Below are 56,113 nucleotides of genomic sequence, written 5' to 3' on the forward strand. Positions count from 1 at the left end.
TAGCGCTGAAGTTTCGTGAGGCCGGGCTGATCGACGATGCCGAGGTCCTGCGCCGGGTCACGCCCGACCACGTGCGGGCGCTGCTGTCTCCGTCCATTCAGCCCGAAAACCGGCTCACGGCAACGCTTTTGACCACCGGTCTGCCCGCCAGTCCCGGAGTCGCCTCGGGCACGGCGTACCACGACGTCGACGCCGCCCTCGCCGCAGCCGACCGCGACGAGGACGTGATCCTCGTCCGAACCTCCACCAGCCCCGATGACATCGCCGGGATGATCTCAGCCCGCGCGGTCGTGACCGAGATCGGTGGCGCCACCTCCCACGCTGCAGTGGTCAGCCGCGAGCTCAGCCTGCCCGCCGTTGTGGGCTGCGGCGCCGGAGTCGTTGCGGCACTTGAAGGCCGAAAGATCACCGTAGACGGCGCCGCGGGGAAGGTCTACGACGGTGAGATCGAGTTGACGGCGTGGTCGGAGCAAGACAGCCCCGACCTGATCGAGCTGGCAGCGATCGCCCATCGGCTCAGCCCGATACGGGTCCACGCCACTGGAGCACACCCAGTGCTCGCCGACGTGTCGGAGGCTACAGTGCGCGACGCGGTGTCAGCCGGTCTGACCGACGTCGTCTGCGACACGCCCCTGATCGCCACACTCACCGCAGTGCGACTCTCCGAGAGGTCCGAGGATGGATGAACTGACCTTATTGCAGGCGATACGGCTGAAGGGCCGGGTGCGTCCTACCGACCTGGCCGCGACGCTGAACGAGGACGAGGCGTCCGTCAATGCGGCCATCACGGAGCTCGCCGACGCGGGACTGATCTCAGACGGCAGGTCGGTCCGACTGTCGCCGGACGGCCGGACGCGCCTTGGCGAGCTGCTGGCCGAGGAACGCCGCGGGATCGACGGGGAGTCGTTCGGCCAGGCTTACGACCAGTTCCGTCCGATAAACCGTCAATTCAAGGCGCTGGTCTCCGAATGGCAACTCCGCGACGGCGAACCCAACGACCACTCCGATGCCGACTACGACGCCGCGGTGCTGGGCCGGCTCGACTCCGTCCACGCAGCCGTCGTGCCCATCCTCGCCGCAGCCTCACTCCAGCTACCGCGGCTCCACGCCTACTCCGACAAGCTCTCCGCGGCGCTGCAGAAGGTCCAGTCCGGAGACACCACCTGGTTCACCCGGCCGATCGTCGACTCGTATCACACGGTGTGGTTCGAACTGCACGAAGAGCTCATCTGCGCGGCGGGACTGACCCGCGAGGACGAAGCCACGTCGGGCCACGCCGAGTAGGTCTCGCCAGCGTCACGATCCAGGCGCAGCTTCCACGCCATCTTGCGCGCCGTAACCAATGCCCACGCGCCGAGGAGTCCGATCAACGCAGCGTCCTGCCAATGATGCATTCCGGCCATCACCGCGCTGCCGGCCGCGCAAAGCATGAAGATGCCTTGCGCGGCCCGGCGCATTATGACGGTGCTGCTCATCCCCTGCCGCCCCAGGTTTCCGTTACACAGATGCCAGCGACGGCTTTTCCGCACCCACCCGTGGGAAGTTCAGCATCCGACGAGCGTTCTCCTCAACGATGAGCGAGCACTCGTCGTCGGGCACCTCGGCGAGCACCTCAGCAGCCCGCTTGCGCGAGTTCGGCCAGTTCGAATCGCTATGGGGGAAATCGATTTCCAGTGTGATTCGATCGATGCCGATGGCGTGGCGATTCTTCAGGCCGTGCTCGTCGTCGATGAAGCAGCCCCAGAAGTGCTTGCGGAACAGGTCCGACGGGCGGGTATCGAAATCGATGTTCTGGTAGTAGCGGTGTCGCTCCCAGACGTAGTCCGACCGCTCGAGGATGTAGGGCACCCAGCCGATGCCGCCTTCCGCCAGCGAGATCTGCAGTTCGGGGAACTGCTGGAGCTTGCCGGAGAACAGCAAGTCCACGGTGCTCCACATCAAGTTGGATGAGAACAGGGTGATCGCCACGGCGAACGGCGCGTCCGGCAATGCCTTCGCCACATTGGGGTCGGGCTTCAACGACGAGAACGAGAAACCCGGGACGTAAGACCCCGACCCGAAGTGCAACGAGACCGGCATCTTCGTATCAGAGCAGACCTGCCACAGCCCGTCCCAGTGATCCGAGTGGAACGACGGAAGACCTAGGGGCACTGGGCTGTCCGGGAACGAGACGGTGCGCGCACCCTTCGCGGCCACCCGCTCGGCCTCGGCCACGCAGGCATCGATGTCCCACGTCGGCAGGATGGCCAGCGGTATGTAACGGTCGGGCGCGGTGGCGCACCACTCGTCTATGTAGAAGTCGTTCCACGCCTTGACGCACAACAGCGCGAGTTCCTTGTCCTTGGCACGCTGGAACGTCCCGCCGCCGAAGCCGGGGAACGACGGGAAACACAGGGCCGCCTGTACGCCGTCGAGATCCATGTCGGCAACCCTCGCGACGGGGTCGTAGCAGCCGGGAATCATGTCCTCGTACCGGACGGGATCCATGCCCCACTCCTCCGGCGGCTTGCCCGCAACCGCATTGAGCCCGATCGTCGGGAAGATCTGCCCGTCATAGCTCCACAGGTGCTTGCCGTCCATCTCCACGATGCGGGGGCCGGCTTCGCGCCACTTCTCGGGTAACCGGTCGTGCCATACCCGGGGATGTTCGACCAGGTGGTCGTCGACGGAAACGATCTGATGGTGATCCTGAAGCGGCATGATGCACTCCTTCGCGTCTGACGTTTCGTCTCGTTTTCTGACAGTTCATCTCACAGGCTATATGATGGAGACCACATCAGTCCAGAGGTTGAGAGGTACGACATGAACTCCTCAAACCGACCCGTCGACGACGGAGCCCGGGAAAAGGTCGACGAAGACGACCACGACCTGCTGACCTTCGGCGAGGCTGGCGAACGGCTCCGGCTCGAAGTCGCTGCGGCAGTGCACGAGGTCGGCCGCCTGCGACAAGACGGGCCGAGCGAACAACTCGAGAGGGCCGAAGCCCGCCTCGACGCATTGCGGTCAGCGGCTGTCCGCAACAGCGCACAACCCATCAACGACGCCAACTTCGAGAAGTTCTTCGGCTACCCCGGCAAGGCCAAGCGCAACCTGCCGGGGCCGTCAGCCACGTGACTGCGAGATCGGCGCAGGCCCACAGGGATACTTCTCCTGTGGGATCAACTCCGGACAAGACGCGTCGTCCCGGCTACGCCCCGGTCACGAATGTCGGGGTCGGGCGCCGCGGCATGCACACCCGAGACCGGATTCTCGCGTGCGCGGCGGACGTGTTCCTGACCCACGGGTTCCACAGCACGTCGCTCGACACCATCGCCAAGGCGGCGAATGCCTCCCGCGCCACCGTCTATCAGTACTTCGCAGGCAAGGAGGACATCTTCCGCGAGTTGAGCACATCGGCTGGGCGCGACATGCTCATCCACGGTGAACACCTCGGCGAACTCGGCCCGACAGTCGCCGGCGTCGAAGAGCTCCACCGGTGGTTGGCCGACTGGGCGGATATCTACGACACTCACGCGGCCGTGTTCGCGGAGTTTCCCGGCATCGGCACTGCGACTGGTCTCTCGGTCATCGACACGGGCGAGGTCGCCGAGCAGTACCGGCTCATGGTGACCGAGCGACTACGGCACGCGCCACTGGATGGCTTGGACCTCCACGATGCCGCCGCTGTGTTGGGGCGCATCCCACACATGGTCAACCTCTATCGGCACCGCGCGATGTTTCCGCTACCCGACCGTTCGGTCGTGTCGTGGTCGCTGACCGTCGCCCTACAGCTGATGTTGTTCCCCGACACCCCTGCGGACATATTGCGCGCGGCCGCACCGCAGGTCGTGGCGTCCGCCGCCACGCCGTCCGCGGTCGTCGAGCCAACGGCCGCGATCACGCGGGTCGCGGCAGTCCCGCTATCCCCGATCGCACAGGACGTGCTCTCGGTGAGCTCAGCGTTGTTCGCCGAACACGGTTACTACGCAGTCAGCATGGAGGAGATCGCTACGGCAACCGAGCTCAGCCGCGCCACGCTGTACCGCTATTTCAGCACGAAGGACCGGATCCTGGCCGAGCTGACTCGGCGCGCGGTGGCCGAGATCGAGGAGCATGCCGCCGCACTGCCTCAGATGGCCCAGAGTTCCCTACGTGATTGGATGCTGCGCTACGTCCGGTTCCACCGCAACTACCGCGGTGTCATTCGGGCGTGGCTCGACGGGACCGTGGCCGAACAGATGTCCGACGCCGACATCGATCACGGCATCGGCGCCATCCAGCGCGCGGTCGCTGCATTGCTCGACACCGTCGCACTACCGGTAGGGATCGAACCTCAAGTCGCGGTCGCGGTGTTCCTGGCGGTGCTGGGCCGGATGAACGAGCCGACGGCGGCCGCAGAAGCGGACAGCGACGAACGCGCCGCCGAACTCATGGTGAACGTACTGCGCCGCTCATTGCTGCGGGCGGCATGAGCGTCGCGCTCATGCCGGTGCGGGCTGATACCCCGCGGCCGAGTTGCGCAACGCCCAGATCTGAGCCGGGCACAACTCCTGCGCGGACTGGGCGATCAGGTATGACGCCTGATACTCGTCCGAAGTGTGGAAGTCCCCCTTGAGCTCACTGATCAGCTGCGCGTACGGCATTCCGGCGACGATCCGGTCGCAGACGCTGTAGCCGTAGCTCAGCGCGTGGTCGGCATTCGCGAAGTTGTACCCGGGCCGGACCGTCACGTTGACAAGGTAGGCCACCTGATCGGCGTGGACCGTCGGCATGTTGAGCGCCGCCGCGGCCGCCGTGGCGAGCGCACCCATCGGCGGCCGGGCAGCTGATCTGCGTCGTTTCATGAGTACGAAAAAACGTAATTCATTTAGCTGTTTCCGGGGTTAGTCTTTTCGACCATGACGTCCCAGTGCGCAGTCCGGCGGTGCGCAGTGAGCGCCGCGCTGTTGTCGTTGATGATCCCCGCGACAGCTGTGCCGAACGCCCAGGCCGACAACAAGCGCCTGAATGAGAGTGTCTTCGTCAACATTTACACCGCACAGAAACAGAACGGGTGCCCGACTGAACCAAAGCTGGACGGCCGACTGGTCGAGGCGGCCCGCCTGCACACGCTCGACGTGCTCAACAACCCGAACCTCAACGGGGACATCGGTTCCGACGGTTCCACGCCGCAAGACCGGGCCAGCAGACAGGGATTCGTCGGCAAGGTCTCCGAGACCGTGGCCATCAACCCGGCGCTGGCGATCAGCGGCATCGAGATCCTCGGCCAGTGGTGGTGGGACCCGCCGCGGCGCGCCATCATGCAGGACTGTGCAAACACCGCCATCGGAGTGTGGTCGGAGAACAGCCTGGCGCGCTCCGTGGTCGTGGCGGTGTACGGCCAGCCCGGGTTGTAGTCAGTCCCTCAGTTCGGCACGCAGCCGCTTCTTGTCCACCTTGCCGCTTGCCAAGACCGGCAGCTCGGCGACCAGCACCAGTCGACGCGGGACCTTGTAGCGGGCCAAGCTCTGCCGGACGCCGCCCTGAATCGTCTCCAACGTCAGCGAGGCGCCCACCGACGGCACCACCACCGCGCAGACCGCCTCCCCCCACTTCTCGTCGGGCACGCCCACCACTGCGCAGGCCGCCACCCCGTCGAGCGCGGAGATCGCACCCTCCACCTCAGGCGAATAGACGTTCTCCCCGCCGCTGATGATCACGTCCTTCTTGCGGTCCACCAGGTACAGCAGCCCACGCTCGTCCATGCGGCCCACATCGCCGGTGCGACACCACCCGTCGAACAGGGTCACTGCGGTGGCCGCGGGATCGTCGAGGTAGCCGCGGAATGCAGAGTCAGACTGCACCACGATCTCGCCGGTCTGCCCCGACGGCAGATCGCGACCTTCGTCGCCGACGATGCGCACCCGGGTGCCCGGAAACGGAAAGCCCACTGACTGAAGCCGCTCCTCGGCCTGCGGGTCGTCAAGTGCGTGGAGTTCGCGCGGCAGCCCCGACACGATGACCTCGGTCTGGCCGTACAGGTTGAGGAAGCCGACGCCGGGCAGCGTGGACAGAGCCCGCTGCAGGGTGGTCGCCGAGATCGGCGCAGCCGAATAGATGACCGTGTGCAGGCTGTCCGTGACGTCGGCATCGGTGAGCGCATCGAGCAATGCCTTGAGCATCACCGGCGCAAGGTGCAGCAGCGTGATCCGCTCGGAGGCGATCAGTCGGACGGCGTCCGCGGCGTCGAACTGGTGCTGCAGGACCACCGTTCCACCGCGCGCGTGCAGACCGCCGATGATCGCGAGTGCCCCGACGTGGAACATCGGCATGTTGATCAGACCGCGATCGGCACTGCCGCAACGCATTTCGCTGTTCATCGTGTACGCGACCCTGCGTAGCTCGCGCTGTCCGATCACGCAGCACTTGGACGCGCCGGTGGTACCGCTGGTGAACAGCAGGCACGCGACGTCATCGGCCGTGGCGATGAACTCGGGTTCGCCACCCCGGCCGCTCTCGATGAACCGTTCGTAGCCGATCGTCGCCGGGGACGCCGCACCACCGATCGCCACCAGGACCGGTGGCGACGGCCACTGCGCGACGACGTCGGCGATCACCGTGACGAACTCCTCGGCGACGAATACGATCGCCGGCTTCACACGTCGCACAACGTCAGCCATCTCCGGCGACGAGAGCCGAAAGTTGATGGTGGCCAAGACGATTCCACCGAGCTGCGTTGCGGCGATCACTTCACCGAACTCGATGCTGTTGCGACTCAGCACCGCGATCCGATCCTGGTGCCCCACTCCCGCCGCCGCCATCGCCGACACCAGCCGCACCGCGCGGTCCCGCAACTGCGCATGGGTGAGGGTGCGGTCGCCGTGCCGGTAGGCGACGATGTCAGGGAAGCGGACCGCGTTGTCGGTCACGATGTCTCCGAGCGTCAGATCGCCGGCGGCGATGCTCTCCATCGGCGTGAAATTACCTGCTGCTCAGCAGCATCGACCCGGCCACCGGACCGCCGCCGACCCCCACAGCGACCACCTCCGGAGTCTTGGGGGCCTGCCGTTCACCGCCTTCGCCCCACAGTTGCACACACGCTTCATGCAGGAATCCCATGCCGTGCAAACGCCCGCCGGAGAGTTGGCCGCCGCTGGTGTTGATCGGCAGCGGGCCGTCGAGCGCGATGCGCGAACCGTCGCCCAAGAACTCGCCGACCTTGCCGTGGTCGCAGAAGCCCAATGCTTCCAACCACATGACGGTCAGGAATGAGAAGCCGTCGTACAACTGGGCCATGTCGACGTCGGCCGGTTTCAGCGTCGTGTGCTCCCATAGCGTCGCCGCCGAATCGTGCGCAGCCATCGTGGTGATGTCCGCGCGCTGGTCCCAGGTGGCGCGCTCGAACATGCCCGGCCCGACGGACTCGACGGTCAGGGGGTGCCGGGGCAGTCCCTTCGCGGCGTCGCGCCGCGAGACGATGACCGCGGTGGCGCCGTCGCAGGGCACGTCGCAGTCGTAGAGGCACAGCGGCTCCGAAATCATGCGCGCACTGAGGTAATCGTCCATCGTCATCGGCTCGCGATAGACCGCGTCCGGGTTCAATCCCGCGTTGGTGCGGGCGTTGATCGCAATGCGGCCGAGGTGCTGGCGCGTCAGGCCGAAGTCGTGCATATAGCGCTGCGCGGGCATGGCCAGCCAGTTCGCCGCTGACAGGGCCCCGAACGGGGCCACCCACTCAAGGTGCGGGGGTAGTTCGCCGCCACCGAACAGCACCGAGGCGCGGCCGCCGCCGGCCTGCTGCGCGGCGGTGGATTCCCACACCGACCGGTACACCACGACGTGGTTGGCCAACCCGAGGCTGACGGCCATGCACGCCTCGATCGCCGGGCCGATCTGCCCTGCCGTCTCCATCGCCGAGACATACCACCGCGAGCGCAACCCCAACGCGTTACGGACCTCCTGCACCGTCGCCCCGGAGAAGCCGGCGTCGGGCACGCCCGGTCCCGGGTAGCTGGCGATTCCGTCGACGTCGTCGACGCTGAGCCCGGCATCCTCGATGGCACGGAGCACCGCCTCGACCGTCAGGTCCAGCCCGGTGCGACCCAGTCGGCGGCCGACCTGAGACTTGCCCGCCCCGGTCAGCACCGCTTTGCCCTCGAACGGACCACCCTTCACAAGCGATCCCGCTTCTCTTGTCGCTGGTCGGTCATCCGTTCGCCTCCAGTGCGTTCAGTAATAGGTTTGGCGCTTTGACCATACGTCTGACGTCGAACACGTCAGAAGATCGCCCGAACGATGAGGTCTATTACCGCGGCGGGCTTCTCAGAGCCCTCGAGTTCGACCGTGTGCCGCATCGTCAAGTTCGCGGTCGTCTCGTTGGCCTTCGCGACGTCGACGAGTACGGATCGCGCCCGGATCCGGCTGTTCGCCGTGACCGCCGACAGGAAGCGGACCTTGTTCAGCCCGTAGTTCAGCCTCATCTTCGAGTTGACAATCCGGTAGTTGTCCGCCGAGAGCGTCGGGATCAGGGATAGCGTGAGGAATCCGTGCGCGATCGTGGCACCGTATTGACTTTCGGCCTTCGCCCGCTCCACATCGACATGGATCCATTGGTGGTCATCGGTGACATCGGCGAAGGCGTCGATCATCTGCTGATCCACCAGCCGCCACTCACCGACACCAAGCTCTTCTCCGACCGCTTGTTCCGCTTCCTCGATGGATCCGATGACCTTCATAAACGTCCGCCTTTCGATATCAAGAGGTGCGTTCCGAGCTCACCGGTCGAGGAGTTGCTCGACGTCTCGTCACCGCGCTGACCCACGTCACGACGCGACCAAGTATACCGCTATCTATTTAACGGTATAGACTGACGACGCTCACCGGGCATCGCGCCCGACTCGCCCGACGACCCTGGGAGATACATGGCCACCACCACATCCCGCGCAGCGATCGTGGCCGCTGCCCGCACCGCGATCGGGACGGCACGCAGAGGCACCCTCGCTAACGTTCCCGCGATCGAGTTGGCCAAGCCCGTCGTCGCGGCGGTCGTCGAACGGTCCGGCCTCGATCCGGCCGCCTTCGACGACCTGGTACTGGCCGAAAGCATGCAGGGCGGCGGCGACAGCGCCCGCTACATCGCCGTGGCGCTGGGCCTGGTCGACATTCCCGGGATCGCCGTCAATCGACAGTGCGCATCGAGCCTGTCCGCCATCGCGGTGGGCGCTGGGCAGATCGCCTCCGGCATGAGCCGTGCCATCCTCGCCGGCGGCATGGAGTCGCTGTCCACCGGACCGATCATGCAGAAGCGCAAGCCCTTCACGTCGGGCAAGTCACCCGAGGACTACGAGCAGTGGTTCCCCGAATCGCATCCGCCGACCGCGGAAGCGCCCGCGATGGACATGTCCATCACCGTCGCGCACAACTGCAACGTCCAGTACGGGATCACCCGCCAAGACCAGGACGAGTGGGCGCTGCGTAGCCATCAACGCGCCATCAAGGCCATCGACGCCGGATCGTTCACCGACGAGATCATCCCGATCCAGGTTCCCCAGGCAGACGGGACCACGATTACTTTCGCCGAGGACGAGCATCCGCGGCGCGGTAGTTCGATGGAGTCCCTCGCCGGATTGAAGGTATTGCACCCGGAGATCGAGGGCTTCTCGGTCACCGCAGGCAACTCGTCGGGCATCAACGACGCCGCAGCGGTCGTCGCGCTGGCGGCTCCCGACACTGCGCAGGACGTGCTTGCCAACGTGCTGTCGTGGACGCAGGTCGGTCTGGACCCGACCCGCACCGGCAGCGGACCGATCAAGGCGATCCCGAAGGCGCTGGAACTGTCAGGCCGCAAGCTCGAGGACGTCGCGCTCTTCGAGATCAACGAGGCGTTCGCCGCGCAGGCCGTGGCGTGTGCCCGCGAACTCGGCCTCAACGAGGAGATCGTCAACGTGTACGGCTCGGGCATCAGTCTCGGCCACCCGATCGCCGCGACCGGAGCCCGGATGGTCACCTCGGCGATCTACGAACTGCGCCGCCGCGGCGGCGGCATCGGCGTGCTGTCCATGTGCGCGGGCGGCGGCATGGGCGCCGCGATGGTCATCGAGGTGGCCTGACATGAGCGCACTGATCACCGAGGGATTGTTCCGGCTGGACGGCGAGCGCGCGGTGCTGTTCGCGTCCCGCAGGCGGTCGTCGGGCGTGGTGAAGTTCCCCGCCGAACGGCCCGAACTCTTCGACGGCGACCCCGAGATCCAGGACGACATCGAAAAGATCGAATTGTCCACCGAGGGAACGCTGTACACCTACACCACGCAGGAGTTCCTGCCGCCGCTGCCATACAAGGGAAAGCGCGATCCAAAGGCGTTCAGGCCTTACGTGGTCGGCTTCGTCGAGTTGGCTGAGGGCGTGCTGGTGGAGTCGCTGATCGTCGGCGCGACCGCCGAGCAGCTGCAGATCGGCCAGCGCCTGGTGTCGACCACCACGACGCTCGAGACCGACGACGGCAAGTCACTGGTGACGTTCGCGTTCCGTCCCACCACGTAGGGTCCACGATGTGACCGACCTGGGCAGCCCGCCGTTCGGGCTTCATCCCCTGCACGGCGTGCACCAACCGACGACCGGCAATCCGCCGCGTCGCCCCGGATCCGCTCGACGGACCACGTCGATCGACATGACCCGGGACGACGGCACTTTGGACCCCGTGCACCTCAACGGTCATGCCAGGGACCTTCGGACGGCGCCCGACGGCACCGCTACCGTGCTCGGTGAAGCCGGTTTGTCGGCCACCATCGAACTGGTCGCCCGCGTCGTCCGCCATGTCGAGGTCGCACCGCCGGTCGATGCGGTGGCGCACCTGTCCGGTGCACCGGCGATGAGCGGGTTCCGTGCCGCTGCCGACAAGGCGGCCCCGGAACTGCGGGCCAGCCGCGACCTGCGCTACACGCTGCTCGACGACGTCCCCGTGGCGACACTGATCTCCGGCCACGCGCTGTCCGCGTCAGGGCTGCTGGGGCATTACGCGCAGTCCGGGTACCTACCGGTGGCCGACCAGTGCGCTGGATTTGCCACCGGCGGCCTCCTGATGAACTCCTTCGAAACCGGCGATCCGGCCGTGGTCACCGGGCCCGCAGCGCCGGATCTCGACGGCGGCGATGACCCGTGGGCGTGGCACCGGATGGCGCCGTTGCCGGTGAACGGCATGCGACGGCGGCGTCGCATCGATGTCTTCAAGGACGGTGACCGGCGGATCGGCGTCGACGCCATGTTTCGCGACACCTATGTGCGGACCGACGGCGTGGAGACGATCATCCACGAGTACACCCTGGCCGCGGCTGTCGACGCCGACACCGGAGTGATCCTCGAGTCACACGCCACTCCGCGAGTGCTGCCCTGGCAGGAATGCCCGGGCGCAGTGGCCAGCGCCGAGCGGATCGCCGGAATGACACTGCGCGAACTGCACTTCCGGGTTCGGCAGGAGTTGTTCGGCACCAGCACGTGCACCCATCTCAACGATCTGCTGCGCAGCGTCGCCGACGCCGAGGCGCTGATCGACCAGATGCGCGCGGCCTAATCCCGCGCCTTCCCCGCACGCTTGACCGCCGATGTCCGCGGTGTGAGCGATGCTGCGAGCAGATTGCGGAGAATCCCCTCCTCACCGCCGTCCTCTGGATTCGCAGGTTCAGACATGAGGCTGAAGTTGATTCGAGTCACCCAACGGGCCAACGTGTCCGGGGAGAGATCATCGCGCACTTCCCCGGCCGCCGCAGCGCCGGCGATACGATGACCGAGCGCTTCGGCGAGCTTGTCACGCCACAGGTCCGAGTGCTCGGCCGCATGGTAGGTGTGCGCCGCTTCGTCGTTGTGAATGAGTAGTCGGATGATCGGCGATGTGCGGGCTGCGGCATTTCCGGCAAGACACGCCGCGACCAGACGATCGAGGAAAGGCTCGTCTGTACGCCAGCAATGGTCGGCGGCGGCGAGCACGCCGTCAAGGGCACGAACGAACGAGGAAACGAGAATCGCGTCTTTGTTCGGGAAGTAGTAGTAGACCGTGGATCGGTTGACGCCCGCCTTGTTGGCGATGTCACTCATGCGGGTGCGGGTCGGTCCACGGTCGGCATAGCAGGCTTCCGCGGCTGCCAGCAGTCGTTCTCGCGCTTCGTCCTCGTTCAGCGGTAAGTCCGCGCCCCAGGCGCCGGCACGATTCACCTCCGGGTGCGCGGTCACGAGTCAGGAGCTTACCTCCGGCTATTGCCCCTGTCCGACAAAATCACCTAGTGTGTCGTAGACCCAACAACTGCGCGATATGTGTCTGATGTGACTAACTCTTGTGGTCCACGACGAGTGCAGCGAAGGAGAGCAGACATGCTGAACGTCGTCGATCAACTGGCTACGCGGGCGGATCTCATCCCCAAGGATCCGGCACCGGAACTGATCAAATCGATGACGTGGCAGGTCTCCATGCTGGCCGTCACAGTGATCCTGGCAGCGCTGGTCTTCGGCTACGCCCTCAGGACGTGGCGCACCACCGGACGCTCCGAAATGTTCTGGATCACGCTCGGAGCGCTGGCCGCGGTGTTCTACGAGCCTCTCGGTGACTACATGGTCGACATCACCTATCACCGGTCCGGCGCACTGACCTCGCTGACCGGTTTCAGCGGCACCATCCCACTGTGGGTGTTGTTCATGTACCCCGTCTTCTGGGGCCCGGCGATCCTGTACTTGGTCACCCGCCTCGAGACCGGCCTTGCCATGAAACGGTGGATGGGCCTGTTCGCCTTGTCCATCCCCTTCACGTTGTTCTTCGAGGTGCCGATGCTCCAACTCGGCCTCTACCAGTACTACGGATCGCAGCAGCCCATCGCGGTCTGGGGATACCCCCTCTGGATGGCCTTCTCCAACACCGCCGCCATCTTCGTGGTGTCCCTGCTGGTCCATGCCGCCAGGAAGGCCGCGCTGGTGCGTGGGCGCCCCGCCTACCTCGTGCTCCTCGTGCCGAGCTTCATCATCGGCGTTGGCGTGACCACGATCGTCCCGATCGGCTTGGCCATGAGCTCCACCACCTCGCTGCTCATCATCAACCTGTGCGCCACGGTGTCAACGGTTCTGTCGGTCGCGTACGCCTGGGTCGGGTTCAAGATGGTCATGCCGTCAACCCCGACGCAGTCCCTGGCTGCCGAGAAGGACGCCGTCGCAGCCTGATCGACGCCGGGGAGGGACGGAGTACAGCGAATATCAGATCACCCGGCCGACCGGCGGAGGCCAATCGAACTAGTTCGCTGCACCCGTGACCTCGAGCGGAGTCATCACACGCGTGCAGGAAACGGCTGACACGTGTGGTGGGCGACCATCGCCGACCCCGGTGGGCCGAGCGTGTTCTTGTGCCGGATCTGGCGGCGATAGAACAACTGACACAGCTGCTCGTCGTGCCGACCGCCGTCTGCCAGCACGAACTGCTCCAGCGCCGCATCACCTTCCTGCCACGTCGCCGGTCGATGGCCGAGCACCGGGACGAGGTCATCGAGATCGGAGTTGGTGAACTCCACGCCGACTTCGTCTTCCCGCTGCACGTGGCGGGCGAGGCGGAACGCGCCGCGTAACCGGTACCGGATGTACTCGTCGTCGGTGTCGATTCCGCGCAGCATCCCGACGAGTTGATCGTGCGCAGTAGCGGCCCGTGTCACCGTCGCCGCGGGGAGCTCCGGCGGTTCGAGCTCGAGGCCGAGGCGCTCCCCCAGCGCCTCGATGGCGTGCAAGTTCGTCTCGCTGCACCAGTGCAGGTTGGTCATGTAGTCCGACTCGGGCAGCGGATCGTTCAGCGAGTTCCGGAAGGCGAGTTCGTTGGTAAGGGTAAAGGCGATGTGGTGCAACTGAATTGCGTCCATGTCGACGGGGAAGCCGCCGGCCCGCTCGTATTCCTGATACAGCTTCTCGAAATCTCCGAAGTGCAGGACGGTGTCCCGCATCCTCGGCGCGGCCAGGTCCATCATCGGGTCGCCGATGTGACCGGCCTCGACGTCGAGGATCGCCCGCAGCTGTCCGTCCTTCTGGTGCAACTGACCCGAGTCCCACACGATGGCCGACTCACGCCCCTTGGTGTCCAAAGGATTTCGCTTCAGCCAACCCAGGACGAACTCCAGCAGCGGGTTGGGTGCATTCTTGCCTGCCCGCCACACGGCCTCGAAGCGGCCGATGCCGTAGCTCCCGATCCCGGCCGGAGTCGCGGCCCGCTGGATACCTGCTTCGAGGAACGGCTTCAGCGGCAGGCGGTGAAGCCTCGCGAGCTGCCCCATGTAGTCGCGCATCAGGAGGTCGCGCTGATCGGTGGTGAGGCCCTCGAATCCGGGTTGGCCGTCGACGCGGTCCATCACGTAGGCGGGCAGCTCATCGATCCATCCGTACACCGTCGGGACCGGAATGCCCTGCTCGGACATCACCCGCTGCAGTGACATCTCGTGACGCAACGGGAACTGCATGGGTATCCCGGCGCCGCGCTCACCACGAATGACCAACGGCAATTCCTCGCCGTCGCGCTCCGCATCGACCAACCAGGCGTAGCGCCATCGCGCCTGACGCGTGACGGTTAGGACGCGCGCACCCATGTGCTGGGTGATCCAACTCGAGATGGCGGCTTCATCGCTCGACGTCTGACGACGGGCCTGCGCTGCAGCGGATCCCGCGCTGGCGGCGATCCTCGTCGACGACGTCCCGTGTCGCCGGCGGTTACCGGGGTCGACCGGCATCAGAATTCAATCCTGATGCGCTCAGAGGATGGCCGGGCTTGGCATCCCAGCACAATGCCGTCCGCGATGTCGTCATCGTCGAGCACGCCGTGGGTATCCATCTCGACCTTCCCGTCGATCAGAACGCATTGGCATGTGCCGCAATCACCTTCACGGCAGGAGTAGCGCGCTTCGATCCCCTGGTCGACGAGCAGGTCGATCAAGGTGTCATTCGGTGCCCATGTCAGCGTGTGGGTCGAACCGTTCAGCTCGACGACCACCTCGGCGGTCAGCTGCTCATCGGCAGAATCGCCGATTTGATCGACACTCACCGGCCTGCCGACGAACGGATCCCCGGACAGTGAAACAAAGTTCTCAATGTGGATCCGGGTGCGTGGTGTTCCCAGACTTTCGATCGCACTGCGCGCGCTCTTCATGAATGGTGCTGGGCCGCAGATGAAAACCTCATGGTCCACGAAAGGTGCGAGGAGCGGTGTCAGGGTCGCGTCATTGGGCAGGCCCTGCACACTCTCCAGCCAATGGATGACTGTCAGCCGGTCAGAATGCTCCGCAACGAGTTCGCGCAGCGCCGCGGCGAAGATGATGGTATCAGCGCCCCTGTTAGCGTAGATGAGCACCACTCGCCCGCGCCCCTGGGCCAACACGGACTTGGTGATGGACAACATGGGGGTGATGCCGCTGCCGCCGGCAAGCAGCAGTAGATCCTTGTCCAAGTCGTCGGGATGGAAAATGCCGGCCGGAGGCAAGCATTCGAACTCATCACCTGGACGGACGTTGTCGCACAACCAATTCGAGGCATACCCCGCAGCGGTACGCTTCACCGTCACAGCCAGCCGCTTGTCGGTTGCCGGCGAGCTGCACAAAGAATAGCAACGGGCGACGAACCCCGTCCGCTCGCTCGGCACTCGCAACGTCAGGAACTGGCCAGGCCGGTAACCGACATCGCAACCATTGGGTGGGTCGAACACGACGGTGACAGCGTCGGCGGTCTCGGCGACGACGTCGGCCACTGTGAGTGTCAAATTCGGAACTGGCACTGGGTGTTTGAGCTTAGTCAGTGGGCGCCGGATGGCGCGAGTTTCGCCTCAGCAGGCTCCGCGTCGGGATAAAAGCCACGCGCCCAACGGCGCAATTGCCGGAACCCTGCGGCTTCGGATGCGGTCAGGCCCGGCGGATCCATGTAGACCTGACTGTCCCAAATCGCGATGTCGTCCGGCAACGCGGCTTGCGCAACCGTCAGGCGCTCGTCGTAATTGCCGTTGGCCTCGTCAATCCAGTACGTGGAGAATATGTCTGATGTCTCGTCGTCGACGGGAGTGGCGCAGATGGCGATGACGCGAAAGCCCTCGCGGGTGTGCTCGCCGTTGAACGATATGCCGAGGCCCGACCAGTAGATCTCCAAGGTGTTGGTCGTCTCGCCCGGCTGGTCGACGCCCTCACTCCACCGTCGGCCGAAACCCACCTTCGCCGACCACGTCACGTCGTCGGTATCCTCCCGTAGCACGACCGGACTGATCGGGGTCTTGTGCACGAACCGGAAGTGATGCGGATCGACGGCGTTCTCGGCGATGACTTGCGGATGCACGTGGATTCCGGCGAATTTGAGCCGGGCTTCCGGGCCGACTGGGAAGTAGTCCCGATCGTGAATGTGTTCCCCGAGCACCCGCAGTCCGTCGGGCACCTCCCACATCGGAGCGCGCCCGGCGGCGTCGTGCCATACGTAGATGGACTCGTTGAGTTCGGTGACCGGCCAGGACCGAACCTTACGACCTCGATTGGGCCGGTTCTCGTAGGGAATCCGCACGTTGCGGCCCTCCCCGTTCCACACCCAGCCATGGAACGGACACTGGATACCGTCCTCGACGACGCAGCCACCCTTGGACAGGTTGGCGCCGAGATGCTGGCAGTGGGCATTGAGTACGTGCACCGCCCCCTGCAGGTCTCGAAAGGCGACGAGTTCGACGCCGAAGTAGCGCAATGGGATGACGTCGCCCTCGGCCAGGTCGGCACTCCACGCGACCTGGAACCACCCGGTCGGCTGCATGCTGGGTAGACCATTCACGATTACTCCTTCATCGATTGGGATACGCCATCGAACTATTTCTCAACCCTAGCGGGAATGGCGTTCCCAGGCAATGATGATGCTACGTTGGGAAATGTATTCCCAGGAAATGGAGCCGCCCCATGAGCGACGACGGTCACCAGGCGGAACGGGATGCGATCCTGCGGGCGGCATACCGGTTGATCAGTCATGGCTCGACCACCGGAACGACGTCGATCGAGAACATCCTTCGAGCCGCCGGGGTGAACCGGCGGATCTTCTACCGGCACTTCGCCTCCAAGGACGACCTGATCATCGCGATGCAGGAGTGGGCCGGCGACCTGATCTTGGCTGACCTGCGCAAAGCGGTCGCTGCCGCCGACACGCCAGCAGCGGCAATCACCGCCTGGATCGAGGACTATCTGAGCATCGGCTGGCAGGAGGCACGATTCCGCGATGCCTTGGCGTTCATGTCCACGGAGGTCACGGGAGCGCCGGGTATCGCAGCGGCATTGGAGGCGACGTACGCGCGGCACCGCGAGCCGCTGGCCGCGGCGTTGGCCGCCGGCCTGGCCGACGGCAGCCTGCCCAACGCGCGCCCCGAACTCGATTCGTTCGCCATCCACGCGGTCGCCGTACGTCACCTCGAAGCCCGCATCCGCGGGCGGCTCGACACCGATTTCGACGAGGTGCGCAACCAGGTCGTCGAGCTGATCCTGACGGGGCTGTCCGCCCCTGCGGTGCAGCCGCCACCGATTAATGTGGGGTCCTAGCGAGAATGGCGTTCCCAGAAATGCCCCGATTATTGGGAAAGCCATTCTCGAGACAGGCCGGAAGCCCGGTCGACGGCCGATGCACAGCGATCGTCGATGCCGACCACTCGACGAGAAGATGCCGATGTACGGTTTCGAGGGCCCGGCCGAGACGTTTCAAGAGCGCGGTTTCCCACTCAACCGCTCGTGCGATTGCCGAATGGACACCGTCACCGTGCAACTCAGGTCCTGCCGCAACTACTCAATCCATCGCACCAAACGCCTTGAGCCACATGTGCTTGACACCCAACCTCCCAGAAAGGCATGACTTTCAATGACGATCACAGGTGCCGATCTCGAGCACTTCATCCGGCGCTGGTATGAATTGTGCAACGACCAGGACAAGCAGGGCTGGCTGCAGCACTGGAAGCACGCCGCGCCAGGCGAACCGACGCTCGAGGACCCGGTCGGAACACCGGTCAAACGGGGCTGGGAACTGGCCGCCGAACTGTGGGATCGCACCGGGCCGAATCACCCGGCCGTTCGCATCGAGCAGATCATCCTCGGCGGATCCGAGGCCGTCGTCGTGTGCCACAACGAAGGCACCTACCAGGGCGAGGCACTCGTCATCCCCAGCGTCGATGTGTGGCGAGTCAACGCCGACGGCACCAGCTCCGTGCGCAGCTTCTGGGAGATCCCCGACCACATCCCCTACGGAAAGTGGACCGCGAAAACCGGCAGCGCACCGGCCAGCTGATCCAAGGATCCGGTCATGGAGGAGATCTGTCGCGAGTGCGGTTTCGATCAGTCCGAGACGCTACCGTCGGACGTCGCCACGGAGTTGTCACCGATGTCCCAGGCGATCGGCGCCAGCGTCCTTGCCATCTCTGGTGATGAGCTTCGGCGCAGACCGGCAGCCACGGTATGGTCCCCGCTCGAGTACCTGGGGCACCTACGGGAGTCGATGGCGTTCCACCGCTGGCTCATCGAGTGTGCGCTGTCCGAAAACAATCCGCTGATACCAGCGGTGGACCCGGACGAGTCAGTCGCCCAGTCCGCCTACAACGACGCCGATCCGCATGAACTGCTCGCGCAGTTCGAGCGACGGATCCAACGGCTCGCCGATGCGCTAATTGCTATGGACGACGATTCCGCCGACCACCCGGTGACGCTCGACGGTCGGGAGATCTCAGTTGCGCTCGTCGCGCGCAGCGCCTGGCATGAATGCCATCATCACCTCGGTGACATTCGACGCCTGGGAGGTCTTGACCCGTAGAGCTTCTGGGATTTGCCCGTCAGCGAGGGCCCGGTGTGGCGTCGCCGAGTTGGTCCGACTCGGGGGATTCGGGGTCGCTGGCGGCGGCCGCGCCTCGTTTGTCGGCGGGGTCGATATCCTTGAGCGACTTCTCGTCGGCGATCGGCTGGCTCGTATCGAAGCCTGACATGTGGTGCTCCTTCGGTGTCCGAATGAGCCGGCGCGAGGCTGGACCGGCGTCGTCTACGGTTCCACGGTTACCCACACCGGTCGGTGCTTAGACGGCTGATCCCGACGCGCCGAGAACCGCCATCGCCGTAATCATTTCGGCGACCACCGCGATCATTTCGTCGCGGTCGACGGCAACGGTCTGCCGATTCACCGTGTGCCAGGCCCGGTCGAGCAAGCCCATCACCGCAACGCCGATGACGTCCGGTGAGTGGGCGCCGGCCCTGGAGATAGCCTGTCCCAACTTCCACGACGCGCGAGTCACCATGCGATTGCGCGAGTTTCGAAACGCATCGTCGTCAGGGGCGGAGTGCGCCGACGCCAGCACGAACGCACCGTGATGATCCATGTAGTCGAAGTAGTGGCCCACCCACACCCGAATGTCGGCGGGACTGAACGGCGCCTCCGCCTCCGCCCATTCGGCGATGACAGCCAGGACGTCGTGATACGCCGTCTGGCCGAGGACGTTGAAGATCTCGCGCTTGTCCTTGAAGTACGTGTAGAAGCCCGCGCGCGAGATACCGCAAGCCTCGGTGATTGCGTTGATGGGCGTGCCGGCATATCCGCGCTCGAGAAAAAGTCGACGGCTTGCCTTCAGGATTGCCGCGCGGGTCCGCTCACCGCGGGTGGCGTCCTGTGGCGACGCGTCAGGAGCACTTGAGGCGACCGTCATGTGGCGACGCTATATGACAACATCGTCAAGCGCAATAACTGCACTTGAAGACAGCTATCCAACTTCTTCAGGGCAATACTTGACACAATCGTCAAGTTGCGCCAGGCTCATACGCAAGCCCGATGTAGAGCAGCGAGAGGCACAACGATGACCCAGTTCACCGACGCACCGATCTTCGACGCCGATCAGCACATGTACGAGACCCCGGATGCACTGCTGAAGTTCCTGCCGGAGAAGTACAAGAAATCCGTGCAGTTCGTCCAGATAGGCCGGCATACCCGGATCGCGATCTTGAACAAGATCACCGATTACATGCCGAACCCGACCTTCGAGCGGGTCGCTGCGCCCGGTGCGCACGAAAAGTTCTACTCCGGCCAGAACCCTGAGGGATTGACGATGCGCGAGATGTCCGGCCGGGGCATCGACTGCCCGCCAGGGGCGCGCAACCCCGAGGACCGCATCGCCGAACTCAACGGCCAAGGCGTCGAAGCGTGTATCAACTACCCCACCCTGGCCAACCTGGTCGAACACTCCTCGGCCGAGGACCCTGAACTGACCGCGGCGATCATCCATTCACTGAATCAGTGGATGCACGAGCACTGGGGGTTCAACCACGAGAACCGGATCTACTCGACACCGGTGATCAACCTGGGCATCGTCGAGGAGGGCCGCCGCGAACTCGAATACATTCTCGAGAACGGCGCCAAGGTCGCGTTGATCAAGCCCGCACCGGTCAAGGGGTACAAGGGTTGGCGCTCCCCCGCGCTGCCGGAGTTCGACCCGTTCTGGCGCGACGTCGAGGCGGCCGGGCTGCCGATCGTGCTGCATGCCAGCCAACCCCCACTGCAGGAGTACATCGAGAAGTGGGAACCCGCCGACACCAGCAGCGCCTTCGAGATGTCGGCGTTCAAGTGGACCGCGCTGGGCCACCGCGAGATCGCTGACATGCTGACCAGCCTGATCTGCCACGGCACGCTCACCCGGTTCCCGAAGCTGCGCATCGCCAGCGTGGAGAACGGAAGTGCTTGGATCAAGCCGCTGTTCGATGATCTGGAGATGACCTACAAGAAGATGCCGCAGAACTTCGAAGAGCATCCGCACGAGGTGTTCCGCCGTAACTGCTGGGTCAGCCCGTTCTGGGAGGGCTCGGTCGCCGACGTCGTCGAGACCGTCGGATGGGACAAGGTCATGTTCGGCTCGGACTGGCCCCACCCCGAAGGCCTCGCCACCCCCAAGGGCTACTTCAAGTACGCCGAAGGCATGGACGTTCGCCGCACTTACGACTTCATGGGTGACAACGCCCGCCGCTTCATGGGACTCCCGCTGGCCAACCCCGATCCGGAGGCGGTCAAGCCCCCCGCGCTGGCGAACGCATGAATCAGTGATCAACTTCTGCCGCGGAATAGCTTGTAGCCCAATACAAGCTATTCCGCGGTTGGTTTGACGACCTCAGTCCGACGTACTCCACTGGGTGACCGACGAAGTGAATCCGTTGCCGAGTTTGGCAAGAATCCACGGCGGCAGACGTTTGGGCATCGGTAGCGGGACCGGTCGGGCCCCACGCTCCTGGAGGAGCGCTTCGTAGGCGGATGTGTCACCGCCGAACGGCTGGCCCTCGCCGGCGATGAACCCGTACAGCTCGCAGCCCTGCGGGCCGGCCTCCCACGGGCCGAAAACGTCACCCCACTCCAGCATGATGTGCGTGCCGGCGCGGGCGACGATGTCGCCACAACGAATCTCACCGGCCAGGATGAAGTTGCTGTGATCGCCGGTGTGGCCGTGCTGCGAGGAGATTGCACCCGGATCCCACTTGTTCCAGAACGCGAAGTAGCGCGGTGTCAGCTCGATCCACTTCTCCCAGATCGACGCCGTGTGACCATCCGCGAACTCGTAGCGCAGCATCTCCTCAGCCGGTACGTCGTCGAGGTGCTTGATCGACGGTCCACCTCTCACGAACACTTCCTTTCTCTGAGCGGACTACAGATGAGCTTCACCGAGATGTTGAGTTGATCGACATGCCCACGTCCGGGAGAACCTCGCCAATTACAAGGTGCCGCGCACGATCACAGTGCTCGACGCACTCCCCCGCAGTAGCACCGGCAAGATCGTCCGTCGCGAGCTCCAATCGCTCGTCGAGCGGGCCTGCGACACCCCTAGGTCGGTAGGTCACCTATTCCTCGGCCAACCAGAACCGCCGTTGCCCGGCAGATCTCCGAGGTGGGCGGCGGCGGGACAGGACAACCCTCGGTGTCCTCGATGTCGAAGAACCGGGATTCCGCGCAATTCCCAGTGCCGGCAGCAGTTGGTCAGCCGGCGGGTCGCCTCAGTCGCTGGCCGGTAGCGGCTTGGCCTCCTTGAGTGCCAGCGCGGTGGCACCGACACTCAGAGTCCCCGCCCCCGCCTTCGTGACGAGGACTTCGGCATCGGTCGCGTCGACGTAGCGCTTACCCATCGCATTGCCGTCGGCGAACGCCGGATCCAGCTGCGCGTCCGCGGGCCGATCGGCGTCCAGCGGCAGCATCGGCAAGCCACCGCAGCGCAGGTCGTCGAGGCTCTCGGCCGCCTTGACGACGATCACCTGCGTGTCGCACACCTGACTCTGCAGGCGGGTTCCATTCTTGATCATGTTACGTTCCTTTACTTTTCAACGTTCGCGTCGCGAAGATCCGCAACGATCTCGCGACGAAGCAGCTTGCCGGTGGCGTTGGTCGGCAGCTCGTCACGGAAGACGACCCGGTCGGGAGTGCGCGAACCCCGCAGGAACTTCCGTACGTGCTCGCGCAGTTCGTCGGGATCGGGGTCGATGCCCGTGGCAGGCACCACGACGGCGACGATAGCCTGCCCCCAATTCGGATCTTCTACCCCGACGACGGCCACTGCGTGCACGTCGGGGTGCTCGATGAGCACGTCCTCCAACTCGGCAGGCGCGATGTTCTCGCCGCCGCGAATGATCGTGTCGTCGGAGCGCCCGCTGATGAACAGATACCCGGCTTCGTCGAGCGTGGCGATGTCCCTCGTCGGGAACCAGCCCTCGTCGTCCAAGACGGACCCGAGCCCGGTGTACTTTCCAGAGACCTGCTCACCGCGCACGAACAGTTCGCCCGACTCCCCCGCTCCGAGCACCTTGCCGTGCTCGTCACGGATCTGCACCTCGATGCCGGGCACCGGCTGGCCCACCGAACCGAGCCGCTTCGCGATCGTCTCGTCGGGGTTGCCGTGCGCGTCGCGATGGTCGTCAGGCGTCAACACCGCAATGGTCGAACTGGTCTCGGTCAGGCCATAGGCGTTGACGAAACCGACGTTCGGCAACAGGTCGAGCGCCTTGCGCACCAACGGGAGTCCGACCTTCGAGCCGCCGTAGGCCAGGTTGCGCAACGTCGGCAGGTCGGTCGGCTCCTGCTCCAGCGCGGTCACGATGCGGTCCAGCATGGTCGGCACCACGGTGGCGGTGGTCACCCGCTCGTCGGCGACGAGGCGCACCCATTCGCGGGCGTCGAAGTTCGGCAGGTACACCATCTTGCGGCCGGCGTACAGATTCGACATCGCCGCGTTGACGCCGGCGATGTGGTACGGCGGCACGCAGATCAGCGCCGCGTCGTCGGGATCGGCCGAACCGAACTCGACGGTGCCGGTGATATAGCTGGTGAGGTTGGTGTGCGACAGCTCGACCGCCTTCGGCTTCGACGTCGTGCCCGAGGTGAACAGCACGATCGCCACGGCGTCGGGGTCGGCGAACTCCGCTGCCGGTTCCGCGGTGCGCGCCGCCTCGAGGAACTCCTCGGACTCGATCACGCGGTCAGCGGCATCGCCGACGGCGTCGCGATAGCGCTTGTCGACGATCACCAGCGGATCGGGTAGTCGTTCGATCAACTCCTGGACACCGTCGGTGCTCAACCGGTAATTGAGCGGGGTGTACGCGCGTGCGGCGCGCGCCGAAGCGAAGATCAGCAGCGGCTGCATCGCGCCGCCCAGGCCGACGTACACCACGTGCTCGGCGCCCGACGCCGCGATCACCCCCGCACCGCCATCGGCCAGCGCGCTGAGTTCTCCGATCGTCAGTCGGGTGTTCCCGTCCACCAACGCAGCCCGACCGGGGTCGCCCGAGACCGCCATCTCCAACAACAACGAAATGCTCAACGCCCTGCCTTCACTACTCCGAGTACGGCGATCCTAGACCCCGATCACAGAATCAGCTATATAGTTATAGGCTTACAGGCATCCAAGTCAACGCGCACTCCTGCCGACGGTGGGAACGACATGACGCCTGCCGAAAGGAACGCAATGACCAGCACGCCCGAGATCGCCATCATCGGCGTCGGACTCCACCCCTTCGGACGGTACGAGGACCGGTCGGCGCTGGAAATGGGTGCCGTGGCGATCAGCCGGGCGTTGCGCGACGCCGGCGTCCCGTGGTCGGACGTAGGCAGCCTGTATGCGGGCAGCCTCGAGGTGGCGAACCCGGAGGCCGTGACCGGGCTGGCGGGGATGACCGGAATCCCGGCACGGGCGACGCTGAGCGGCTGCGCTACGGGCAACTCGCTGCTGACCCTGGCCGCCCGTGACGTTCAGCTCGGCGAGGCCGACATCGCCGTCGGCGTCGGGCTCGACAAGCACCCGCGCGGCGCGTTCGGAGCCGACCCGTCGGTCTCGGGATTGCCGCAGTGGTACGGCGATCAGGGCATGTTCCTCACGACGCACTACTTCGGCACCAAGATCATGCGGTACATGCACGACCACGGCATCAGCGAGGAGACACTGGCCCGCGTCGCGGCCAAGAACATGGAGAACGGCGAACTCGCGCCGCATGCCTGGCGCCGCAAGCCCATGAGTATCGACGCGATTCTGAGCTCTCCCGTTGTGAACGCGCCGCTGCGTCAGTACATGTACTGCAATCCCAACGAAGGGGCCGCCGCCGTGGTGGTGTGCCGTGCCGACAAGGCCAAGCAGTACACCGATACCCCGATCTACCTGCGCTCGACCGCGCTTCGGAGTCGACGCGAGGGCGCCTACGAACTGCTGCGGACGTCGATCGAACTGCCGATCAGGCCCGGCACCACGGCCGAGGCCGCGCAGGCCGCCTACGAATTGGCCGGCATCGGCCCCGACGACGTCGACGTCGCACAGTTGCAGGACACCGACTCCGGGTCGGAGGTCATCCACATGGCCGAGACCGGGCTCTGCAAGGACGGTGAGCAGGAGGCACTGCTCGCCGACGGGGCCACCAAGATCGGCGGGCGGCTGCCGATCAACACCGATGGTGGACTCATCGCCAATGGTGAACCGGTTGGGGCCTCGGGACTGCGCCAGGTCTACGAGCTCGTGCAGCAGCTGCGCGGTACCGCCGGTGACCGCCAGGTACCCAATGATCCGCGGGTCGGGCTCGCTCAGCTGTACGGGGCGCCCGGAACCGCCGCCGTCGCCATCCTCTCCAAGTAATCGACGAAGGGGTTCACAGCAGATGACCGACACTCAGGCCGACTCGCGTCCCCGCGCCGAGGTGCATCTCGACCACCACTCGGCTGAGTTTCGCGAGGATCCGCACGGCACCTTCCGCAAGATGCGCGAATCAGGTTGTCCTGTAGCGCATTCCGACCACTACGAGGGCTTCTGGGCGCTGGTCGACTACGCGTCGGTGTTCGAAGCCGCCCGCGACGACGCCCTCTTCAACTCCTTCCCGTCAGTCGGCGTGCCGGCCAGCGAGATGCCTCTACCGATCCTGCCGATCGAGTCAGACCCGCCTGAGACCCAGGAGCTGCGCGAGGTCACTCTGCGGCGGTTCTCGCCGGGTTCGGCGGAGCGGTTTCGCGAGAGCGCCATCGAGATGACCAACGAGGCCATCGACGCGTTCATCGAGCGCGGCGAATGCGACCTCGTCGGCGAGCTCACCACACCACTACCGGCGCGACTCATCCTGCGGCTGCTGAAGTTCGACGAGTCGCGGCACATGGATTGGGTGCGTTGGGTGCACAGCACCGTGCACGACCGCGCCCACGACCCGGAGAAGGCCGGGATCGCCGGCATGGAGATGTTCGGTGAAATCGTCAAGCACATGGAGGAGCGCCGGGCGGAGGGGCTGGGCGACGACCTGTTCAGCGACATCCTGCGTGGCACGCTGAACGGCAAGCCGCTCGACGACGGGCAGATCACCATGTACACGGTGCTGATGATGCTCGGGGGCATGGACACCACCAGCGGGTTCACCGGCAACGTGCTTGCCCGCCTGTGCCGCGACACCGACCTGCGCCAGCAGTTCATCGATGATCCGGGCCTGATCAAGAAGGGCACCGACGAGCTGCTGCGGCTGTATACGCCGACCCTCGGCCTCGCGCGCACGGTGTCTCGCGACGCCGAGTTCCACGGTCAGCCACTTTGTCAGGGCGACCGCGCGATCCTGATGTGGGCCGCGGCCAACCGAGACCCGGCCGTGTTCGAGGATCCCGACAAACTGGACCTGTCGCGCCCGAATGCCAAGAAGCAGATGGCATTCGGGGTCGGCATGCACCGCTGCCTCGGGTCCCATTACGCCAAGATGATGTTCGAGGTGATGATGACCCAGATCCTGAAGCGACTGCCCGACTTCGAACTGGCGGCGGAACCCGAACTCTTCGAAGACGCAGGTGAGGTGTACGCCGTGCGTAAGCTGCGGGTCAGGTTCACGCCGGGCAAGCGGTTGGGCTGACAACAGCGTGTCCGCGTGTTCGGCTTGACTATTCGGCTGTCGTGATCGGCAACGACGAACAGCTGAAGCTGGGGTCGCTCAATTGGTTAAATGTTTAGATTGTGTGGGCAGAACGGGAGGTGCTCAGTGACTGCTGGCACCATCGCCGGGCTGCTCGACGAGTGCGCCGCCGACAGGCCGCAACGTCCGCTGCTACGTGACGTAGAGGGCCACAGTTTGACGGTGTCAGACGTCGCCGCATTGACGTCGGCCGCAGCGCAATGGCTGTGGGATGCCGGTATACGGCCCGGCATGACGGTTGCCTGGCAGATGCCGGCAACCGTCAATGCGGCAATTGTGATGCTGGGTCTGGCTCGGATGCCCGTCGTCCAGGCGCCGGTGCTCCACCTCTACCGGCTACGAGAGGTCCGTTCGGCTGTGGAGGTCGCGAACGCCGACATCCTGCTGGTCGACGAGTCGACGGCGAGCGATGCGCCGCAAATGCCGACCGTCACGGTGCCACCCGACCTCCTCGCCAGGCTCGAAACCGTGACCGCGACAGCGCACCCGGAGTTCGACGGGCCAGCCCCGACCGACCCGCGCTGGGTGTACTTCACCTCCGGCACCACCGGTCGCCCGAAAGGCGTGCGCCACACTGACGCCACGTTGCTCAGCGCCGCCCGCGGGTACGTCTCCCACCTCGGGGTAGGCAGCCATCCGAAGGAACTCGGCACGATCGCGTTCCCCATCGCGCACGTGGGCGGCATGGTCTACCTCGCCTGCGCGCTGCTCGGCGATTTCCCTGTGCTGCTTGTCCCGAAGGTCACCGCCGAGAATCTGCCCCGGCTGATCGCGGAGCACGAGGTGACGGTCACCGGTGCCAGCACGGCGTTCTATCAGATGCTGAACACGGCCCAAATGAGTGCCCCCACAGCAGATTTGCTGATGCCCTCGCTGCGGATGCTGATCGGCGGAGGCGCCGCATGCCCGCCGGAGGTGCATCGCCAGGTGCGTGAACACCTGCGCGTGCCAGTCGTGCACGCCTACGGCATGACCGAGGCACCGATGATCTGTGTCAGCGAATTCACCGACAGCGAAGAACAACTCGCCAACAGCGCGGGCCGTCCGATCCCTGGATCGGAGGTGCGGATCAGTGCCGGCGGCGAGATCGAACTGCGCGGCGAGAACCTGACCCCGGGATACACCGATCGTGAGCAGTGGCAGCACGCGCGCACCGAGGACGGGTGGTTCCGCAGCGGCGACCGAGGCCACCTACGTCCCGACGGGCGCATCGTGGTCACCGGCCGGACCAAGGACCTGATCATCCGGAAGGGTGAGAACGTCGCGCCGGACGAGCTGGAGAACGAGCTGCTGGCCCATCCCCTCGTTGACGAGATCGCCGTGCTCGGCCAGCCCGACGAGCTGCGCGGTGAATTGGTGTGTGCGGTGGTGCGACGTTCGCCCCGCCACCGCGACGTCACCCTCGACGAGCTGTGCACATTCCTCGATGAGCGTGGACTCATGAAGCAGAAGTGGCCTGAGCGGCTCGTCGTCGTGGACGAATTCCCGCTGACGGGGCTCGGCAAGGTCGCCAAGTCCGAGTTGGCCCGTCAGATCGCAGGAGGAAGCTCATGACGGCCTTGGCGCCCGACGAACGTCAGGAACTCGCGCAGTCTGTGCGCTCCGCCTGTGAGCGGATCGCGCCAGAGGAACGGGTCCGGGCCGTCGCCTACGGAGAGGGCGATCCCGCCTCCGGTTTCGACACCGCCCTCTGGGACGTGCTGTGCAACCAGGTCGGGGTGGCAGCCATCGCGCTGCCCGAGCACCTCGGTGGCGCCGGCTACGGCGCGTCCGCGCTGGGCGTGGTCGCCCATGAACTCGGCCGGGCACTGGCGCCGGTGCCGTTCCTCGGCTCCACGGTGCTGGCGACCGGCCTGCTACTCGACCTGGCCGACCGCTACCCCGATGCCGAGAAGCGGCTGGCGCAGCTCATCGAAGGCCGGCGCACCGCGGCCGCAGCCCTCACCGGCGACGGCGGATTGTGGCGCCGATCCGCGGTGACGCTGCGCGCCAGGCGTCGCGGCGACGACTGGAGCGTCGACGGCACCGTGCGCCACGTCTTGGGCGGCACCGCCGCCGATGACCTCGTGGTGGTCGCCGCAGCAGACGACGGCGAGCCTGCGGTGTTCCTGCTCGACCCGAAGATCGACAGCGTCGACGTGGAAGCCGAACGAGTGCTCGACGGGACCCGGCCGATGGCCACCATCACCCTGACCGGGGCGGCCGCGATGCGCCTGTCTGGCGACGGCCCCGTCGACGACCTCGTCCAGCGCAACGTCGACGTCGCACTGGCAGTGCTGTCGGCCGAACAGGTCGGCGCCTGCGAACGGGTCCTCGAACTTGCCACCGCCTATGCCCGCACGCGCGAACAATTCGGCCGTCCCATCGGCAGCTTCCAGGCCATCAAGCACAAGTGTGCGGACATGCTCGTTGATCTGGAGTGGGCACGGTCGGCGTCGCACGCCGCGCTTCAGGCGTTCGACTCTGAGGATGCTGCGATCGCCGGCGAGGCGCAGTGGCGCGCCAGCATGGCGAAGGCGGTGTGCTCGGAATCGCTGCGAAATGCCGTGCGCGCCAATGTGCAGATCCACGGGGGCATTGGTTTCACGTGGGAAGACTCGGCGCATCTCTATTTTCGGCGGGCCCGAACCGACGAGGTGATTTTCGGTGCACCCGCCCAACACTGGGACCGGTTAGCAAACCTGACCAAGCTCAACTGAGTTTGCCCTAGGCGCCAACTACTGGGTCTGCTTGCCCGCGTCACAGGTGGGTGACTAGACTCACATTAAATAACTAAATGTTTTTCTGTTTCTGCTCACAGCCCGAAGCCCCTGAGGAGGCCCCAGTGCCGTTGCAGCCCTGGATGGAGTTGATCTCGGTTGATGATCACCTGATCGAACATCCGAAGGTGTGGAGCGACCGGCTCCCGACGAAGTACTTGGACGTTGGTCCGAAGATCATCGAGTGGGAGCGCCCCGATAACGGGCAGATGTGTCAGGTCTGGGAGTACGAGGGCCGGATCTACCCTTATATCGGGCTCAACGCGGTGGCGGGCAAGAAGCCTGAGGAGTACGGCGTCGAACCGGTGCGCTACGACGACATGATTCCCGGCTGCTATGACCCCAAGGCGCGGGTCGCCGACATGGACATCGACGGCGTGCAGGCGATGACCTGCTTCCCGTCCTTCCCGCGGTTCGCCGGTGCGGTGTTCGCTGAGGGTGAGGACAAGGAACTGGCCCGGCTGTGTTCGGCTGCGTGGAACGACTTTCACCTCGACGAATGGGCCGCCACGGCGCCCGACCGGTTCATCCCGGTGGCCATGTTGCCGTTCTGGGACGTCGAGGCCAGTGTGGCCGAGATCCATCGCGTCGCGGCCAAGGGCGCCAAGTGCGTGACCTTTCCCGACCTGCCCGACAAGCTGGGATTGCCGTCGGTGCATTCCGATCACTGGGATCCGCTGCTCTCGGCGATGGAGGACACCGGTCTGGTGCTGGCTCAGCACTTCGGTTCCGGTGGTTTCCCGCCGCCGATCGCTCCGGATGCCCCGTTCGCGGTGTTCGTGACGCTGATGGGCACCATGTCGATGACCGCGTTGACCGACTGGTTGTTCAGCCACACGCTCTACCGGCATCCCAAGCTGAAGATCGGCTTGAGTGAGGGCGGCGTCGGTTGGATTCCCTACATCTTGGAGCGCGCCGACAGTGTGTGGCGCAAGCACCGCTTCTACAACAACGTCAACCAGGACCATCCGCCGAGCTACCTGTGGAAGAAGCACTTTCACGGTTGTTTTATCGAGGACGACTTCGGCATGGCGGTCCGCGACCACATCGGGGTCGACCAGATCACCTGGGAATGTGACTACCCGCACTCGGATTCGTACTGGCCGCAGAGCCGTGACCGGGCCGCCCAGGCGCTCAAGGACGTTCCCGACGACGAAGCCCACAAGATCGTCGAACTCAATGCCCGCGCGTTCTACAACTTCCCGCGGGCGGCGTGACTCCCGCCGGCGACGACGTGGAGCGGGTCGAACAGCTCGCCCGCTCGGACTGGACCGACCAGGATTTGCTCACCAAGGACGAGGCGCGCGAGCGCCTCGTCGAAGAGATCGGGCGCACCCGGGCCCGGCTCGACGAAGTGCGGTCCGCCGCGGGCGACCATGCGTCAGCCGATACGGAACTGACGCTGCTGGAGCGCCGGCTCAACGCCATGGAGTCAGTCCGAGACGAATACAACGACTATCGCGCGGGGAAATGATCCCAACACGTCCCGCGCCAAGGAGCAGTGGTGGCGGCCTCCCCTGATCTCATCGAGGACATCGACGCCCTACGCATGAAGTTTCGTGCGTTCCTCGACAGCGCGCCCAAACCGGCCGGGTTGAGGAACTACGGACCCACGCCCACCGCGGCCGACGTCGAGCCGGGCCGTGCGTGGCACCGCTATCTGGCCGATCACGGCTACACGTGTCTGCATTGGCCGGTCGAATTCGGCGGCGCCGCAGCCACCGTGGCCTACCAGGCTGCCTTCGCCGAGGAGTGCGCCCGAGCGGGAGTGCCCCGTCAGCTGAACATCACGGGCGTAGATCTGGTCGGCCCGGTGTTGATCAAGTTCGGCACCCCAGACCAGAAGGAGCGTTACCTCGAACCGATTCGGCTCGGTGACGCCGTCTGGACACAGCTGTTCTCCGAACCGGGCGCGGGATCGGATCTGGCCGGCGTGCGGACACGAGCCGAGCGCACCGCCGACGGGTGGCGGATCGACGGCCAGAAGGTGTGGAGTTCGGCGGCGGCATCGGCCGACTACGGGCTCCTGCTGGCCCGCACCGGCCCCGACAAGCACCGCGACTTGTCGATGTTCATTGTCCCGATGGATGCCCCGGGAGTCTCGGTGCGGCCGTTGGTCCAGATGGATGGCGAGAGCAAGTTCAACGAGGTTTTCTTCGACGGTGCCGATCTCAGCGACGATGCACTGATAGGTGAGGTCGGACAAGGCTGGGCCGTGGCGATGGTGACGTTGGGCCGCGAACGCCTGACACTGGGAACCCAAGCCGTGGCGATGTTCCAGCTGCATGAGCGGATGGTCAACGCCGCGCGTGACCATGACCTCCTCGACCCGGTGCTGTCGCGGTCCATGACCCGGTTGTGGACCCGGATGTGGCTCTTGCGCTACACCTGGCAACGTGCGATCGATTCAGGCGATCTCACGTCGTCTGCATTCTCCGTGCTCAAGTTGATGACCTCGGAGACTGATCAGGACCTTGGCGACGTGGCCACCGAGGTGCTCGGCACCGACGCGTGCGTCGACCCAGCCGACTCCGGTGAGGCGGCCGATCTCGTGCACCACATGCTTGTGGGGCGGGCGCAGACGATTCTCGGTGGCACCAGCGAGATTCAGCGCAACATCCTGGGTGAGCGGGTGCTGGGGCTCCCGAAGGAGCCCCGATGAGCGCCTGCGCGAAGAGCAGATCACCACGGTGACAGCGCCTTTGACCGCAGCCGCCCTGTCGGGTGCGCTGCGGCAGGCGGTCCGTCCGGGAACGACCGTGGCCCTCGGCGACGGCGTCGGTGCACTGTCCTGTCTCGACGACGGCTCATCGATGGGCACGGCACTCAGCGGTGTAGCGCGCGAGGTGGGTTCGGTGCGACTCGTGCTCGGCTGGCTGCCCGGCCCGGTCGCCGGCCTCGAGGCCGACGCATTCGGCGAGGTGGCCGCCTTGATGCCCGGGTGGGGCGTCCGTGACCTACTACGAACCCCGACAGCGCGTTTCATACCCACCCGACTCTCGGCCATCGGCGCTCTACTCGCCGGGGTCCTGCGGCCCGACCTGCTCATCACGCGGGTCGTCGAACGCGGTGGCGAACTGCATTTCGCTACCGAAGTGTCCTGGCAGCGTGAACTCGTTCAGGCCGGAGTGCCGGTACTGGGGATCGTCGACGGCGCGGCGCCGATGGCCAGCGCTCTGCCTGCGCTGGACCCCGCTCAAGTGACGGTGGTCGGGCGCAGCGCCGACGGTCCGATGCGATTGGCGCCCAAGGCGCCCGAAGCGGTGCACGACGCTCTCGCCGACTCCGTGCTGCGGTTCGTCCCGGAGGGAGCCCGGCTGCAGTACGGGCCAGGCCAACTGGGCACGGCGCTGTTGAACCGCGCAGCAGTGCCGCTGCAGATCGACACCGGGCTGCTCACCGACGCCGTCGTCGGCCTCGAACGGCGCGGACTGTTGGCCGCGATGCCGTCCGCGACGTATCTGATGGGCAGCGACGTCTTGTACGACTGGGCGGACGGCAAGCCCATCCTGCGCGGCATCGAGTACACCCATGACTTCGTCCGACTTGCCTCTGGCGCACCGTTCGTCGCCGTCAACACCGCCATCGAGCTCGACCCGTACGGCCAGATCAACGTCGAAGGCGTCGGCGAGAAAGTCGTCGGCGGAATCGGTGGACACCCGGACTACTGCGCCGCAGGCGCAATCAGCCGCGGCGGGTTGTCCATCATCGCCGTGCCGTCTTCGACGAACGGCCGCTCACCCCTGGTGGAGCGACTGAGCCGTCCGGCGTCGACCCCCGCCCACGACGTCGACGTGATCGTCACCGAATCCGGTCACGCCGACCTGCGGGGCGCCGACTGGTCGCGGCGACGGCACCTGATCACCGAATTGTTCTCGAAATGAAGGAGTTAACGAGCGATGCCTGAAGGCCCTCTGACCGGCAAGGTCGTGCTCGTCACCGGAGGCGGACGCGGCATCGGCCGCGGCCATTGCCTCGAGCTGGCCCGCCAAGGCGCGGCCGTCGTCGTGAACGACCCCGGTGTTGGCCGGGACGGCTCCAGCGGTGACGGAGCAGGTCCCGCTGCAGACGTCGTCGGTGAGATCGAATCGGCGGGCGGCAAGGCGATCGCGCATACCGGTTCGGTGTCCTCGTGGGACGACGTGGCCGACATGGTGTCCACCGCCGTCGACACGTTCGGGTCCCTGACTGGTGTGGTCAACAATGCCGGCATCCTGCGCGACTCCATGGTCGCCGCGTCCACCGAGGCCGACTGGGACAGCGTCATCGCTGTGCATCTCAAGGGCACGTTCGCGGTCACCCGGCGTGCCTGTGAATACTGGCGGGCGCAATTCAAGGCGGGCAACCTGATCGACGCGCACATCGTCAACACGGTGTCGGGCGCGGGCTTGTGGGGCAATGTCGGGCAGAGCGCCTACGGCGCGGCGAAGGCCGCCATCGCCAACCTGACCATCGTCACCGCGATGGAAGCTCAGCGTTACGGCGTTGCGGTCAACGCGATCTCGCCGCTGGCGATGTCACGGATGACCCAGGAGGTGTTCGGCAGCCGCGCTGACGACCCCGCGCTGGATCCCGCTCGCAGCTCGCCGGTGGTCGCCTGGCTCCAGTCCGCGCAGTCATCGTGGCTCACCGGCCAGATCCTGCGCATCAACGGTGACAAGCTCACCCGAATCCACGGCTTCACCGAGGCACCCGGCGCCTACCACGCCAAAGACGGTAATTCCCTTGCATTCTCCGAGATCGGTCAGGCCGTCAGCTGGCTCTACGGCACCTCGCCGCGGGGACTGGCCGGGCCGCTACCCGCTGACTAGTGTTGCGCAGACCCCGTCTCCATCGACGGTAAGCAAGCGCGGCCGGAGTCGATGGCGTGACGCCGTTGCGCGGACCTCCTGTCAGGCAATGACAGCAGGTTCTCGGACCGGTTGATCGTCGAGTTTCGCGTGACGTCCGTACGGCGCAGGCTCGCGTTCCGGAATCCACAGCGCCAACACGATTGCGCTCACCACGGTCGCCGCAGCCAGAACGAGCAATGATCAATACCTGTGGATGAGGCCCGAGGAGGCGGCCTGAAAGTGGGCGCACCTTCCCGAGGATGATCATCACGGAATCAGGTATTCGATCAAGACCGGCGTTGGCGCGCTGGTTGGGAAGGTACGCCCATGCTCACCGTAGTTCACGATGCCGAGGAGGCCAACGGCGGCGAGGCCGGCCGGTCGTTGTTGGACGAGATCGTCGGCGACGGAGCCCGGCAGATGTTGGCCGCTGCACTGCAGGCCGAGGTCGCCGCGTACGTAGCCGCATTCGCTGATCAGCTCGACGAGAACGGTCACCGACTGGTGGTCGGCAACGGCTATCACCAGCCGCGTGAGGTGTTGACCGCGGCCGGTGCCGTGCAGGTGAAGGCGCCGCGGGTCAACGATCGCCGTGTCGACCCCGATTCTGGTGAGCGGCAGCGGTTTTCCTCGGCGATCCTGCCGGCCTGGGCACGCAAGTCTCCGCAGATGAGTGAGGTGCTGCCGCTGCTGTATCTGCACGGCCTATCAACCAGCGACTTCGGGCCCGCACTCGAGCAGTTCCTCGGCTCGGGTGCCGGGTTGTCGGCCACCACGATCACCCGTCTGACCGCGCAGTGGCAAGACGAAGCCCGTACGTTCGCTGCCCGGGACCTGTCCGGCAGCGACTACGTCTACCTGTGGGTCGACGGCATTCACCTCAAGGTCTGCCTGGACCAGGAGAAGCTGTGCCTGCTGGTGATGCTCGGCGTGCGCGCTGACGGCCGCAAAGAGCTCGTGGCGATCACCGACGGCTATCGGGAGTCATGCGAGTCGTGGGCGGATCTGCTGCGCGACTGCAAACGCCGCGGCATGACCGCCCCAGTGCTGGCCGTCGGCGATGGCGCGCTCGGGTTCTGGAAGGCGGTGCGGGAGGTATTCCCGTCGACCAAGGAGCAGCGCTGCTGGTTCCACAAGCAGGCCAACGTCCTGGCCGGGCTGCCGAAGTCAGCGCATCCGGCCGCGCTGGCGGCCATCAAGGACATCTACAACGCCGAAGACATCGACAAAGCTCAGGTCGCGGTCAAGGCCTTCGCGGTTGCCTTCGGCGCGAAGTACCCGAAAGTGGTCGCCAAGATTGTCGACGACCTCGATGTCCTGCTGGAGTTCTACCACTACCCCGCCGAGCACTGGACCCATCTGCGTACCACGAATCCGATCGAAAGTACCTTCGCCACCGTGCGTTTGATAACGAAGGTCACCAAGGGTCCGGGATCGCGGGCCGCTGGATTGGCCATGGCCTACAAGCTGATCGACGCCGCGCAGGCCCGCTGGCGGGCCGTCAACGCCCCACATCTGGTCGCCCTCGTCCGCGCCGGAGCGGTCTTCCACAAAGGCAAACTGCTCGAACGACCCACCGACATCACCCCACCGACACCACCGTCAGACGGCGATCAGCACACCGAAACGGAGGTCGCCTGAAACACCCCGATCCACAGGTATTGACAATTGCTCCGCCAGAACCAAAGCGGCCTGACTGTGACCGTGAGTGAAGGCAGCCTTTGCCGCCGCGGCGAGTGGTTGCGCTGCAGGTCCCCCGAGAGCCCGCAGGCCCGCGCCGAACTCGGCGACTTCGACCTGACGCTGGGGCTGGCGCAACTCCTGGGACCGCTACCGTTCGGCCGTCTGACCGGTGTCCGCGCCATCGACCGCGACGACTGCATCCGGATTGTCGACGACTTCTTCATCGCCCACCAACCGGCCTAGGGCGCCCCGCCGTCGGCGAAGATGGTCTGTCCGGTGACGAACGCGCAGACATCGGACAGCAGGAAGGCGATCAGCGCGCCGATCTCGTCGGGCTGCCCGGGTCGGGCGAGCGCGGCATCGAAACCGAAGTCCTCGACGAGCGCTCGCTCGAGGGCCTCTTCGTACGGATAGCCCTTGCTCTCCGCGACGTATCCACGGATGGCGTGCAACGCATCGGTCTCCACGGCCCCGGGCGCCACGCTGTTGGCCCGGATGCCTGCGTGGCCATGCGTGCGCGCGATGCCGCGGGTGAACGTGGCGACCGCGGCCTTGAGGCTGGCGTAGGGTAGCCGCGGTTCGTGCGGTGCGCGCACCGAGTAGGCCGCGGTGGTCACGATCGCGCCCTTGGTGGCGGTCAGATGGGGCAGCGCCGCCTGTACGCTGCGGGTCGTCGCCAGCAGCACGTCGTGAAACGCTGTGTCCCAGGCGTCGTCGTCGGAGTCGATAGGCATCATGCCCGCGGTGCCCATGGTGATGGCGATGCCGTCCAGCCTGCCCAGGATGCGGGCGGCTTCGTCGACGGCGGCGACCGCCTGGCCAGGCCGGCTCACGTCGTAGGACAACCCGTGGGCCGAGACGGCGCCGGCTTCGGCGACTTGTTGTGCGGCCGTCTCGGCGCGATCCGCGTCTCGCCCCACGACCACGACCGACGCACCCTCGCGAGCGAGCGCGCGGGCTGCCGCCAGTCCCATCCCCGCCGACCCGCCGACGACGACGTAGCCCTTTCCCGTCATTGCAAGATCCACGTCAACTCCCCGATCTGGTGAAGAAGCTCAGTGGCCGTTCGACGAACTCGAACACCACGCCGTCGGGTGAGCGCAGGAAGGCGATGTGCAGACCTTCGATCTTGGTCCCCGGCAACGGGCACCACACCGGATCACCCATGCGCTCAACCGAGTCGGGCACCTGCGCCAGCGCGTCATGCACGTTTTCCACCCGGAGCGCGCAGCGGTAGAGACCCTGGCGGTTGCCGCCCCACGGCACCGGTACAGCCGCGGTCTCGGGGTGCTGCACCACCACCAGTTTGAACTGACGACCGTCCTCGGCAAGAGCGTAACGCGCTACCACGCAATCGTTTTCGCCGGATGCGCCAGGACTCAGCTGCGCTCCCGCGACCGACTGCGTGCTCGGCGCGGCGAGTTCCTCGAACCCGATGTCGGTGAGGAACTCACCGGTTGCGGCTGCGTCGATCGCCGCGATCCGGATGCCGTCGAACAGCGCGCCCCCTGATGAGTCGGCATCGGGAGGCAACGCGGTCAACTCGATCACGACCCCGTCGGGATCGAGCGCGAGCACAGACTTCCCGCCGCCCATCAGACCGTCGACAGGATCGCCGACTTCCAGACCGCCCCGGCGCAATGCGGTCGCCGCTGCATCGACATCGGCAACCGCCAACTGCAGTCCACGGATACCGGGTCGCACGGGATCGGCACTCGGGTCACGGCTCAGTGGAGGCGAGTGATACTCGATGGCCTCCAGCGCGCAACCACCCCGCCCACCGCGGGCATCATAGAGAAACGCGGTGGCACAGTAGGTTTCACCGTCTAATCCCAAAATCGATCCGTCGGTGGCCACTTCCGGATCGGTGCGCATCCGCGCCGTCAGGCCAAGCACGTCACCATAGACGCGCTCGGTGGCGTCGAGCGCGGCACAGTTGAGGTTGACATGCAGGAAGCGCCGGGCGAGTTGCTCGGATACCACTACAGGACGACCGAGTTGATCTTGAACTCGATGATCTGATCCTCCGTGAAGCCGAGCTCGGTCAACACTGCATCGGTGTGCTCGCCATGCCCTGGGGCGCAGGTGAGATCCAGCGGCGTCTCATCGAATTGCACAGGGCTTGCCGCCAGCGCAAACTCGTTGTCGTTCGCATCGGTCACCCTGGGCAGGTATCCGTTGGCGAGGGCCTGTGGGTCACTGTGCACCTCGTGCGCGGTGTGCATGACGTCCCACACCCCGTCGAATCCCTGGAACGCCTTCTCCCAATGGGAGAGATCCTCGGACTCGAAGGCCGAACGCAACTCAGCGATGCACTCCTTGCGATTGCCGAATCGTACTGCCGCAGAAGCGAACCGTTCGTCATCGATCAGGTCGGTGCGGCCCAGTCGGGTGCAGAAGTCCGCCCAGAAGCGGTCGGCCTGCAGCAGCACGAACGCGATGAATCGGTTGTCGCGGGTCTTGTAGATGCTGGCCACCGGGTTGGGCATCTCGTCGAGGTTGAACTTCGGAATGTCCTGACCGGTCACCCCTGATCCGACGATGTCCGGACCGAGCTGCCAGATCGCGGCGTTGAGAAGCGACACGTCGACCACCGACGGCTCGCCGGTGCGCTCGCGCTTCACCAGTGCCGCCGCGATGCCACCCGCGATCGCCAAGCCGCCGTAGGAATCGCCGAACGCGGGACGCTGGATCGGCGGGTACGAACCGTCGCCGGCCGAGTAGGCGTCGCCGATGCCGCCGCGTGCCCAGTACGCCGCCAGGTCGAAACCACCCTGAGCGGCCAGATCGCCCTTGATGCCGTAACCGTGGCCGCGTGCGTAAATGATGTTCGGGTTGCGTGCCCGGACCTGTTCGACATCGATGCCCATCCGCTGCCGGGAGTCCGGCAACAGGTTGGTGACGAACACGTCGGCGGTCGCGATCAGCTTCATCAACAGCTCCAGCCCTTCGGGGGTGGAGGTGTCCAGGCCGATGCTGCGCTTGCCGCGGTTGGGCTGCTCGATGAAGTGGTTCACTCCCCCTGCGCCGGTGACGATCCCGGAGCTGATCAGGCCACGCTGCGGATCACCGGTTTCGGGGTGCTCGACTTTGATGACGTCGGCGCCCCAGTCAGCCAGCACAGCGCCAGCCGCGGGGACGAACGTCCACGCCGCCAGCTCGACGACGCGGATTCCACTGAGAATGTCGGACATTGGTTCCTTTGCTTGGTGATCGGGTTAATACGCGATGACTTTGGTCTGCAGGTGCTGCTCGAAGCCCTCGACCCCGTTCTGCCTGCCGATGCCGCTCATCTTGTATCCGCCGAACGGAGCGTCGGCGCCGTAGAAGATCGCGTTGTTGACGTTCACCGATCCGGTTCGGATGCGCCGCGCAACTGCCATCGCCCGCTCCGGGTCGCCAAGCACGGTGCCGGCAAGCCCGTAGATCGAGTTGTTGGCCATCTCGACGGCACCGTCGTCGCTGCCGTCGTACGGGGTGATCGTGATGACCGGGCCGAAGATCTCCTCCTGGAAGACGCGATGATCGGGGCGGACGTCAGCGAGGATCGTTGGGGCGACGAAGTATCCGCGGTCCAAGCCCTCGGGTTTACCGCCGCCTACTGTCACCCGGGCACCCTGCTCCTTTGCGATCCGTATGTAGTCCAGCACGCGGTCACGCTGTTTGGCCGAGATGAGCGGGCCGCAGAAGTTGGCCGGATCGGCGGGGTCACCGATGGTGACCGAGGCGAACGTCGTGGTGGCCAGTTCGACGGCTTCGTCGTAGCGCGCGCGGGGCACCAGCATGCGGGTCGTCAGCGCACAGCCCTGACCGGAGTGCATGAGTGCGCCGATACACCCGGGGACGGTCGTGGCCAGGTCGGCGTCCTCGAGCAGCAGGTACACCGATTTGCCGCCCAACTCCATCAGGTTGCGTTTCATGGTGGCAGCAGACAGCCTGCCGATGAGTTCGCCGACCGCGGTGGACCCGGTGAAGGAGATCATGTCTACCCGCGGGTCCGTCACCAGACGCTGCGCGACGTCGTTGTCCGATGCGGTGACGACATTGACCACACCCGCTGGGATGTCGGTCTTCTCGGCGATGACGCGGCCCCATCGAAGCGCAGTCCACGGTGTCTCGATAGGCGCCTTGAGCACCATCGTGTTGCCGGTGGCCAGAATCTGGCCCACCTTGTTGGCGATGATCTCGATCGGGAAGTTCCACGGCGTGATCGCGCCGACGACACCCATCGCCTCCTTGACCACGACACGGTTGTAGGGCACTCCCATCAGGGCGGCCTCGTCGAGCTGCCGCTCCCAGGCGAAGTCGGAGATGTACTGGGCAGGCCAGCGGATCCCATCGGCCAGTGGCCACTCCAACTGAGCTATATAGGTCATGCCCAGGGGAGCCCCCGCCTCGGCGATCACCTCGGCCCGCATGTCCTCCTTTTCCTGCTGGAGTGCGTCGTGCAACTGCATCAGGCAGTGCTGCCGGAACTCCCGGTTGGTCGCCCAGTCGGTGGTGTCGAAGGCACGCCTGGCGGCGGCGATGGCCTCATCGATGTCCCCGGCGCCGGCGTCGGCGGTGACGCCGAGCACCTCCTCGGTGGCGGGGTTGACGTTGTCGGCCGTCCGACCGCCTGCAGCGTCGCGCAGCTGCCCGTCGATGAGTAGGCGGGTCTCGGGGTTGAAGTTGACGGTGGCGGCGGCAATCGGTGAAGCCGTCATTGGCAGTCCCTCTCACAGAAGTGGCGGTGTGGGCTATTGTACCCACTTATAGATAACTGTTTAGCTGATTCGGTTGTAGCTGCCGGATCTGGCCTTCATGAAGGGGGGAACGGGTTGTCCGCCCCTGTCGACAATGCCGTAGTCGAGTACGTCGCGCATGTCGCCCTGTACCGCCAGGAATTCCGCCGGTATCTGCGCGAGCTGGAGGTCGCCGACCAGTGGCGCACCGCCGTGTTCTCCAGCGCCGAGGACGGCCTGGCCCACGACGCCACGATGATGGCCCGCCTGCATGCCGACGGCTGGAACCGGTACGGCTGGCCCGAAGCGGCAGGCGGCCTCGGTGGCAACGAGATCCATCGCGCCGTGTACTACGAGGAACTCGGGCACGCGATGCTGCCGATCCCAGCCCAGCAGTGGACGCTGGAGACACTGGGCCCCGCCCTGATCCGGTTTGCACCGGACCTGGCCGCGACCTACATGCCGGGCTATCTCAGCGGCGCCGAGTGGTGGGGGCAGAGCTTCTCCGAGCCGGAGTCCGGCAGCGACCTGGCCACTCTGCGCACCCGCGCCGTCGACGACGGGGCAGGCGGGTTCGTCGTCAACGGTCAGAAGATCTGGACCAGCCAGGGACCGACGGCCAAACGCCTGCTTGCCCTCGTGCGCACCGGTACGCCCGAGAGTCGCCACCGAGGCCTGACCATGATGATGATCGACGCCGACGCGCCGGGTGTCACCATCCGGCCGATTGCGCTGGCCAGCGGGCGCCGTGAGCTGGCCGAGGTGTTCTTCGACGATGTGCGGGTCGACCGCGAGCGCGTGGTCGGCGACGTCGACGGCGGCTGGGCTGTCGCGATGCATCTCATGCAGTACGAACGCGGCATGTACGGCTACGCGGTGCTCAACAAGGTCCTCGTCGAGCTCGGCAGGTTGCGAGAGGACATGGTGACCGCGGGTACGACCCCTGCACAGCGTCAACGCTTCGCCGGTGTCTACGTCGACGTCGTGGCCGCACAGGCCCGAACCGCGACCACCGTCCGTCGACTGGCCGCTGGCGAGGCGGTCGGTGCGGACAGCAGCATCGACAAATTGCTCTTCGGCCGTGCCGAGAAAAAGGCGAACGACCTGATCCTCGAGATCACCAGGGAACAGATGATCGCCGGAGCGGCGACATCCGGCTCGGCCACCGGTCGGGGCGGCGCAGCGCTTGACACCGCGCGCGCCGAGTGGTGGTACTCGCGGGCTGCGACCGTGATGGGCGGCACCGCAGAAGTGCAACGCGGCATCATCGCCGACCACATCCTCGGGTTGCCGAAGGAAAGCAGAGGGCAGCGGAAGTGACCGACGAAACATGGCCCATGGTGGAGGAGGCCGTTTTCCGCCTCTTCGAGGAACTGGCAGGCAAGGTCGGCGACGATCAGCAGCACGTGGCGATCGGACCGCGGCTGGCCGAGCTGGGCTGGACGGACATCGAGTCGGAATACCCCGTCGAGGCATGCGAGCTGCTGTTCCGCGCGCAGGGCCGGACGCTCGCCCACACCGACTGCCTCGACCGCGTGATGCTCGCCGAGCTGGGCAGCCTTCTGGACGGACCCGCCGACCACGTCCTGCTCCCGGCATTGAACCCTGGCTATGTCCCCGGTTCCGACGATGCCCGGGTGTCGGGCATCGTCCTCGGGCCGCTCGAGGGTCGGCTCGTGGTGCCGGTGTCCGGCGCCGTGGGAACGGTGTCGGTGGGCGTCGTGGAGGCCACCCGGCTCGAGGGCCGGCGCCTGGATACCTTTGATCCGTCGGCGTTCTGGACCCAGGTGAGCGGGCCGTTCGACGCCCCTCTGGTCGAGGCATCGACCGAATGGAACCGGGCGATCGGTGCGGCGCATCGCGCACTCGCCACCGAATTGGTGGCGCTTGCCGAGCGGGCGTTGCACATCGCGGTCGAGCACGTCAGCGTCCGGGTGCAGTTCGGTGCCCCGATCGGGTCGTTGCAGTCACCTCGTCACGCCCTGGCCGATGCGGCCGCGGAACTCGAAGGCGCACGCGCCCTGCTGGGCGAATCATGGCGATTCGGCGGCCGGCTGTCGGCGCTCACCGCGAAGGCCGCCGCGGGACGGGCACACCGGGCGGTCAGCGATGTGGCGCTTCAGGTGTGCGGGGCGATCGGCCTGACCGCCGAGCACGATCTGCACCGCTTTGTCACGCGCGGTTTCCAGGTCGACGCGCTGTGCGGGTCGCACGATCAGCTCGAGGCGCTGCTCGGTGAGCGACTCTTCGACATCTACGCTCCCGGCCGCGCGTTGCCGGCCATCGTCTCCTGGACCAAGTAAAGGACGGTCATGCGCCGCAACATCTTTGACGAAATTCACGACGATTTCCGAGCCACCGCCCGGGAGTTCTTCGAACGCGAATGCGTGCCGAACATCGAGAAGTGGGAACGCGACGGCAAAGTCAGCCGCGAAGCGTGGCTGGCCGCGGGCGAGCACGGTCTGATCGGCTGGGAGTTCGACGAGCGATATGGCGGCCTCGGCGTCAAGGACTTCCGGTTCAACCAGATCATCTCCGAGGAGATGTTCGCCACCGGCTCGGTAGGCATCGGCCTCGGGGTGCAGAACGACATTCTGATGCCCTACCTGCAGAACCTCACCACCGACGAGCAGAAGGAGCGCTGGCTGCCCGGCTTCGTCAGAGGGGAACTGATCGGTTCCATCGCGATGTCCGAGCCCGCTGCCGGGTCGGACCTGGCCGGCATCAAGACCACGGCGCGCGACGAAGGTGACCACTGGGTGGTCAACGGTCAGAAGACATTCATCAGCAACGGTCTACTCTCCAAACTGGTGCTCACCGCTGTGAAGACCGATCCAACGGCGCGACACAAGGGCATCAGCCTGCTGATGATCGAGGACGGCATGGAGGGGTTCACCCGTGGCCGCAAGCTCGACAAGATCGGCCAGTACTCCGCCGACACTGCCGAGCTTTTCTTCGAGGACGTCAAGGTACCCAAGGAGAACCTGGTCGGAGAGCTGAACCGCGGCTTTTACCATCTGGTCTCCAACCTGCCCAGCGAGCGCGTCGGTGTGGCCTGTTACGCGCTGCCCGCCGCCCGCCGGGCGCTGGATCTGACCAAGGCGTATGCACTGGAACGCACCGCGTTCGGACAGCCCATCGGAAAATTCCAGGTCAACCGCCACTTCCTCGCCGAGATGCAGACCAAGCTGGATGCCGCCCAGACCTATCTGGATCAATGCGTACTCTCGGTCAACGACGGCACCCTCTCCGATCAGGACGCCGCCGGTCTGAAGTGGTGGACCTCCGAGGTCCAATGGGAAATCATCGACCGCTGCCTGCAGTTGCACGGCGGCTACGGCTACATCAACGAATACGAAGTGGCCCGGCTATGGCGGGATTCGCGAGTCCAGCGGCTCTATGCGGGCACCACGGAAATCATGAAGGACCTCATGGGCCGGGCGATGGGATACTAGGCATGACCTTGGTCACTGGCGGGTCGTCAATGCGCGGCTCTACCCGGAGATTCGATTAACCTGCCAAATAGTTAGTTGTTTTCTGGATTTATACCGTCGGGGAGGTTGTCATGGAGGTCACCAGTCTTCGCGAACCGAAGATGGCCGATCGGGTGGCCACAGTGCTGCGCCGGATGTTCATCAGGGGTGAGATTCCCGAGGGCACCATGCTTCCGCCTGAATCGGAACTTATGGAACGCTTCGGGGTGTCGCGGCCCACATTGCGCGAGGCATTTCGGGTGCTCGAGTCCGAATCCCTCATCCAGGTACAGCGCGGGGTGCGTGGCGGAGCTCGCGTCACCCGTCCGCGGCGCGAAACGCTGGCGCGCTATGCCGGCTTGATCCTGGAGTACGAGGGCGTCACCGTGAAGGACGTGTACGACGCCCGGGTGACACTCGAGGTTCCCATGGTCGAGCAGCTCGCCAAGGACCGCAATCCGAAGGTGATTGCCGAACTGGAGCAGATCGTGGATCGCGAGTCCCAATTGAAACCCGGCAGCGACGCGGTCGATCAGCTCACCGACTTCCACGCTGCGATGGCGCGGTTGTCCGGCAACAGCACACTGCAGATCGTGAGCGACATGTTGCATCACATCATCGAAAAGGCGAATCGCTCGCTGCAGCCCACTGCCGGTGCGCGCGCCGAGCAGGCGGTCCGCCGGTCGGCCAAGACTCACCGGATGGTGTTGGACATGATCAAGGCCGGCGACGCCGAGAACGCCGGCGAGCTCTGGAAGCGGCACCTGCAGAAGGCAGAGGAGTTCGTGCTGTCCGGCTCCGAAATGTCCACTGTCGTCGATCTTCTCGAATGAGAAGCGTGGACGAACGGGTAAACGAGCACGATCTCGAGACGCCTGACTCGATTCAGGTTCGCTTCGACATCACCTACCTCGAAGCCGACCCCGCCGCCGCGACCGCGACGATGTCGATGCCGATGTGGCAGTACCGAAATCCGTTCACCGGGGCGCCATCGTTGGGGCCTTTGGCGATCTTGGTCGACGCAGCTGCCGGAATCGTCAACCACTACCGTCGGCGGCCCGGCCAGTGGACGGTGTCCAGCGAGTTGTCGATAGACCTCAGCCTCGGCGACGTCCGGGACCTGGATGGTCCCGTGCTGGCCACCGCCCATGCGTTCGGACCGTTGGGTGCCACGTCGCTGGGGATCTGCACACTGACCTACGACGGGGTTGTTATCGGCGGCGGCACGGTGCGCTCATTCTTCATCGACGCGGATGTCGGTGTCTCCAAGTGGCCGGCGGAAACCCTGGATCTGTCGCCCCAGACGTCGATTGCAGACCGGATGGCAGTTCACGTTGGGCCGGAGGCCGATGGCCATGTCCTGGTGCAACGTATCGACCCGAATTTGAACAATGACATCGATATCGTGCACGGCGGGGTAGCGGCGGCCGGCCTGGAGTTCGCGGCGTCGGCGGCGATCAACCACGGTCTACCCGACGCCCCTTTGCGGACCGCTTCGCTCCGGGTCAACTTTCTGCGGCCCTTCTTCGCCGGAGCGAACTCTCGCTACGAGGGCACACCGATGCGCGTTGGCCGCAACTCCGCAGTGGGCGACGCGAATGCCATCGGCGACGACGGCAAGGTCGCGCTCACCGCGCGCCTGACCGCCTACCGCTGAGCACCGCGTCAATTCTGCCCGCCTCGTCGACGGCCCGCAGGCAGACGGTGCAGAACGCAAATGGCGCGTCGCCCGCGTGGACCCATTGGGAGTGATGAGTCACATCCGAAGTCGAAGAACACGTTCCGGCGTCAACGCGGTATTAGGCGTGACCGGAGTGCGCGTCGCTAGGCGCAACCGCCGGGACAGGGGTTTCCTGGTGGCCCCGGCTCGGGAACCTACTCACCGATGGGCAGTTGCGGAACGGGTTGGCCGTTGATGACACCCGTTTCCTGAGTGAGGTCGATGTTGTGGTCGAGATCAGGCGCCATCGGCACAAATCTGCACAGGAATGTGACTGCGAGTTGACATGGGTCAGCCGCTGGATCGGCGGCAGCAGGCGCGGCAATGCCGAGTGCCGCCGGAGCAAGGCCCATGGCGACGATGGCAGCCCGCAACTTCATGGCCCTCACTTCTTGGAGCGTGCGCGGAAGGCCGCCACCCGTTCCTTGAACTCGGGTGTCGAGAACGAGGTCAACTCTTCTGCGAGCGCGTACTCCAACACACCCTGCGCAGCGCGGGCCAGGTGCATGTTGAGCGCCACCTTCGATGACCGAAGCGCCTGCGGGGGCAACGCAGCGAACCGCTCGCCCAGTGCCAATGCTTCGTCGAGCACGGCGTCGTCGGGGACGACCTTGGTGACCAGGTTCAGCTTCTCCGCAATGGATGCGGTGATCCGATCGCCCAGCAGGACGTACTCCTTGGCCTTCATCATGCCGATCAGCAGAGGAAGCATCGCCGCGCCACCGTCGCCCGCCGTGAGCCCGACCGCGACGTGTGGGTCGGCCAGGTAGCTGTTCTCCCCCATCACCAACAGGTCGCTCAGGAGGGCGATCGAGCAACCCAGGCCTACAGCGGGTCCGTTGACCGCGGACACCAGTGGTTTGGGGAAGTTGATGACCTCGAGAAAAACCGTTCGGGCCTCGTGGATTTGGAACGTACGCGCCACCTCGTCCTCGATCAGGCGACCGAACATCACCATGTCACCGCCTGCCGAGAAGGCCTTGCCCACCCCGGTGGTCACGACGGCTTTCACATCGGTGTCGGCGTCGAGCACCTTCCAGATGGTGGCGAACGCGTGATGCACCTCTTCGGTGACGGCGTTGAGCGCTTCGGGGCGGTTGATGCTGACAACGTGGACATTGCCGCGCTTCTCCACCAACAACCAGGGGGCGAACTGCTCGTAGCCGGCCAGGGTAGCGATCTCTGAAGTCGTCATGTGATGTCCCGTCAGTTCTTGTCGATGGAAAGGATGGTGACCGCCGACACCGCGGTCGGCCCACCGATGTTGTGTGCCAAGGCTACTCGCGCCCCGTCGACTTGGTTCTCGGCCTCACCGCGAAGTTGATTGAACAGTTCGTAGCACTGTGCCACGCCTGTGGCACCCGGGGGGTGCCCCTTGGCCTTCAATCCCCCACTCGGGTTGACTGGCATCGAGCCACCGACGTAGTGCTCGCGGCCCTCGACGAGCTTGTAAGCCTCGTACCTGTTGGCGAACCCGAGATCCTCATAGCTGATCAACTCAACTCCGGTGAAGCAGTCGTGCACCTCCGCGACGTCGATGTCGCGGGGTGTCACACCGGCCATCTTCATGGCAGCCTTGGCTGCCCGCACCGTCGGCGGGAAGCTGGTCATGTCGTTCTTGTGCTGGTGCATCACCCTGTCCATACCGAGCCCGACACCACGCACCCACACCGGTCGATCGGTATAGCGGTCCACGACGTCCTCGGCAGCCAGGATGACGGCGGCAGCGCCGTCACTCTGAGGTGTGCAGTCGTAGAGTCCGAACGGCTCCACCACGATCGGCGCCGCCAGCGCCTGCTCCACGGTGATCTCGTAACGCAGTTGGGCTTTGGGATTCTTCAGCGCGTGGAAATGGTTCTTCACCGCCACCATGGCCATATGCTCCTTGGTGGCCGGTGACTCGTGCAGATACCGCATCACGTGCAGCGCGAAGTTCGCCGGCGCGACGAGCCCGAGCGGATAGTCCCATGCGTTGTCGCGGGTCATCGCCGCCCAGTCCCAGAACGTGGTGTTCGAGGCGGTTTCACGAACTTTGTCCGCTCCGACGACGAGCACCACGTCGTACATGCCCGACGCGATCGCCATCGTTCCATTGCGAATTGCGTCATTGCCTGTGGCGCAGGCATTTTCGATTCGGGTGACCGGGATGTCAGTGAGATCGAGGGTGTCGGCGAGGATCCCCGACGGAAAGCCGTCAGTGGTGGACAGCTCGCCGAACCAAGCCGCCTCGATGTCTGCCTTCTCGATGCCCTTGTCCACCCCGGAGACGGCTTCGGCGTATGCCATCGGCACCAGGTCCTTGATGCCGAGTTCGAAGTGTTCGGCGAAGGGCGTCATCCCCGCGCCGACGATCGCGACGTTTCTCATGCGTGCGCTCCTTTCAAGGTGCGCCCCGGCCAGAACATGTAGCCGTAGTCGGGGATGCCGGCACGAACGGCGATTCTGCGCAGGACGATCGATCCTGGTTGCCCGATCGTCGCCTCGCCCGCGGGTACGCCGGTCACCTTGAGGAGCACCCGGACCGGACTGTCGTCGAGCTGTACCACCGCCAGCGAGTACGGGCTGGGCAGGTCGGGGACTGGGATGCGCACCGTGGTGTGCGTGTACACCGTGCCCGTGCGCGGCAAAGACTCGAGCCGGTACTCGGTGGCCAGGTGTCCGGAGTTGTCCACCCTCAGCCGCGGCGGAAACTGCGGCGCGGCGTCGATGCCAGGCCGCTCGTCGAAAACCGCTGCTTCCCAGCGGATTTTCGGTTCGAAGGCCCGCGCGTAGGCGGGCATCGAGATCGGGATGCCGATGCCTTCGGCGGTGCGGGTCTTCGGCAACTCCTGTGCTGGGTACTCGTCCCTCGAGAGCCGCGGTGGCTCATCCCCGAGTACGAGCTCAGCCGCGCTGATGCTGGACTGTTCGACGGCGAGCACCAACCCTCCCGCGCCGGACTCGATCGCGGCGGCGAGGACACGCACGACGGCCGCTGCGGAGACGCTCGTCTCACCGACGGCCGCCGACGTATCGAAGCCGCTCTTGAGTTGCGCCAGCGGCACCCCTGCCACCGCGGCGAGCACGGGCGTTCCGGTGAGGCCGAGGCGGTCGAGCGTCGAGCGCAATCCGACCTCCCGTTGCAGCCTGGGATCGGGGTACGCGTGCCGGGTACCGTCCTCGCCACGTGCCATCAACGGCAGGCTGCGGGTCTGACGCGCGATCGGGTTGACGGCGACACCACCGCCGCCGGTCAGGACCGCACCCGCACCCGCGGTTGCGTCGTTGTCGTCGGCGGCGACCACCAGGGTGCCCTCTGGGGCACCGACGATCTGATCCAGGACGGCGGGCGCGCAGCCGAGAACCTCGGTGACGGGCGTCGCGGCCGGCAGCGACAGCGCGGCCAGCAGCACCGCGCCGTTACCCCCTTCGAGGAGGGGGAAGTCGCGCGACACCAGCACCACGCGTTTCGCGGTCGCGTCGGGATCGGCGGCGCGTCCCGCGGCGACCGCCATGGTCAGCGCGTCCTCATCGGGCCCTTTCACCCGTCGATCCCGCACGGTCCACGGCGGCAGATAGGTGCCGATGGAGTCGATCTGAGTCATCGAGCCTCGTTTTGGTCATGGGCGTGTGACGCCGCTCAACTAATGCGCTATATAGTTATAGCATTCAAGCGCGCAGCCGAGCGAAAGCGGAAGGGTCAACCACACTGTGAACAGTCCGGATCCCCGAACCCTGCGGGATCGCGTCGTCGTGGTGACCGGCGCCAGCCGCGGCATCGGCGCCGCTATCGCTGTCCGAGCGGCCCGAGACGGCGCGGCCGTTGCGCTGCTGGCCAAGACCGAAACCCCCAACCCCAAGATCGGGGGCACCCTCGCAGAGACGGCGGACGCCGTGCAACGTGCGGGCGGTCGGGCTCTGTCGGTGGCGTGTGACGTGCGTGACGCGGACGCGGTGGCGGCGGCGATCGCCTCGGCTGCCGACACGTTCGGCGGCATCGATGTCGTGATCAACAACGCGGGCGCGCTCGATCTGCGGTCGACCGAGACGTTGCCGCCGAAGAACCTGCGCCGACTTCTGGGGGTCAATGTCGAGGGCCCGTACGCGGTTGTGCACGCCGCGCTGTCCCACCTCCGCAGGTCGGCGAATGCGCACATCGTCAACGTCGCTCCCCCACTGGACATGAACCCCAGGTGGGTGGGTGCCCACGTCGGCCACACCGTCGGCAAGTACGCCGAAAGCCTGCTCACCCTCGGCTGGGCCGAGGAATTCGCCTCTGTGCCCATCGCCGTGAATTCGGTGTGGCCGGCCACCACCGTCGCCAGCACGGGGATGGTGGTCGCGATGGGCGAGGCCGTCGTGCGCGCGCAGGCCCGCAGCCCGCAGATCATGGCCGATGCGGTGCACGCCCTGGTTACCCGGCCCGCAGCGGCCTGCACTGGCCACTTCTACACCGACGAGGGCATCCTGCGCGAGGAGGGCGTCCACGATTTGTCGGAATACCGACTGGCCGCAAGCGAAGAGGACCTGACGCCCAACTTCTACCTTCCGTCAGCCACGTTGCCGACCATCTAGGAGACATCGCTTGAATGGGTTCGATGCGTTGACGGCCCGTGAGCCCGAATTCGCCAAGCTGCGCTTCGCCGTGCGGGACTTCCTGCGGTCCGACCGAGCCGAGTTCGGTTGGCGACCCGGTGTCGATTCATGGCTGGCCGGCTGGGACGAGGCATTCTCGGCGCGGCTGGGGGATGCCGGATTCGTCGGACTGACCATCCCCAAGCGATACGGCGGCCACGAACTCGGGCATCTGCACCGCTACGTGGTGGCCGAAGAACTCATCGCAGCGGGTGCGCCCGTCGCAGCGCATTGGACGGCCGACCGACAGGTCGCGCCGGGCCTGCTGAGCCACGGCACAGAAGAGCAGCGTGAACGGCTATTGCCCCAGATCGCGGCGGGCCGGTTCTACTCATCGATCGGCATGAGCGAGCACGGCGCGGGATCTGATCTAGCGGCCGTATCGACCAAGGCGACACGGGCCGACGGCGGCTGGCTGCTGTCCGGCACGAAGGTGTGGACCAGCGGGGCACACCACGCGCATCAGGTAGTCGTCCTGGCACGCACAAGTCCGCCGGATCCTCAACATCGACACGCAGGGTTCAGCCAGTTCCTCGTGCCCTGCGATGCCGACGGGGTGCGCGTGGAACCGGTCCTGCTGATGTCTGGTGCTCATCACTTCAACGAGGTGATCTTGGATTCGGTCTTCGTTTCCGACGCGGATGTCCTCGGCGAGATCGGCAACGGGTGGCACCAGGTCACATCCGAGTTGTCGTTCGAACGCAGCGGGCCCGAACGCATCCTGTCCACCGGACCGCTACTGCTTGCCGCGATCCGCGCGCTCAGCTCCGGTCTCGAGGCAGACGATCGCACGGCGGGCGAAATCGGACATCTGATGGCGCAACTGATCTCGCTGCGGCAGCTGTCATTGTCGGTGGCCCGCACCCTCACCGAGGGCGGCGATGCAGCGAATCAGGCGGCACTGGTCAAGGACCTCGGCACCCGCTTCGAAACCGAGTCGGTCGAGTTGGCCGCCGACCTACTGGAGGACTCACCGCCGAACCAGGAGCTGGAGGCGATGCTGAACACCGCTTGGCTGCACAAGCCCATGTTCACCCTGCGCGGCGGCACCAACGAGGTGCTGCGCGGCGTGGTTGCTCGAGGAATGGGGTTGCGGTGAGTGCGCTCATCGGCGGCGTGTTCGCCACGAAGGACACCGGGGACAGCGACGCCGAACTCCGCGGGCTCGTCGACGATCTCGGGCGGCGTTCCTATGACGCCGGGCTGGGCCGCCGCGGCATCCCCGACGTGTTCGACGCCGAACTGTGGGACAACCTCGAGGCGACCGGACTGGCCAGGCTCACGAGCACCCCCGACATGGGCGCCGGGCCGTCGGAGCTGGCGATAGCGCTCTATGGCGTGGCGCGGCATGCCGGCGCGGTCCCCTTGGCCGAAACCGACGCACTCGCAGGATGGCTCGGTCAACTCGCGGGCGTCGAGCTGCCCGGCGGGCCACTGACCGTGGCGGTCGCTGATGCCGAGACAGACGGCACGCGCATCACCGGCACCGCGAGGGACGTGCCCTGGGCGCGGGCATGCACCACGGTGCTCGCGGTCCGCGGGCGCGGCGGCCTGCGGGTCGGTGTGCTCGACCCGGCGTCCACCATCGCGCACGAGAATCACAATCTGGCGGGAGAACCCCGCGATTCGATCGAATTCGACGTGCCTGCCGCCCAATTGCGAGCCGTGGCGACAACAGCGGAGGACGAACTCATCCGCCGCGGCGCATGGTCGCGATGTGTCCAGATCGTCGGAGCACTCGACGCCGCCGCGACGCTGACCGTCGAGTACACCCGCCAACGGGTGCAGTTCGGCCGCGCCCTGACCGCGTTTCAATCCGTCCAGCAATCGCTCGCCGGAATGGCGGGTGAGATCGAAAGGGCCCGCGCCGCGGTCGAATTGGCAGTCGCTGCGGCCACCGAACACGGCTTCGACTCCCCCTACACCGACTATGCCGTCGCCGTCGCCAAGGTCGCGGTCGGCCGTGCCATCGGTCCTGTCACCACCACTGCACATCAGCTGCACGGTGCGATCGGTGTCACCAGTGAGCATCCGCTGTGGCTGTTCACGTTGCGGGCCCAGAGCTGGAGCTCCGACTATGGCACCACCAACAACTTCGCTCGCCGTCTGGGTCGGCTGGCGCTGGCCGCGGAGGATCCGTGGGACCTGATAGCGGGCGATCTGGCCCAACTCGAAAACACCAATTGATAGGGGAGAACACGTGACTGTGCAACAATTCGACGGCGCCTCGGCCATCGTCAGCGGCGGTGCCGGCGGCCTGGGAGAGGCGACGGTACGCCGCCTCCACGCCGACGGGCTCGGCGTCGTGATCGCCGATCTCGCCGCGGACAGGGGCAAGGCGCTCGCAGACGAACTCGGGTCGCGGGCGTTGTTCGCCAGCACCGACGTGACGAGCGACGACAGTGTCCTTGCCGCTATCGAGCAGGCCCAGCAGCTCGGCCAGTTGCGCTACGCGGTCGTCGCGCACGGCGGCTTCGGCGTGGCGCAACGGATCGTGCAGCGCGACGGCAGCCCGGCCGACATGACGGGATTCGACAAGACCATCAACCTCTATCTCAACGGCACCTACAACTTGACCCGCCTGGTTGCAGCCGCTGTCGCCGGCGCCGAACCCCTCGACAACGGCGAACGGGGTGCCATCGTGATGACCGCTTCGGTGGCCGGGTACGAAGGTCAGATCGGGCAAACTGCTTATGCCGCAGCAAAAGCCGGCGTCATCGGTTTGACGATCGCAGCTGCCCGGGACCTGAGCTCCGTGGGAATCCGGGTCAACACGATCGCCCCCGGAACGATGAAGACTCCGATCATGGAGTCCGTCGGAGAAGAAGCGATCGCCAAGTTCGCCGCCAACATCCCGTTCCCGAAGCGGCTCGGCGCACCCGACGAATATGCCGATGCGGCGGCGTTCCTGCTGACCAACACCTACGTCAACGGTGAGGTCATGCGCCTCGACGGGGCGCAGCGCTTCACCCCGAAATAATTCGGACCGACGACGTCACGGTCTGGCTGGCGCCCGGCAGCCAGACCGTCCGTCCGATCGTCGGCAGGCGCGTTGAGGCGCCGCGAAGGCACGAAGATTGGGGTCGGTTGGTGGGGATGCTTTCGGATGTGTTGAACCTGTTTGAGTTGACGGTGCTGGAACCCGACACCTTCGAGGGCACCCAACCCGATCCGCCCAATCACCACATCGTCGGTGGCCAAATCGCCGCACAGGCGCTGATGGCCGCCAGTCGCACCGTGGAGGGGCGTCCACCGCACAGCGTGCACGTCTATTTCCTGCGCCGCGGGGATGCACGCCGGCCGGTCCGATTCGCGGTCTCTCGCCTGCATGACGGCGGCACGTTCTCGGCTCGCCGGATCGTCGCCACCCAAGGCGGTGAGGTGCTGATGGAGGGCCTCGCATCGTTCACCGGCGGCGCCGACTCCGCCACCTACCAGCGCGAAATGCCCTACGCGCCGCCTCCCGAATCCTTGATTCCGATTGAAGAGCAACTGGCACCCTACGCCGAGGAGTTCGGCGGCTGGTGGGCCGATGAGCGTCCGTTCGACGTCCGCTACGTCGACCCGCCTCCGCGCGTCGCCATGGATTCAGATGAACCAGCGCGACCGGTGAGCCGGATCTGGCTACGGGCCAGGGGTGCCCTCCCGGTCGACCCCGTCACCAACAGTTGCGTACTCACGCTTCAAAGCGCCCTCACACCGGTCGAGGCCACGTTGGGGCCAATGCGCAAGTCGCAGTACGACATATCGGCGCTGCTCGATCACACCGTGTGGTTCCACCGGCCTGCCGACTTCTCGGACTGGCTCTTCTACGAACAAACCTCACCCACTGGGGCCGACGGTCGTGCGCTAGCGGCGGGCGCAATCTACAACAAAAGCGGGGACTTGGTGTGTACCGCTGTCCAGGAGGTCTACTTCCCTGCGCCCAGATAGTTAGCCACTATAAGATTGGGCGGACGAAGCCGGCGGAGGGCGACCATGGCAAGAGCAGAAAACGACACGTGGGACATCACCGAGAGCATGGGCGCGACCGCGCTGGGTGTTGCGGCCGGCCGGGCCGCTGAGACCAACAGCGAGAATCTGCTGATCCGAGATCCGTACGCGCAGATGTCCCTCGAGGCTGCGGGAAACGGTGTCTGGACCATGTATCTGCGCCCAGAGGAACTGCCCGCCGAACTGGTCGAGATCAATCCCCGCTTCAAAGAGCGGATGCAGGCGATGATGGCTGGCGGTTGGACTGGCCTGCCGGCAGTGTGGTCTACGAGATCGATCAGCCGAAGGTCCTGGACTTCAAGTTGTCCGCGCTCGAGGCGCACGGGGTTTCACCAGCAGCAACTTACGTCGGCGTTCCGGTCGACCTGCGCAACGATTGGCCGGCCGCCCTGCGCGCGGCCGGCTTCGATCCCGCCACCCCGACCGCCTGGTCCGCCGAGGGCTTGCTGCCGTATCTGACCGCCAGTGCGCAGGACGTGCTCTTCGAGCGGATCACGGGTCTGAGCGCAGCCGGCAGTCGGGCGGCGGTGGAGGCGTTCAACAACGAGTTCTTCAGCGCGGAGAGTTTTGCGCGACGCGAGGAACAAATCCAGCTATATCGCGAAGCCGCGGCCAAGCTGGGCCGGGAGGACATCGCTGCGTCTGGCAATCTCCTTTACGAGGAGGAGCGCACCGAGGTTGTCGATTGGCTCACCGCCCACGGTTGGCGGGCGTCCGGCGTAAGCGCGGCCGACCTGCTGGCCCGCAATGGCCGGTCCGTGCCAAGCGATCTGGACGACGGCGTTCCGCAGAGCGTCTTCGTTGACGCGCGGTTACCCTGACTGGCAATCACCTTGGCTGGCACGCGGTTCCGGGCTCAGAGCCGTCCCTCGACCTGAAGTTCCGGATGCACCCAGTCCGGTGAGTTCTTCTGCTTGAACGCCCGGAAGCCTTCGCGCGCCTCCGGACCGAACAGGCTGGTCTGCATGCCGATCCGGTCGTACAGGCCCAGGTAGTTGTCCAGGCTGGCCTTGATTACCCCGCGGGCCGCTGGAGCAGTCCGGCAGCTTTGTGCCAGAAGCTCTTTCGCGGTGTCGAGCAGTTCGTCGTGGGGAACCACCCTGGCGACCATGCCCCACTCCACCGCCTCTTGGGCGTTCAACGTCCGTCCGGTGAACATCAGGTCCTTTGTGCGGACCGGGCCGATCATCCGCGCCAGCACCTGGCTGTAGTAGGTGTCTGCGATGCCGCGGAACAGCTCGGGCACGCGGAAGGTGGCCCGGTCGCTGACCACGGCGAGATCGCTGCACATCGCGATCTGCAGGCCGCCGCCCTGACACAGCCCGTTGACCGCCGACACGACCGGCTTCGGAGACTGCCGCAACACGTCGAAGGGCGTCACGTCCATGCCCATGGTGGAGGCGAAGTCCATCCAGTTGTCCTCTGCCGCTTGACCGAGGTCGCCGCCGGGCGCAAAGACGTCACCGGTGCCGGTGATGAGCAGTCCCGCCAGGTCGGGATCCGCGTTGACCCGACTGATTGCGTAGCGGATGCCGAAGTACATGGCCGGAGTCATCGCGTTGCGTGCCTGCGGTCGATCCAAGGTGCAGATCGCGAACGCCCCCTCTCGTGTGAACGTGAGAAACGGGGTGCCGAGCCAGTCACCGTCGGGTGGGCGCGGACCGCCGTTGGGGCTGTCGGACATCTGAAATCCCTTCCAGAGCTTTGAGTGTTCCGTCAGCATCAAATTAGCCAAATAGTTGAAGGATTCCAACTCCCCGGCGTAGCATCCACGGAATGGCGCACGTCACTTAGGCATGCCCGCACCGCCGCGCCGGGCGCGGAAAACAGCGATCTCAATGGAGGAAAATCGATGGGTTCACTCGACGGCCGGGTCGTCTTCATCACTGGCGCCGCCCGCGGGCAGGGCCGTTCGCACGCGGTGATGTGTG

General features: G+C 65.7%; 57 protein-coding genes and 2 pseudogenes (2 of these 59 running past the window's edge). 36 read left to right on the forward strand and 23 right to left on the reverse strand.

The window, feature by feature from the left end; genetic code table 11:
- Together DYE23_RS28430 and DYE23_RS28435 are read left to right on the forward strand one after the other, a co-directional pair.
- A protein-coding gene (locus DYE23_RS28430) for a pyruvate, phosphate dikinase (RefSeq protein WP_115328752.1) crosses the window boundary here: on the forward strand, nucleotides 1-686 show its final stretch. Its footprint begins 949 nt before the window's first position; only the last 686 of its 1,635 coding nucleotides appear in the window; its start codon lies beyond the left edge, outside the window; its stop codon occupies nucleotides 684-686.
- Nucleotides 679-1,284, forward strand: a complete 606-nt coding sequence (locus tag DYE23_RS28435; protein WP_115328753.1) for a helix-turn-helix domain-containing protein — start codon at nucleotides 679-681, stop codon at nucleotides 1,282-1,284. Before DYE23_RS28430 ends, DYE23_RS28435 begins: the two co-directional genes overlap by 8 nt.
- Before the next feature lie 213 nt (nucleotides 1,285-1,497).
- On the opposite strand, the gene DYE23_RS28440 is transcribed toward DYE23_RS28435, so the two are convergent.
- The gene (locus DYE23_RS28440) at nucleotides 1,498-2,700 is read right to left on the reverse strand and encodes an amidohydrolase family protein (protein WP_115328754.1); all 1,203 of its coding nucleotides are present in this window, start codon (nucleotides 2,698-2,700) and stop codon (nucleotides 1,498-1,500) included.
- Between the two features lie 102 nt (nucleotides 2,701-2,802).
- Between DYE23_RS28440 and DYE23_RS28445 the strand changes: the two genes are divergently transcribed.
- Together DYE23_RS28445 and DYE23_RS28450 are read left to right on the forward strand one after the other, a co-directional pair.
- Entirely contained in the window at nucleotides 2,803-3,114 is a 312-nt protein-coding gene (locus tag DYE23_RS28445) for an acyl-CoA synthetase (RefSeq protein WP_069412444.1), read from the forward strand.
- 38 nt (nucleotides 3,115-3,152) lie between these two features.
- Nucleotides 3,153-4,451: a TetR/AcrR family transcriptional regulator gene (locus tag DYE23_RS28450; RefSeq protein WP_115328755.1), complete on the forward strand. Its 1,299-nt coding sequence runs from the start codon at nucleotides 3,153-3,155 to the stop codon at nucleotides 4,449-4,451.
- A gap of 9 nt (nucleotides 4,452-4,460) precedes the next feature.
- On the opposite strand, the gene DYE23_RS28455 is transcribed toward DYE23_RS28450, so the two are convergent.
- On the reverse strand, nucleotides 4,461-4,823 hold the full coding sequence (locus DYE23_RS28455) for a DUF732 domain-containing protein (protein WP_115328756.1): 363 nt from the start codon (nucleotides 4,821-4,823) through the stop codon (nucleotides 4,461-4,463).
- 54 nt (nucleotides 4,824-4,877) lie between these two features.
- On the opposite strand from DYE23_RS28455, the gene DYE23_RS28460 reads away from it, so the two are divergent.
- Nucleotides 4,878-5,375, forward strand: coding sequence for a CAP domain-containing protein (locus DYE23_RS28460; RefSeq protein ID WP_069412446.1), 498 nt, complete (start codon nucleotides 4,878-4,880; stop codon nucleotides 5,373-5,375).
- Here the strand turns inward: DYE23_RS28460 and DYE23_RS28465 are convergent, their stop codons facing one another.
- The 3 genes from DYE23_RS28465 to DYE23_RS28475 all read right to left on the reverse strand — a co-directional run bounded on the left by DYE23_RS28465 (nucleotide 5,376) and on the right by DYE23_RS28475 (nucleotide 8,693).
- The gene (locus tag DYE23_RS28465) at nucleotides 5,376-6,929 is read right to left on the reverse strand and encodes a class I adenylate-forming enzyme family protein (RefSeq protein WP_115328757.1); all 1,554 of its coding nucleotides are present in this window, start codon (nucleotides 6,927-6,929) and stop codon (nucleotides 5,376-5,378) included.
- Nucleotides 6,930-6,939: 10 nt separating this feature from the next.
- Nucleotides 6,940-8,133 (reverse strand): thiolase family protein, encoded by a 1,194-nt coding sequence (locus DYE23_RS28470; protein ID WP_069412448.1) that lies wholly within the window; start codon nucleotides 8,131-8,133, stop codon nucleotides 6,940-6,942.
- Between the two features lie 101 nt (nucleotides 8,134-8,234).
- Nucleotides 8,235-8,693, reverse strand: coding sequence for a MaoC family dehydratase (locus DYE23_RS28475; RefSeq protein WP_115328758.1), 459 nt, complete (start codon nucleotides 8,691-8,693; stop codon nucleotides 8,235-8,237).
- A 186-nt stretch (nucleotides 8,694-8,879) separates the two neighbouring features.
- Between DYE23_RS28475 and DYE23_RS28480 the strand changes: the two genes are divergently transcribed.
- Genes DYE23_RS28480 through DYE23_RS28490 form a run of 3 tightly spaced genes read left to right on the forward strand, consistent with a single transcriptional unit; the run spans nucleotide 8,880 to nucleotide 11,524 of the window.
- Complete coding sequence (locus DYE23_RS28480) at nucleotides 8,880-10,067, forward strand: thiolase family protein (RefSeq protein WP_069412450.1); 1,188 nt, start codon at nucleotides 8,880-8,882, stop codon at nucleotides 10,065-10,067.
- A 1-nt stretch (nucleotide 10,068) separates the two neighbouring features.
- Nucleotides 10,069-10,497 carry a Zn-ribbon domain-containing OB-fold protein gene (locus DYE23_RS28485; RefSeq protein ID WP_069412451.1) on the forward strand — a complete coding sequence of 143 codons (429 nt, stop codon included), beginning with the start codon at nucleotides 10,069-10,071 and terminating at the stop codon, nucleotides 10,495-10,497.
- A gap of 10 nt (nucleotides 10,498-10,507) precedes the next feature.
- A complete protein-coding gene (locus tag DYE23_RS28490; RefSeq protein ID WP_172527862.1) occupies nucleotides 10,508-11,524 on the forward strand; it encodes a DUF2889 domain-containing protein in 1,017 nt (338 codons plus the stop codon).
- Here DYE23_RS28490 and DYE23_RS28495 read toward each other — a convergent pair.
- On the reverse strand, nucleotides 11,521-12,180 hold the full coding sequence (locus DYE23_RS28495; RefSeq protein ID WP_234815201.1) for a TetR/AcrR family transcriptional regulator: 660 nt from the start codon (nucleotides 12,178-12,180) through the stop codon (nucleotides 11,521-11,523). The two genes, DYE23_RS28490 and DYE23_RS28495, sit on opposite strands and share 4 nt — an antisense overlap.
- A 138-nt stretch (nucleotides 12,181-12,318) precedes the next feature.
- On the opposite strand from DYE23_RS28495, the gene DYE23_RS28500 reads away from it, so the two are divergent.
- A complete protein-coding gene (locus DYE23_RS28500) occupies nucleotides 12,319-13,155 on the forward strand; it encodes a hypothetical protein (RefSeq protein ID WP_115328759.1) in 837 nt (278 codons plus the stop codon).
- A 104-nt stretch (nucleotides 13,156-13,259) separates the two neighbouring features.
- Here DYE23_RS28500 and DYE23_RS28505 read toward each other — a convergent pair whose 3' ends face one another.
- Genes DYE23_RS28505 through DYE23_RS28515 form a run of 3 tightly spaced genes read right to left on the reverse strand, consistent with a single transcriptional unit; the run spans nucleotide 13,260 to nucleotide 16,758 of the window.
- Complete coding sequence (locus DYE23_RS28505; protein WP_115328760.1) at nucleotides 13,260-14,696, reverse strand: phosphotransferase; 1,437 nt, start codon at nucleotides 14,694-14,696, stop codon at nucleotides 13,260-13,262.
- Complete coding sequence (locus tag DYE23_RS28510; RefSeq protein WP_272940057.1) at nucleotides 14,696-15,706, reverse strand: ferredoxin--NADP reductase; 1,011 nt, start codon at nucleotides 15,704-15,706, stop codon at nucleotides 14,696-14,698. Before DYE23_RS28510 ends, DYE23_RS28505 begins: the two co-directional genes overlap by 1 nt.
- 44 nt (nucleotides 15,707-15,750) lie before the next feature.
- Entirely contained in the window at nucleotides 15,751-16,758 is a 1,008-nt protein-coding gene (locus DYE23_RS28515) for a Rieske 2Fe-2S domain-containing protein (protein ID WP_115328762.1), read from the reverse strand.
- Nucleotides 16,759-16,880: 122 nt separating this feature from the next.
- On the opposite strand from DYE23_RS28515, the gene DYE23_RS28520 reads away from it, so the two are divergent.
- The 3 genes from DYE23_RS28520 (at nucleotide 16,881) to DYE23_RS28530 (ending at nucleotide 18,765) form a co-directional block, all read left to right on the forward strand.
- A complete protein-coding gene (locus tag DYE23_RS28520; protein WP_115328763.1) occupies nucleotides 16,881-17,510 on the forward strand; it encodes a TetR/AcrR family transcriptional regulator in 630 nt (209 codons plus the stop codon).
- Nucleotides 17,511-17,823: 313 nt separating this feature from the next.
- A complete protein-coding gene (locus DYE23_RS28525) occupies nucleotides 17,824-18,246 on the forward strand; it encodes a nuclear transport factor 2 family protein (protein ID WP_115328764.1) in 423 nt (140 codons plus the stop codon).
- Nucleotides 18,247-18,339: 93 nt separating this feature from the next.
- The gene (locus tag DYE23_RS28530) at nucleotides 18,340-18,765 is read left to right on the forward strand and encodes a DinB family protein (protein ID WP_235660525.1); all 426 of its coding nucleotides are present in this window, start codon (nucleotides 18,340-18,342) and stop codon (nucleotides 18,763-18,765) included.
- Between the two features lie 19 nt (nucleotides 18,766-18,784).
- Here the strand turns inward: DYE23_RS28530 and DYE23_RS31000 are convergent, their stop codons facing one another.
- Nucleotides 18,785-18,934, reverse strand: a complete 150-nt coding sequence (locus tag DYE23_RS31000; RefSeq protein ID WP_172527863.1) for a hypothetical protein — start codon at nucleotides 18,932-18,934, stop codon at nucleotides 18,785-18,787.
- An 87-nt stretch (nucleotides 18,935-19,021) separates the two neighbouring features.
- A complete protein-coding gene (locus DYE23_RS28535; protein WP_115328766.1) occupies nucleotides 19,022-19,645 on the reverse strand; it encodes a TetR/AcrR family transcriptional regulator in 624 nt (207 codons plus the stop codon).
- Between the two features lie 147 nt (nucleotides 19,646-19,792).
- Between DYE23_RS28535 and DYE23_RS28540 the strand changes: the two genes are divergently transcribed.
- A complete protein-coding gene (locus tag DYE23_RS28540) occupies nucleotides 19,793-21,022 on the forward strand; it encodes an amidohydrolase family protein (protein WP_115328767.1) in 1,230 nt (409 codons plus the stop codon).
- 72 nt (nucleotides 21,023-21,094) lie between these two features.
- Here DYE23_RS28540 and DYE23_RS28545 read toward each other — a convergent pair whose 3' ends face one another.
- The 3 genes from DYE23_RS28545 to DYE23_RS28560 form a co-directional block, all read right to left on the reverse strand.
- On the reverse strand, nucleotides 21,095-21,598 hold the full coding sequence (locus DYE23_RS28545; RefSeq protein WP_069412701.1) for a hypothetical protein: 504 nt from the start codon (nucleotides 21,596-21,598) through the stop codon (nucleotides 21,095-21,097).
- Between the two features lie 370 nt (nucleotides 21,599-21,968).
- Nucleotides 21,969-22,271: a hypothetical protein gene (locus tag DYE23_RS28555; protein WP_069412460.1), complete on the reverse strand. Its 303-nt coding sequence runs from the start codon at nucleotides 22,269-22,271 to the stop codon at nucleotides 21,969-21,971.
- An 11-nt stretch (nucleotides 22,272-22,282) separates the two neighbouring features.
- Nucleotides 22,283-23,782 carry a class I adenylate-forming enzyme family protein gene (locus DYE23_RS28560; protein WP_115328769.1) on the reverse strand — a complete coding sequence of 500 codons (1,500 nt, stop codon included), beginning with the start codon at nucleotides 23,780-23,782 and terminating at the stop codon, nucleotides 22,283-22,285.
- A 144-nt stretch (nucleotides 23,783-23,926) separates the two neighbouring features.
- Here DYE23_RS28560 and DYE23_RS28565 point away from each other — a divergent pair, with 144 nt between their 5' ends.
- The 11 genes and pseudogenes from DYE23_RS28565 to DYE23_RS28615 form a co-directional block, all read left to right on the forward strand.
- Nucleotides 23,927-25,081: a thiolase family protein gene (locus DYE23_RS28565; protein ID WP_069412462.1), complete on the forward strand. Its 1,155-nt coding sequence runs from the start codon at nucleotides 23,927-23,929 to the stop codon at nucleotides 25,079-25,081.
- A 22-nt stretch (nucleotides 25,082-25,103) separates the two neighbouring features.
- Entirely contained in the window at nucleotides 25,104-26,324 is a 1,221-nt protein-coding gene (locus DYE23_RS28570; RefSeq protein ID WP_115328770.1) for a cytochrome P450, read from the forward strand.
- A gap of 126 nt (nucleotides 26,325-26,450) precedes the next feature.
- Nucleotides 26,451-27,938, forward strand: a complete 1,488-nt coding sequence (locus DYE23_RS28575; RefSeq protein WP_115328771.1) for a class I adenylate-forming enzyme family protein — start codon at nucleotides 26,451-26,453, stop codon at nucleotides 27,936-27,938.
- Nucleotides 27,935-29,083 carry an acyl-CoA dehydrogenase family protein gene (locus tag DYE23_RS28580; RefSeq protein WP_115328772.1) on the forward strand — a complete coding sequence of 383 codons (1,149 nt, stop codon included), beginning with the start codon at nucleotides 27,935-27,937 and terminating at the stop codon, nucleotides 29,081-29,083. The genes DYE23_RS28575 and DYE23_RS28580 overlap by 4 nt, the downstream gene beginning before the upstream one ends.
- Before the next feature lie 125 nt (nucleotides 29,084-29,208).
- Complete coding sequence (locus tag DYE23_RS28585; RefSeq protein ID WP_197747137.1) at nucleotides 29,209-30,360, forward strand: amidohydrolase family protein; 1,152 nt, start codon at nucleotides 29,209-29,211, stop codon at nucleotides 30,358-30,360.
- Nucleotides 30,357-30,617, forward strand: a complete 261-nt coding sequence (locus DYE23_RS28590) for a hypothetical protein (RefSeq protein WP_084293884.1) — start codon at nucleotides 30,357-30,359, stop codon at nucleotides 30,615-30,617. The genes DYE23_RS28585 and DYE23_RS28590 overlap by 4 nt, the downstream gene beginning before the upstream one ends.
- Nucleotides 30,618-30,692: 75 nt before the next feature.
- Nucleotides 30,693-31,805, forward strand: coding sequence for an acyl-CoA dehydrogenase family protein (locus DYE23_RS28595; protein WP_115329152.1), 1,113 nt, complete (start codon nucleotides 30,693-30,695; stop codon nucleotides 31,803-31,805).
- Between the two features lie 55 nt (nucleotides 31,806-31,860).
- Nucleotides 31,861-33,027, forward strand: a complete 1,167-nt coding sequence (locus DYE23_RS28600; protein WP_172527959.1) for an acetyl-CoA hydrolase/transferase C-terminal domain-containing protein — start codon at nucleotides 31,861-31,863, stop codon at nucleotides 33,025-33,027.
- 15 nt (nucleotides 33,028-33,042) lie between these two features.
- The gene (locus DYE23_RS28605; RefSeq protein WP_115328773.1) at nucleotides 33,043-33,954 is read left to right on the forward strand and encodes an SDR family NAD(P)-dependent oxidoreductase; all 912 of its coding nucleotides are present in this window, start codon (nucleotides 33,043-33,045) and stop codon (nucleotides 33,952-33,954) included.
- Between the two features lie 348 nt (nucleotides 33,955-34,302).
- Nucleotides 34,303-35,616: an IS256 family transposase gene (locus DYE23_RS28610; protein WP_115328774.1), complete on the forward strand. Its 1,314-nt coding sequence runs from the start codon at nucleotides 34,303-34,305 to the stop codon at nucleotides 35,614-35,616.
- A gap of 117 nt (nucleotides 35,617-35,733) precedes the next feature.
- A pseudogene (locus DYE23_RS28615) lies at nucleotides 35,734-35,901 on the forward strand (TetR family transcriptional regulator); the annotation flags it as partial.
- Here the strand turns inward: DYE23_RS28615 and DYE23_RS28620 are convergent.
- From DYE23_RS28620 to DYE23_RS28635, 4 genes are read right to left on the reverse strand one after another with little or no spacing between them, the layout of a single operon-like run.
- Nucleotides 35,898-36,674: an SDR family NAD(P)-dependent oxidoreductase gene (locus DYE23_RS28620; RefSeq protein ID WP_069412470.1), complete on the reverse strand. Its 777-nt coding sequence runs from the start codon at nucleotides 36,672-36,674 to the stop codon at nucleotides 35,898-35,900. The pseudogene DYE23_RS28615 and the gene DYE23_RS28620 sit on opposite strands and share 4 nt — an antisense overlap.
- A gap of 13 nt (nucleotides 36,675-36,687) precedes the next feature.
- Complete coding sequence (locus DYE23_RS28625) at nucleotides 36,688-37,641, reverse strand: VOC family protein (RefSeq protein WP_115328775.1); 954 nt, start codon at nucleotides 37,639-37,641, stop codon at nucleotides 36,688-36,690.
- Nucleotides 37,641-38,852, reverse strand: a complete 1,212-nt coding sequence (locus DYE23_RS28630) for a CaiB/BaiF CoA transferase family protein (RefSeq protein WP_115328776.1) — start codon at nucleotides 38,850-38,852, stop codon at nucleotides 37,641-37,643. The genes DYE23_RS28625 and DYE23_RS28630 overlap by 1 nt, the downstream gene beginning before the upstream one ends.
- Before the next feature lie 24 nt (nucleotides 38,853-38,876).
- Complete coding sequence (locus tag DYE23_RS28635; protein ID WP_115328777.1) at nucleotides 38,877-40,364, reverse strand: aldehyde dehydrogenase family protein; 1,488 nt, start codon at nucleotides 40,362-40,364, stop codon at nucleotides 38,877-38,879.
- A 114-nt stretch (nucleotides 40,365-40,478) separates the two neighbouring features.
- On the opposite strand from DYE23_RS28635, the gene DYE23_RS28640 reads away from it, so the two are divergent.
- The 5 genes from DYE23_RS28640 to DYE23_RS28660 all read left to right on the forward strand — a co-directional run bounded on the left by DYE23_RS28640 (nucleotide 40,479) and on the right by DYE23_RS28660 (nucleotide 45,512).
- Nucleotides 40,479-41,702, forward strand: a complete 1,224-nt coding sequence (locus tag DYE23_RS28640; protein WP_115328778.1) for an acyl-CoA dehydrogenase family protein — start codon at nucleotides 40,479-40,481, stop codon at nucleotides 41,700-41,702.
- Between the two features lie 17 nt (nucleotides 41,703-41,719).
- Nucleotides 41,720-42,685 (forward strand): acyl-CoA dehydrogenase family protein, encoded by a 966-nt coding sequence (locus DYE23_RS28645; protein WP_115328779.1) that lies wholly within the window; start codon nucleotides 41,720-41,722, stop codon nucleotides 42,683-42,685.
- Nucleotides 42,686-42,694: 9 nt separating this feature from the next.
- Complete coding sequence (locus DYE23_RS28650) at nucleotides 42,695-43,837, forward strand: acyl-CoA dehydrogenase family protein (protein ID WP_115328780.1); 1,143 nt, start codon at nucleotides 42,695-42,697, stop codon at nucleotides 43,835-43,837.
- Between the two features lie 110 nt (nucleotides 43,838-43,947).
- Nucleotides 43,948-44,688 carry a FadR/GntR family transcriptional regulator gene (locus DYE23_RS28655; RefSeq protein ID WP_115328781.1) on the forward strand — a complete coding sequence of 247 codons (741 nt, stop codon included), beginning with the start codon at nucleotides 43,948-43,950 and terminating at the stop codon, nucleotides 44,686-44,688.
- The gene (locus DYE23_RS28660) at nucleotides 44,685-45,512 is read left to right on the forward strand and encodes a PaaI family thioesterase (RefSeq protein WP_115328782.1); all 828 of its coding nucleotides are present in this window, start codon (nucleotides 44,685-44,687) and stop codon (nucleotides 45,510-45,512) included. The genes DYE23_RS28655 and DYE23_RS28660 overlap by 4 nt, the downstream gene beginning before the upstream one ends.
- A 218-nt stretch (nucleotides 45,513-45,730) precedes the next feature.
- On the opposite strand, the gene DYE23_RS30685 is transcribed toward DYE23_RS28660, so the two are convergent.
- From DYE23_RS30685 to DYE23_RS28675, 4 genes are read right to left on the reverse strand one after another with little or no spacing between them, the layout of a single operon-like run.
- Nucleotides 45,731-45,955: a fibronectin-binding protein gene (locus tag DYE23_RS30685; RefSeq protein ID WP_147292306.1), complete on the reverse strand. Its 225-nt coding sequence runs from the start codon at nucleotides 45,953-45,955 to the stop codon at nucleotides 45,731-45,733.
- A gap of 5 nt (nucleotides 45,956-45,960) precedes the next feature.
- Nucleotides 45,961-46,770 (reverse strand): enoyl-CoA hydratase/isomerase family protein, encoded by an 810-nt coding sequence (locus DYE23_RS28665; RefSeq protein WP_069412479.1) that lies wholly within the window; start codon nucleotides 46,768-46,770, stop codon nucleotides 45,961-45,963.
- An 11-nt stretch (nucleotides 46,771-46,781) separates the two neighbouring features.
- Nucleotides 46,782-47,942: a thiolase C-terminal domain-containing protein gene (locus DYE23_RS28670; RefSeq protein ID WP_098002306.1), complete on the reverse strand. Its 1,161-nt coding sequence runs from the start codon at nucleotides 47,940-47,942 to the stop codon at nucleotides 46,782-46,784.
- Nucleotides 47,939-49,159, reverse strand: a complete 1,221-nt coding sequence (locus DYE23_RS28675; RefSeq protein ID WP_115328783.1) for a Zn-ribbon domain-containing OB-fold protein — start codon at nucleotides 49,157-49,159, stop codon at nucleotides 47,939-47,941. Before DYE23_RS28675 ends, DYE23_RS28670 begins: the two co-directional genes overlap by 4 nt.
- A gap of 106 nt (nucleotides 49,160-49,265) precedes the next feature.
- Here DYE23_RS28675 and DYE23_RS28680 point away from each other — a divergent pair, with 106 nt between their 5' ends.
- The 6 genes and pseudogenes from DYE23_RS28680 (at nucleotide 49,266) to DYE23_RS28705 (ending at nucleotide 55,003) form a co-directional block, all read left to right on the forward strand.
- Nucleotides 49,266-50,129, forward strand: a complete 864-nt coding sequence (locus tag DYE23_RS28680; RefSeq protein WP_115328784.1) for an SDR family oxidoreductase — start codon at nucleotides 49,266-49,268, stop codon at nucleotides 50,127-50,129.
- Between the two features lie 10 nt (nucleotides 50,130-50,139).
- A complete protein-coding gene (locus DYE23_RS28685) occupies nucleotides 50,140-51,288 on the forward strand; it encodes an acyl-CoA dehydrogenase family protein (protein WP_115328785.1) in 1,149 nt (382 codons plus the stop codon).
- Entirely contained in the window at nucleotides 51,285-52,376 is a 1,092-nt protein-coding gene (locus DYE23_RS28690) for an acyl-CoA dehydrogenase family protein (RefSeq protein ID WP_098002302.1), read from the forward strand. Before DYE23_RS28685 ends, DYE23_RS28690 begins: the two co-directional genes overlap by 4 nt.
- A gap of 13 nt (nucleotides 52,377-52,389) precedes the next feature.
- A complete protein-coding gene (locus DYE23_RS28695) occupies nucleotides 52,390-53,169 on the forward strand; it encodes an SDR family oxidoreductase (RefSeq protein WP_115328786.1) in 780 nt (259 codons plus the stop codon).
- Between the two features lie 128 nt (nucleotides 53,170-53,297).
- The gene (locus DYE23_RS28700) at nucleotides 53,298-54,122 is read left to right on the forward strand and encodes an acyl-CoA thioesterase (RefSeq protein ID WP_235660526.1); all 825 of its coding nucleotides are present in this window, start codon (nucleotides 53,298-53,300) and stop codon (nucleotides 54,120-54,122) included.
- 45 nt (nucleotides 54,123-54,167) lie between these two features.
- Nucleotides 54,168-55,003, forward strand: a pseudogene (locus tag DYE23_RS28705) (SAM-dependent methyltransferase).
- Nucleotides 55,004-55,038: 35 nt separating this feature from the next.
- Here the strand turns inward: DYE23_RS28705 and DYE23_RS28710 are convergent.
- Nucleotides 55,039-55,866 carry an enoyl-CoA hydratase/isomerase family protein gene (locus DYE23_RS28710; RefSeq protein WP_098002300.1) on the reverse strand — a complete coding sequence of 276 codons (828 nt, stop codon included), beginning with the start codon at nucleotides 55,864-55,866 and terminating at the stop codon, nucleotides 55,039-55,041.
- 168 nt (nucleotides 55,867-56,034) lie between these two features.
- Between DYE23_RS28710 and DYE23_RS28715 the strand changes: the two genes are divergently transcribed.
- Nucleotides 56,035-56,113 carry the 5' end (the start) of a mycofactocin-coupled SDR family oxidoreductase gene (locus DYE23_RS28715; RefSeq protein ID WP_098002299.1) on the forward strand. Its footprint extends 749 nt past the window's final position, so only the first 79 of its 828 coding nucleotides appear in the window; it begins with the start codon at nucleotides 56,035-56,037; its stop codon lies beyond the right edge, outside the window.

This window comes from Mycolicibacterium gilvum (assembly GCF_900454025.1).
Lineage (GTDB): Bacteria > Actinomycetota > Actinomycetes > Mycobacteriales > Mycobacteriaceae > Mycobacterium > Mycobacterium gilvum.

Bases quoted from the DNA above. Each gene is read 5' to 3' on its own strand.
- DYE23_RS28465 (WP_115328757.1), bottom strand. From the start codon at position 6,929: ATGGAGAGCATCGCCGCCGGCGATCTGACGCTCGGAGACATCGTGACC.
- DYE23_RS28595 (WP_115329152.1), top strand. From the start codon at position 30,693: ATGAAGTTTCGTGCGTTCCTCGACAGCGCGCCCAAACCGGCCGGGTTG.
- DYE23_RS28500 (WP_115328759.1), top strand. From the start codon at position 12,319: ATGCTGAACGTCGTCGATCAACTGGCTACGCGGGCGGATCTCATCCCC.
- DYE23_RS28630 (WP_115328776.1), bottom strand. From the start codon at position 38,852: ATGTCCGACATTCTCAGTGGAATCCGCGTCGTCGAGCTGGCGGCGTGG.
- DYE23_RS28710 (WP_098002300.1), bottom strand. From the start codon at position 55,866: ATGTCCGACAGCCCCAACGGCGGTCCGCGCCCACCCGACGGTGACTGG.
- DYE23_RS28620 (WP_069412470.1), bottom strand. From the start codon at position 36,674: ATGACGGGAAAGGGCTACGTCGTCGTCGGCGGGTCGGCGGGGATGGGA.
- DYE23_RS28570 (WP_115328770.1), top strand. From the start codon at position 25,104: ATGACCGACACTCAGGCCGACTCGCGTCCCCGCGCCGAGGTGCATCTC.
- DYE23_RS28605 (WP_115328773.1), top strand. From the start codon at position 33,043: ATGCCTGAAGGCCCTCTGACCGGCAAGGTCGTGCTCGTCACCGGAGGC.
- DYE23_RS28445 (WP_069412444.1), top strand. From the start codon at position 2,803: ATGAACTCCTCAAACCGACCCGTCGACGACGGAGCCCGGGAAAAGGTC.
- DYE23_RS28480 (WP_069412450.1), top strand. From the start codon at position 8,880: ATGGCCACCACCACATCCCGCGCAGCGATCGTGGCCGCTGCCCGCACC.
- DYE23_RS28610 (WP_115328774.1), top strand. From the start codon at position 34,303: ATGCTCACCGTAGTTCACGATGCCGAGGAGGCCAACGGCGGCGAGGCC.
- DYE23_RS28635 (WP_115328777.1), bottom strand. From the start codon at position 40,364: ATGACGGCTTCACCGATTGCCGCCGCCACCGTCAACTTCAACCCCGAG.
- DYE23_RS28555 (WP_069412460.1), bottom strand. From the start codon at position 22,271: ATGATCAAGAATGGAACCCGCCTGCAGAGTCAGGTGTGCGACACGCAG.
- DYE23_RS28475 (WP_115328758.1), bottom strand. From the start codon at position 8,693: ATGAAGGTCATCGGATCCATCGAGGAAGCGGAACAAGCGGTCGGAGAA.
- DYE23_RS28675 (WP_115328783.1), bottom strand. From the start codon at position 49,159: ATGACTCAGATCGACTCCATCGGCACCTATCTGCCGCCGTGGACCGTG.
- DYE23_RS28440 (WP_115328754.1), bottom strand. From the start codon at position 2,700: ATGCCGCTTCAGGATCACCATCAGATCGTTTCCGTCGACGACCACCTG.
- DYE23_RS28485 (WP_069412451.1), top strand. From the start codon at position 10,069: ATGAGCGCACTGATCACCGAGGGATTGTTCCGGCTGGACGGCGAGCGC.
- DYE23_RS28540 (WP_115328767.1), top strand. From the start codon at position 19,793: ATGACCCAGTTCACCGACGCACCGATCTTCGACGCCGATCAGCACATG.
- DYE23_RS28645 (WP_115328779.1), top strand. From the start codon at position 41,720: ATGGTGGAGGAGGCCGTTTTCCGCCTCTTCGAGGAACTGGCAGGCAAG.
- DYE23_RS28670 (WP_098002306.1), bottom strand. From the start codon at position 47,942: ATGAGAAACGTCGCGATCGTCGGCGCGGGGATGACGCCCTTCGCCGAA.
- DYE23_RS28655 (WP_115328781.1), top strand. From the start codon at position 43,948: ATGGAGGTCACCAGTCTTCGCGAACCGAAGATGGCCGATCGGGTGGCC.
- DYE23_RS28525 (WP_115328764.1), top strand. From the start codon at position 17,824: ATGACGATCACAGGTGCCGATCTCGAGCACTTCATCCGGCGCTGGTAT.
- DYE23_RS28460 (WP_069412446.1), top strand. From the start codon at position 4,878: ATGACGTCCCAGTGCGCAGTCCGGCGGTGCGCAGTGAGCGCCGCGCTG.
- DYE23_RS28650 (WP_115328780.1), top strand. From the start codon at position 42,695: ATGCGCCGCAACATCTTTGACGAAATTCACGACGATTTCCGAGCCACC.
- DYE23_RS28665 (WP_069412479.1), bottom strand. From the start codon at position 46,770: ATGACGACTTCAGAGATCGCTACCCTGGCCGGCTACGAGCAGTTCGCC.
- DYE23_RS28530 (WP_235660525.1), top strand. From the start codon at position 18,340: ATGTCCCAGGCGATCGGCGCCAGCGTCCTTGCCATCTCTGGTGATGAG.
- DYE23_RS31000 (WP_172527863.1), bottom strand. From the start codon at position 18,934: ATGTCAGGCTTCGATACGAGCCAGCCGATCGCCGACGAGAAGTCGCTC.
- DYE23_RS28520 (WP_115328763.1), top strand. From the start codon at position 16,881: ATGAGCGACGACGGTCACCAGGCGGAACGGGATGCGATCCTGCGGGCG.
- DYE23_RS28565 (WP_069412462.1), top strand. From the start codon at position 23,927: ATGACCAGCACGCCCGAGATCGCCATCATCGGCGTCGGACTCCACCCC.
- DYE23_RS28535 (WP_115328766.1), bottom strand. From the start codon at position 19,645: ATGACGGTCGCCTCAAGTGCTCCTGACGCGTCGCCACAGGACGCCACC.
- DYE23_RS28455 (WP_115328756.1), bottom strand. From the start codon at position 4,823: ATGAAACGACGCAGATCAGCTGCCCGGCCGCCGATGGGTGCGCTCGCC.
- DYE23_RS28580 (WP_115328772.1), top strand. From the start codon at position 27,935: ATGACGGCCTTGGCGCCCGACGAACGTCAGGAACTCGCGCAGTCTGTG.
- DYE23_RS28435 (WP_115328753.1), top strand. From the start codon at position 679: ATGGATGAACTGACCTTATTGCAGGCGATACGGCTGAAGGGCCGGGTG.
- DYE23_RS28660 (WP_115328782.1), top strand. From the start codon at position 44,685: ATGAGAAGCGTGGACGAACGGGTAAACGAGCACGATCTCGAGACGCCT.
- DYE23_RS30685 (WP_147292306.1), bottom strand. From the start codon at position 45,955: ATGAAGTTGCGGGCTGCCATCGTCGCCATGGGCCTTGCTCCGGCGGCA.
- DYE23_RS28505 (WP_115328760.1), bottom strand. From the start codon at position 14,696: ATGCCGGTCGACCCCGGTAACCGCCGGCGACACGGGACGTCGTCGACG.